Genomic DNA, 51,567 nt, shown 5'->3' on the forward strand with positions numbered 1-51,567 from the left:
AAAGCGCTTGGAAACGGTGTCGATGACGACGATGTTCTCCGGCGCTTCCTCGGCAAAGGAGCCGAAGGACTGCAGCGGCTCGCCGCCGTAGACGAACTCGCGGTACGCCTCATCGCCGACGAGGAACAGATCGTGCTTCTTGGCGAGGTCAACGAGCATCTTCATCTCGTCGTCCGTCAGCACCACGCCGGTGGGATTGCCGGGGTTCGTGACCATGATGGCGCGGGTGTGGGCATTGATGAGCGGCTCGATCTTCGCGCGCTCGGCGTAGTGATAGCCCTCCTCGGGGCAGGTCGGGATGGGGGTGATGGACGCGCCGCAGGTGCGCACCATCGTGTTATAGTTGGGGTAGAACGGCTCGGGGATGAGGATCTCGTCGCCGTCGTCGAGGATGCACTGGAGTGTGATGGCAAGCGCCTCACTGCCGCCGGTGGTGATGTAGATCTCGCTCTTATCGAAGTGCATATCGAGCTTATCGTAGTAGCCCTTGATGGCGTCGATCAGCTCGGGGATACCGGGGGAGGGAGCGTACTCGAGCACGGGCTGCTCAAACTTGCGGATGGCTTCAAAAAAGGCGGGAGGGGTCTGCACGTCGGGCTGGCCGATGTTCAGGTGATAGACCTTGATGCCGCGCGCCTTGGCCGCCACCGCATAGGGGTGGAACTTACGCATCGGGGACTGGCCGCATTTTTCGACCTTGCTGGAAAACTTCATTGTCTTATGATCCTTTCTTTATTTTAATCTTGTGTTCCTATGCCCTCTTAGCCCATCGGAAGTGCAAGGCTTTGGAGCCTTGGGGAACACAAAACGAATGCTGCCTTTTTTATCTGTTTTTACCTATTACTACTCATTGTTCTCCTCCGGCAGCAAGAGGTTGCGCTCCACATAGTTATCACTAAGGCAATATCGGTGCGGGATGTGACTGTTTGCGGTACAAAGCATCTCATACAAGATGGTGCTGCACCGCTTCGCGCCCACCCAACCGCTCGTCGCCATAAAGCAGAGCAGTTTAATGACAAGTTTGCAAGATTGTGGAACAGCCCTGCACACATTGTGCAGGGCTGCTTCACAGAAGGAAGCTATAAAAGACTACGATATGCTATGTAATTATGTGTTGCTTTCATCGGTCAGAGGATATGTGCGCTTACTGGGGATCTGACCGGTCTTCCAAACGAACTTGCCAGTAAAGCCATAGATAATCGCAATAATGGGGCACAGCCAGCAGAAGAAAGCATACGGCAGATACTCCAGTGTGCTCGTGCCAAGCGTACCAGCCATATAGGCGCCGCAAAGGCTCCACGGAATGAGGGGAGAGATGATCGTGCCGCTATCCTCCAACGTTCTGGAAAGCACCTGCGGAAGGAGGTTCTTCTTCTTGAACTCGGTGATGTACATACGTCCGCCAACCACGATGGCGAGCGTTTGACTGGCCGTAGCAGCCAGCAGGATCGTGCAGGTAACGATAGTGGTCGCAATGAGTCCGCCCGTAGTCTTTACCAAGGGATTCATCTTTTCAAGGAACGACGCGAGCAGACCGGTGCGCTCCATAATCGCGCCGTAGAGCATTCCGAGAATGCCGAGGGCTGCCGTCCAAAGCATGCTCTGCAGTCCGCCGCGGTTCATCAGCTTGTCGAACTCAGGAAGGCCGGAGTCGATGTAAACGCCGCTGTCCAGAATACCGAGGATGGAGCTCAGTGATTCGCCTTGGAAAACGATGGCAAGAATGATCGCAGTAAGCGCAGACACCAGCAGAGTCGGAATAGAAGGCGCCTTTTTGATTGCCATAACGATGACGACGGCCGCGGGAAGCAGCAGGAGGACGTTCATGCGATAGGTCTGCTCGATCGCTTGCAGCGTAGAGGTGACCAGCTCAGAGTTGACGCTGTCAGCAGAGTAGCGCAGTCCGAGGATCGCGTAAATGACAAGGCTGATCACAAAGGCAGGACCAGTCGTGTACATCATGGATCGAATGTGGTCGAAAAGGTCTCCTTCGGCAACCGCCGGAGCAAGGTTGGTCGTGTCAGACATGGGCGACATTTTGTCACCAAGATATGCGCCGGAAACGATCGCGCCAGCCGTCATCGCAGGATTCACGCCGAGACCCGCGCCAATACCGACAAGAGCGATACCAACGGTTCCAGCGACAGACCACGAGCTGCCGATTGCAACACAGACGATGGCACAAATCAAGCAGGCAGTGACCAAGAAGAACTTCGGATTGATAATGGTCAATCCCCAGTGAATGATCATCGGAACCGTGCCACACGCAATCCATGCAGCGATCATCACGCCGACGAGCATCATGATAATGGTCGGCTGAATTTCCGACTCATGCGCCTTCGCAAATTCGGGGCTGACCGTCACCAGCGTGTCCACAAATTTTACACTGTCTTTTCGCACACGGCACCCCGCCATTTGGAGGCGGTGCCAGATCTCCTGCTCATAGCTCCAGTGCGGTGTAACTAAGTGGTAGTTCTGCACGGTGAGGCTTTTGTCAATGTCCGGATTGCTGGCGTAAATCTCTTTTGTCCTCTCGTGGTGGGCGCTCAGCGCCTTGGACGCGCCTCCCTTGTGCTTGGCAAATCGTAAAATGGCATACGCCATTGCTATACCTCCTTTGTCGTATTTTGGAGACGAGGGAGCGGAGAATACCCACCACGACTTTCTGAAAAAGTGCGCCCGTGAGGTGTCGATACCGACACCTCACGTTCTTCTTTTTCGGTCCGGTCAAAATCACGGACTGGCTGCGGCCAGTCCGTGATTTCTCCCGTCCCCCGTCGTGATGGGTATAACACACTAGACTTTGTTCCAAAGTCCGTGTGCCAGCCGTTCCCTCTGGACTCCCTCAAGCGGTCATTTCCCGCTGCCTCACGGCACGGAAAATGGCCTTATCCGTGTACGGTATGTCCGATAATGTACGGTATTTTGAGGGGATACCCCCACTCCCATTTTTACCGTACATACCGTACATTACCGTACACCGTCCCACCGCAGCGAAAGGCTCTTGCCCTCTCTCGTGCGGTGGGCAACATAGCGAATGTCGTATTTCCGCAGCAGTGTATCCTGCTGCGCGTTCAGCGTCCGCACGATCCAGTTGGGCGTGAAGCTCCGGCTGCTGTCCATCTCAAAGAGACATTGCGCAAGCTCCGTCGCCGTGCCGTTCCACGACGGGTTTCCTTCGTTTACCAGCCGGGAAAGAAATTCGAGCAGCGGGCATGGAGGCTCTCTGTAAGGTTCTGTTTCCGCCTCAAGCAGTTCCCAGCACAGATGCGCAGCAGCAAACCGGAGATGCAGTCGGAGCTGTGGCTGGTCACGCCCGACCGCCTCCAAAACAGCGTCCGAGGCTGTGCGCTTATCTTTATGTAGGAGCAGCGTGCCGTCTGCCGCGCCCATCAAGCCATTGGTGCCGGAGATGGTGTTGAACACATCTTCCGCGCCCTCCTTGCGCGTGTGATGAACGACCAGCACGGTGACGCCATAGGTGTCGGAGAACTCCTTCAGCCTTGCCAGCGTGTCATAATCGGCGGCATAGCTGCCGTTGTCCGGTGTCCGGCCTCGCACCCGCTGCAGGGTGTCGATGATAACAAGCACCGTGTCCGCGTGCTCTCCCCAAAAGTCGGTTAGGTGCTCAAGCAATCCTTCGTCCAGCGTTTCAGAGAAAACGGAGAGGATCAGGTGCTCGCTGTCCTGCTCCGTCATCTGCGCTAGACGCTTCTGCAATCGCTCGTAGGTATCTTCTAAGGCAAGATACAAAACCGTACCTTGCCGGGAAGAAAAGCCGAGGAAGGGCGCTCCCATGCTCACCTGATAGGCCATCTGCAAGACGAGAAAGGACTTGCCGATCTTCGGTGCGCCGGCGAGAAGGTAAGTCCCCGCCGGCAACAGTCCGTCGATGACCGCCGGACGGACACGAAAGCGTGTCTCCATCAGCTCCGGCATGGTCATGGCCTGAATTTTCCCAAACCGCTTGTGTGGTTCTTTAAAAGCTGTTATACTGTCCGTGCGTGCAAGCGCGGACGGCTGCTCCCCATCTGGTGCAACAGATGGAATCGGGGCAGTCGTTTCTTTTTCAGTTGCCATTCCCACCTCCCGTGTTCTGCTCGATCCAGTCGATGAGCTTGTCTTTTGGCACAAGCAGCCGCTTACCGATGCGCAGCGTGGGAAAAGTCCCTGTGTTGAGGAGCTGATACGCTCCTGCACGGGAAATCCCCAACGCTGCTGCGAGCTGATTGGCGTTCAGCACTGCGGGCAGATTTTCGTAGTTGTTGTTCATGTAAGACCTCCTTCAAAAATTGTTCTTGACATAATGGACTTTTTGATATATATTAGTTTCGCTAAGTCGCCCGTTGACTGAAGTATATCCATTGATATGCTGTTTGTCAATAGAATTTTTATAAAATCATTTCATCAGTCTATTAGGAGGCTCGCCATGCTGTCAGGGAAAAGCTATCCGCATCCCCGTCAAGAAATATGGGTAGGTGCGTACACAGATAAGAAATCAGAATATTTCGAGCTGCGTACCGTAAACGAGACAAGCAATGATTCCTATTCTCCGCTCTGGCACAAATACGCGCCGCTTGGCTCCGCAATCGCTGACTTCCTCTATGATGATTTGAAGCACTTTGAGAGCGATCTAAACGCGGTAAAGATACGCGTGGACGCAATCAATGCAGGGCAGGAGCGCGAGCAGTCCTTGCGAGGGCTATTTGACCTTGCCAAGCTCTGGCTCAGCGATAACCCGCTCTATGCGCCTATGGCCGCAGCCGTGGAACGGCTGGAAGTAGAAGCTGAGAAGGGCAATACTCTGAACACGGACGAGATTGAGCGCATGATGAAGGAATACCGCGCATGGCAGCCCAAGCTGAAGGCCATTGCCCATTGTGTGCTGGAAACAGAGGACAATGGGGATAGGGATATGCGGGAAAAGTATCTGGCAGAACGCGCCAAGGATAAAGCTCGCTTTCCTATTCTCTCGTATGGCCAGCTGCATTTGGAGGCCGTCTATTCCGGCGGCAATGTACCGTATCCCTACGATGATCTCTTAAACTTCGGACAATTCTCCGAGCCGACAGCAATTACAGCGGAAGTGTTGAACACAGAGGGCGTGAGCGACCTGATCTGTTTCCTGCTCTGTCGCTATCTGGAGGCAAATCTTCGCTTCCACGCCTGCAAATTCTGCGGCAAGCTGTTCGGCGTCGTGGGAAATTACAAACAGGAATACTGCTCCCGCGTGATCCCCGGCTCGGAGAAGACTTGCAAGGAGATGGGCTCCGTCCGCCTGTATGAGAAAAAGATCTTCAGCGAGCCTGCCATCAAGGAGTATAAGCGCTCCTACAAGGCGCACAACGCCCGTATCCGCTACGGTCTGATGACACGCGAGGAATTTGACAAATGGGCGGCAGAGGCGCGGGAAAAGCGCGACACCTGCGTGGCAGGAAAGCTGTCCCTTGAGGACTTTGTGGCGTGGCTCGACAGAGACAAGCAGCGATAAAACAACGGACTGACTGGCCGTTTTATGATTTCAGAAGAAAAGGAGGAAACATTGGCAACACGAAAGGCAAAAGGAGCCAAGGGCGGCGGCACGATCCGTCAGCGTCCTGATGGACTTTGGGAAGCTCGCTATACCCTCGGTATCAACCCCGGAACGGGAAAGCAAATTCAAAAATCGGTCTACGGCAAGACGCAGAAGGAGGTCAGGCAAAAGCTCACCGCGATCACAGCAGAGATCGACAACGGATCCTATCAGGAGCCATGCAAAATGACTGTGAATGAATGGCTCGATATATGGTTGGCAGATTATCAAATTGGTGTCAAGGATTCTACGGCGTACCTCTACGAGCGACAGGCCAAGCTGTATCTGCGGCCTGCGCTCGGCAATATCCCGCTTGAAAGTCTGAAGGCGCACACAATCCAGCACCTTTATAACTCTCTTTCGCAGGAGCATGACGGGCAGCCTGCGCTAAACGCCAAAACCATCAAGAACATTCATGGCGTACTGCATAAGGCGCTCCAACAGGCGGTCCTTCTGAACTACATCCGCTATAATCCCACGACCGCGTGTGTTCTGCCCAAAATTATCAAAAAGGAGATCCATCCGCTGACCGATCAACAGGCCGCTCAGCTTTTGAATCTCCTAAAAGGCAGCAGATATGAAATTCCCCTCACCGTTGACCTCTTCACCGGCTTGCGCGAAGGCGAGCTGCTCGGATTGATGTGGGATTGCGTGGATTTTGAAAAGGGTACGCTTCTCATTAACAAACAACTCCGCAGAAGCCAGCGGAAGGGCGGAACATATTATTTCTCCCCGCCAAAAAACAACAAGAGCCGTACCATCACGCCCGCACCGTATGTGATGAAGCTACTGCAAACTCAGAAAGTGCAGCAAGCCACACAGAGATTGCTGGCAGGCCCAGCATGGGAGGACAGCGGCTTGGTGTTCACCAATGAGTTTGGACGCTATGTTTCCTACCGTGCAATCTTCGACAGCTTCAAGCGTATCGTGAAACGCATCGGCCTTCCCGACGCAAGGATACACGATCTTCGTCATACCTACGCCGTGAACTGCATCCGTGCCGGTGACGATATCAAAACTGTGCAAAGCAATCTCGGTCACGCGACCGCCGCTTTCACCCTTGATGTCTACGGTCATTTTACAGACGATATGCGCTCGGTCAGCGCACAGCGTATGGAAGGCTTCATTACAAATGTTCTCAATTTATAAAGGGTACGATAAAGGGTAAAAGGCGTTTCAGGGCAGCAAAAAAGCCTTGAAACTACTGAGTTTCAAGGCTTTTTATCTGGTGCGCGGTACAGGACTCGAACCTGTGACCCCATGCACGTCAAGCATGTGCTCTACCAGCTGAGCTAACCGCGCGAACCGAACGTGACTATATTACCGCACTGCTGTTCATTTGTCAACACTTTTTTCGCGGAGCAGACAATTTTTTATCTCCGGCGCTGTTCCTTCCTCCGCAGGGGAGACTATTCATAGCATACGACGGCAAAAACAAATTGTAAAGATGGGAAAATAGCAGAAATTTGCGCCGCATTTTCTGCTATTTTTCTTTTTGCGCTTTCCTTGTCAAGCCGTGCGGGCTCGGGTATAATAAGTTGAATTTTGTGTAAAGAGGTATACTTTCGATGGGGAAGCTCGGTTTTGACAACGACAAATATCTATCCATGCAGTCCGAACACATCCGCGAGCGCATCTCGCTGTTCGGCGGCAAGCTGTATCTGGAGTTCGGCGGCAAGCTCTTCGACGACTACCACGCCTCGCGCGTGCTGCCCGGCTTTCAGCCCGACAGCAAGATCCGTATGCTCCAGCAGCTACGCGACGATGTGGAGATCGTGATCGCGGTCTGCGCGAACGACATTGAAAAGAACAAGCTGCGCGGCGACCTCGGCATCAGCTACGACGACGACTGCCTGCGCCTGGTGGACGCCTTCCGCGCGCTTGGGCTGTACGTCGGCAGCATCGTGGTGACGCAATATGCCGGTCAAAGCTCCGCGGACACCTTTTTGAGGCGGCTCGACACGCTGGGCGTGAAGCACTACTGCCACTATCCCATCGCCGGCTATCCCTCCGATGTGGCGCATATCGTCAGCGACGAGGGCTTCGGCAAAAACGACTACATCGAGACCACCCATTCCCTTGTCGTCGTGACCGCGCCCGGCCCGGGCAGCGGCAAAATGGCGACCTGTCTGAGCCAGCTCTATCACGAGCACAAGCACGGCGTCGCCGCGGGCTACGCCAAGTTTGAGACCTTCCCCATCTGGAACCTGCCGCTCAAGCACCCCGTCAACCTCGCCTACGAGGCGGCGACCGCCGACCTCAACGATGTGAACATGATCGACCCGTTCCACCTCGAGGCCTACGGCAAAACGACCGTCAACTACAACCGCGACGTGGAGATCTTCCCCGTGCTGCGCGCGATGTTTGAGAAGATTCAGGGCAAGTGCCCCTATCAGTCCCCCACCGACATGGGCGTGAACATGGCGGGCAACTGCATCATCGACGACGAGGTCTGCCGCGAGGCGTCCCGTCTGGAGATCCTGCGCCGCTACTACACCGCGCAGGTCTCCTTCGTGCGCGGCGAGGCCGACGAATGTCAGCTGCGCAAGCTGGAGCTTGTGATGCAGCAGGCCGGCGTCACGCCGGATATCTGCCCCGCCGTCGCCGCCTCGCTGCAAAAGGCCGAGGAGACCGGCAAGCCCGCCGGCGCGATGGTCCTGCCCGACGGCCGAGTGGTCACCGGCAAGACGAGCTCGCTGCTGGGAGCCTCCGCCTCCCTGCTGCTCAACGCGCTCAAGGCGCAGGGAGGTGTGAGCGACAAGCTCGACCTTATTTCCGCGCAGGTCATTGAGCCGATCTCAAAGCTCAAGATCGAAAGCCTCGGGCACCACAACCCGCGCCTGCACTCGGACGAGGTGCTTATCGCGCTGTGCATCTCGGCGCTGACGAATCCCATCGCCCAGCTCGCGCAGGAGCAGCTTGGCAGTCTGCGCGGCTGCGACGCGCACTTCTCCGTCATCATCTCGGAGGAGGACATCAAGCTTTACAAGCGGCTCGGCATCCATGTGACCTGCGAGCCGAGGTACGAGGTCAAAAAGCTGTACCATAAGTAACGCTGCGAAAAGGGGGAGCATATCCCTCTTTTCGTCACCCCAAAACCGAATCGACAAGGAGCCAATATCCATGACCATCATCGAACAGCTCGCACGCGAGCTGAACCGTCCCGCCGAGCACATTGAAAATGTCGTCAGACTGCTCGACGAGGGCAACACCATCCCGTTCATCGCCCGCTACCGCAAGGAGCTGCACGGTTCGATGGACGACACCGCCCTGCGCACGCTCGAGGAGCGTCTTGCCTATCTGCGTAATCTCACCGAACGCAAGGAGAGCGTTAAGGCGAGCATCGCCGAGCAGGAGAAGCTGACCGACGAGCTTGCCGCCGCCATCGACGCGGCGCAGACGCTCGCTGAGGTCGAGGACCTTTACCGTCCCTACAAGCCCAAGCGCCGTACGCGCGCGACCGTCGCCAAGGAAAAGGGGCTTGAGCCGCTCGCGGCGCTGCTCTTCGCGCAGGAGCGCGACTGCCCCCGACCGGAGGAAGCCGCCGCGGACTATCTCAGCGCGGAAAAGAGCGTGGAGACCGTTGCAGATGCCCTACAGGGCGCAAACGACATTGTGGCCGAGTGGATCAGCGACGACGCCGCCATCCGCCGGTCGCTGCGCGAGCTGCTGGAAAAGCGCGGCACGCTCCGCTCTCTCGCCGCGACGGAGGAGGACAGCGTCTACCGCCTGTACTACGATTTTGAGCAGCCGCTCAGCCGTCTCCAGGGGCACCAGATCCTCGCCATCAACCGCGGCGAGAAGGAGAAACTGCTCAGCGCGACCGTCCTGCTTGACCGCGAGCTGGCGCTGCCGCTGCTGCGCCGCGCGGTCGTGAAGCCGGGCTCCGCCGCGATGGAGTTCGTTAAGGCCGCCGCCGAGGACGCTTACGACCGCCTGATCTACCCCTCGCTTGAGCGCGAGATGCGCACGGCGCTGACGGACAAGGCCAGTGAGGGCGCGATCAAAATGTTCGCTCTCAACCTCAAGCCGCTTTTGATGCAGCCGCCGGTCAAGGGCCATGTGACGATGGGCCTCGACCCCGGCTATGCCCACGGCTGCAAGGTCGCGGTCATTGACGCGACCGGCAAGGTGCTCGACACCACGGTGGTCTACCCCACCTACGGCGAACGGCAGAAGAACGAAGCCATCACGAAGCTCGCGCAGCTCGTCAAAAAGCACGGCGTGGAGCACATCGCCATCGGCAACGGCACGGCGAGCCGCGAGACCGAGCAGATGACCGTCGAGCTCATTCACAAGGTCGGCGGAGGCCTCAGCTACATGATCGTGAGCGAGGCAGGTGCATCGGTCTACTCCGCAAGCAAGCTCGCCGCGGAGGAATTTCCGCAGTTCGACGTCAACCTCCGCTCCGCCGTGTCCATCGCCAGAAGATTGCAGGACCCGCTGGCGGAGCTGGTGAAGATCGACCCCAAGGCCATCGGCGTGGGGCAGTATCAGCACGATATGCCGCAAAAGGAGCTGGATGCGAGCCTGAACGCCGTGGTCGAGGACTGCGTCAATGCCGTCGGCGTGGACCTCAACACCGCCTCCCCCTCGCTGCTCACGCGCGTGGCGGGGCTCAACGGGACCATCGCCAAGAACATCGTCGCCTTCCGCGAGGAGAACGGCGTGTTCACCACGCGCCGTCAGCTTCTGAAGGTCGCCAAGCTCGGCCCCAAGGCCTTCGAGCAATGCGCAGGCTTCCTGCGCGTGCCGGAGAGCAAAAACGTGCTCGACAACACCGGAGTCCACCCCGAAAGCTACAATGCCGCCAAGGGACTGCTCGAGCTGCTGGGCGCGACGCCGAAGGACGCGCGCGACCTGCCCGCAAGGCTCAATGCCTACGGCGCGGAAAAGGCCGCCGTGGCGCTCGGCGTCGGCGTGCCGACGCTGCGCGATATTGCAAAAGAGCTTTCAAAGCCCGGGCGCGACCCGCGCGACGAGCTGCCCGCGCCCATCCTGCGCACGGATGTGCTGGACATCAAGGACTTAAAGCCCGGCATGGTGCTCACCGGCACGGTGCGCAACGTCATCGACTTCGGCGTGTTCGTGGATATCGGCGTGCATCAGGACGGTCTGGTCCACATTTCGCAGGTGTGCAATAAGTTCATCAAGCACCCGAGCGAGGCCGTCGCCGTCGGCGACGTGGTGAAGGTCGTGGTGCTCGACGTGGACGAAAAGAAGCACCGTATTTCTCTCTCCATGAAGCAGGTCCCTAAGGAATAAGGAAAGCGCGCGGCACGGCCGCGCGCTTCTTTTATTCCTGCTCCGACTCGTCCTTTCCGATCGCCATGTCCTTCCACTGCTCGGGCAGGGCGTGGGAGATGAGCGGAAAGACATTCTCCGTGTCCGCCGTCGGCTGAATGTTGTAGGTGCCGTACTTGTTCACCAGGTCGGCACAGCTCTCCGGCTGACCGAACACCGGGTCGGCAAACGGCGCGTCGGGAAAAGGATCGTGCCTGCGCTCCTTCTTTTCCTTGCTCATAAAAAAGATCACCTCCGGACTATCTTGCCCGCAGGTGATCCCTTTTATGCTTTATCCGTGCAGCGTCGGCGGGTACACGCCCGCGTCATGCAGCGCCTTGAGCGCCGCGGCGACCGCGTCCTTATCCTCGTGATAGGTCATGCCGAACCATTTCGCGTCGGAGTGCAGCACGCTGACGCGCAGCTCGCCCTTTTCGATCAGCTCGCCGACCATGCTCGGCAGCAGGCATTCCTTCTTGAGCTCGCCCGCCGGGAGCGCGTGGAGAAAGGCGTTGAAATACTCCTCCAGCTTCGTGAAGATCCACGGCGTGAAGCCCCAGAAATTCATGGACACCGGCGTATCGGGCGCGTAGACGTCGCCCTCCGGATTTTTGTCCACGTCGCGGATGGTACCGTCGGGAAATACTGTGAGCTTGAAGGTCTCCACAACGCGGTCGAGCTTCCCGTCCGTCACATGGCACACGCCGCGCGTCACGCTGCCGTGCTCGCTGACAGTCTTATCCAGGCGGTAGCCGACCATGGTCGCCTCGCCCTCGGCCTTGAGCCTCCCAAGCTCCTCGTAGATCACGCGGAAGGCGTCCACACCGTAGTAATCGTCGGCGTTGATGACGATAAACGGCTCGCTGACGCAGCTCCGCGCACAGAGCACGGCGTGCCCCGTGCCGAAGGGCTTGGTGCGCTCCGCCGGAATGGAATAGAACGCCGGCACGCTGGAAAAGTCCTGATAGGCATAGCAGACCTCGACCGGAGAGCCGTCCGCCGCCGTCATGCCGGCGACACGCCTGCCGCAGAGCGTCTCCACCAGCTCACGCATTTCGGGCTTGATGATGAACACCACCTTGGTAAAGCCCGCGCGGATCGCGTCGTAGATGGAGTATTCCATCAAAATTTCACCGTCGGGACCGATGCCGTCCACCTGCTTGCTGCCGCCGTAGCGCGAGCCCATGCCCGCCGCCATAATGACCAGTGCCGCCTTCATCGCCGTTCCTCCTCGTGCGCTGTAATTTTCTTTATCATAACCCATTTGCCCTCGGTTTTCAACTTCTTTTCCGTCGAAGCCTTGTTTTTTGGCGGCGAACTGCTATACTGTCTGCGTAAATAAAATTTTTTGAGGTACATATCTATGGAAACCTTTCTTCACGCCGTTGCATCCGTCACCATTATCCTGCTGCTGACGGCGACCGGCTACTTCTGCGCGGTCAAGGGCTGGATGACCGCGGAGGTCAAGACCTTTATCAGCCGCTATCTGATGACGGTCGGCATCCCGTTCATGCTGGTTTACGGGATGCAGAAGAATCTCACGCGCGCGGACGTGCTCGCCGCGCCGCGTCTGCTGCTCGTTCCGCTGCTCATCATTCCGCTCTGCGTCGTGCTGAGCTTTTTTGTCGGGCGCATGATGAGGCTGCCGCATCGCCAGCTCGGCGTTTTTGTGATGATGGCAGCCATGGGCAACACCATCTTCATCGGCCTTGCCATGTGTGTTGAGCTGTTCGGCGATGTGGCAACGCCCTACATCATGCTCTACTATTTGGTCAGCAGCTGCTTTACGCAGCTCGTCGGCATCCCGTTGGTGCGCTGGTCGGGCGAGGCGGGCGGCTTTTCCATGCAAATGGTGTGGAAATTCCTGCGCGCGCCGACGGTCATTTCCGTCTTTCTCAGTCTCCTGCTGGTCGGACTGGACATTCATCTCCCGAGCCTTGTGATGAGCTACGCGAAATACATCAACAATACCGTCACGCCTCTGGCATTGCTGCTGACGGGCTGCATCATCCACGAGATCGGGCTGCGCAGCCTGCGCCTGACACCCACGCTCGGCGTGATGATGGTCTTCCGCTTTGTCATCTCTCCGGCGCTGGGCGCAGCCCTCTGCGCGCTGCTCGGCATCGGCGGGCTGGTGCGCAGCGTATACGTCGTGGAGTTGGCCATGCCGGTCGTGACGCAGACGGTCGTCGCCGCGGCGGAATACGGCGCGGACGAGCAGCTGGCCGCGCAGGGCGCGGCGATCTCCACCCTTGCCTGCTTCGTGGTGACGCCGGTGCTGATGCTGCTGCTGTAAGGGCGGAGAGAAAAAGGGTGCCGAAAACCGGAAGCTTCCGGTTTTCGGCACCCTTGCGTTTTGCTTTACCGCGTGAGCAGGAATACGCCGAGGCAGACCGCCGCGACGCCGAGGAGCTTTTGTGCCGTGACGCGCTCGTGCAACAGCGCGGCGGAGAGGGCGAGCGACCACACATAGGTCAGCGAGGTGAGCGGATAGACCACGGAGTAATCGTGGCCGCGCAGAAGCAGGATATTCAGCGCCGCGCCGGCGAGGTAGCAGCATCCGCCCAGCCAGAGCCGCGGCGAGGTAAGGAGCGAGCGCAGACCGCTCACATTCGCCGCGCCGCGCTTGAAAAAGAGCGCGCCGAGCGAGCCGCAGAGCGTCATGAGCGCAACGGAGAGCACAAGGTTCATCGTCCGCCCTCCCCGCTGCGCGCGAGCAGCACCAGTCCCGCGACGATGACGGCCACACCGATGAGCTTTGTCGACGAGAGCGGCTCATTCAGAAGTACGCTTCCGAGCAGCAACGAGAGCACATAGCCCGCGCCGAGCATCGGGTGGAGCACGGAAAGCTCTCCGCAGCGCAGGGCGAAGATCATGGTCAGCGCGCCCGCGCCGTAGAGCGCAAAGCCGCCGAGCAGGAGCGGCAGCGAGCCGTCCGCCGAGAGCTTCCACAAAAGCTGGCCTACGCAGGTCATCAGCGACGAGGTCAGCATCAGCGCGACGCCGCGCGCGAGATTTTTTTCTCCCGCCATCGCGCTATACCCCATAGAGCAGCGCCGTCGTCACGGCGGCAAAAAGCGCGATCAGCACGAGCAGGACCTTGTCGCCGTAGATGACCTCGACGGGATCGCCGTCCGAGTTGCCCTCGACCGTGAGAGAGTATTTCAGGCACAGGCAGAGAACGAGCGGCACTGTCCAGACAAGGTGAGTGCCGGCGTTGGCTTCGTCCACGCTCCAAAGCGAGTAGAACACGACCGCGAGCGTCAGACAGCTGCTCATGTTGCGGCTGAGAAAGGCATCGTTATAATAGCGCAGCACGAGCCGCGCGGTGTCGCTCTGCCGGCGCAGCTCGCCGCGACGCTTGCCGAGCGCGAGGTAGAAGGAAATGGACACGACGGTGAGGTAGAGCCAGTTGGAGATCGTGATGCCTGTGACCGACGCGCCGAAGAGAACGCGCAGCAAAAAGCCGGAGACCAGCAGCGCCACATCGAGGATGGGGAGATTTTTCAACCCAAAGCTGTAACCGAGGTTGACGAGCAGATACACGCCCATGCAAAGCCAACTGCCTGCCGGAAAGCGCGCGAGGATACCGAGGAGCAGCACTGCCGCGCCGAGCGCGGCGGCAAGCGCGAGGGCCGAGGGAACGCCCACCGCGCCGCTGGCGATGGGACGGCGGCACTTGGTCGGGTGCAGGCGGTCGGCGGGCGCGTCGCGCAGGTCATTGACGATGTAGACGAGCGAGGAGAGCAGGCAGAACGCCGCAAAGCCGAGCAGCCCCACGCATAGCGGCATGCGCTCAAAAAACCGTCCGCTGAAAAAAAGCGGCAGCAGCACGAGAACATTTTTCACATAGTGCTTGGGGCGCAGCAGGCGAAGGTAGTTTTTCATGCGCTCACCTCGTTTCAAATTCGATGCTCAGGTCGCCGGGCGTGATGTAGAAATAGGCATACTCCATCTTCGGTGTGTTCGGCTCCCACAAAAGGCCGGCGGTATCGCCGCAGGCGGGGACGCGGACCGTGCGCTCGCCGCGCAGCATCGCCTCGCGCAGCAGCGTTTCCTGCGCCGCGACCGCGCGGCGCAGCGGGAGGTAGGAGAGGGTGTAAAAGACGAGCACCGCCGCGCAAAGTCCCGCGCAGAGCGGGAGGGCAAAGTCCGGCTTGAGGCCGCTTTCGGCGAGCAGGCTGAAGGCCGCGGCAAGCGTGAGCAGATAGCTCGCGTACAGGCAGCGCGGCCCGACGGGAGACACGAACAGCAGCGGCAGCGCCGCGCTGAGCGACAAAAGCAGGAAAAAGCACCCCCGCGCGCGGAGCGCTCCCGCCGTCCAGCACAGCGTGCCGAGGATCGCGAGCAGGAACCACGCGAGGCAGAGCGCCGCGAGCGCGCCGTCCGAAAGACGGAGCAGCGTGTGCAGCGGCAAAGCCGCCGTGCAGGACAGCAGCGCCGCGAGCAGCGAGATGTCCGCTGCCCGCCTGCGTCCGCGCGCGAAAAAGAGCGTCAGCAGCGCCGCCACGGAGACATAGAGCACCGGGCAGTCCGCGAGCAGGAAACGGAACACCGTCGCGCTGTTTTTTTGCGCGGAGGCGAGCAGACCGGCAAGCCCGCCGGAAACGCCCGCGTGATACATACCGCCCCCGTGCAGGATGACCGCGTAGGACGGCGAGGCGAACAGCAGCGCCGCGCCGCTGAGCGCGCCGAGCAGCCAGCACAAAAGCGAAGGTGAGAGCCTTCTCTCGCGGAGCAGATACCAAAGCGTCATCAGTCCCGCCGCGCAGAGCGTGCAGAGGGTAACATTCTCGACAAAAAGCTGCGAGGCGAAGCCGAGCGCGAAGAGCGCGAGGCAGCGCGGTGCGCTCTCGCGCAGCGCCTTGCCCGCAAAGACCGCGTCGGTCAGCGCGAGGGCCGCGAGCAGACAGGCCACCGGCGGAACATAGTTGAAGTAGCCCGCCGCCCAGGGGTACGCCTCGCGGAAGAGCTCGCGCGGCAGCGTGAACACCGCCGCGGCGCACAGCAGCAGTCCTGCTGTGGAAGTCAGCTTGGAAACGCGCGCGAGCAGCGCGATGAGCACAAGCGTGATGAGCGCGCGCAGAAGGTCGCGCAGGATCGGGCGGCTGCCCGCGCTGTAAGCGAGGATGTTGCCGAGGATGCGGCCGTTCGTCGTGCGCCACTTTTCCGCGACAACGCACGCAAGGTCGCCGATGCTGTGCAGCGACGCGCCCAGCCCCTCGCGGAACCAGTCGTCCCCGCTGAGCGGGAAGGTGCGAAAGAGCGTAAAAAGCGCCGCGGCGAGCGCGAGCATGGTGAAAACGCGGAGCCGATCGGTCTCTCTTTTCATTTCTCCGCCTCCTGATCGAAAGGTTTGTGTATCAGATGTTTTTTTGTTCCGCTCGCGGCGTGCGCTCGGGCAGCGCGATGAGCACCGCCATCACCAGAATGGCAGCAAAGCCGAGAAGATCCTGCCACGCGAAGCTCGTGTGCAGCCAGAGCGCCGCGCACAGCGCCGCGCTGACCGGCTCGGTGCAGGCGAGCAGGCTTGCGCGCACGCCGCCGACGTCGCTCACGCCCTGCAGATAAAGCGTGAACGCCAGCGCCGTGCCGACAACGGAGATCTCCAGCGTGCCGAGCGCCACCGCGGCGTTGAGCGCGACCGGGATCCGCCACGCCTGCGTGAGCACGAGCAGCACCACGCCGCCGATGAACATCCCGCAGCCCGTGCAGACGCTCACGGGATAGCGCCGAAGCAGATCGCCCGGCAGGAGCGTATAGAGCATCAGCGACACCGCCGCGCACAGGCCCCAGAAGAGCGCCTGCGGCGAGAGCGCGAGCGCGGTCAGGCTGCCGTGGGTCGCAAGCAAAAAAGCGCCGAGGAGCGCGAGCACGAGCGCAGCGCCCTCGCGCCGCGTCGGCAGGCGGCGCGCACGCAGGCACACCCAAAGTAAAATGAGCGCCTGTCCCATATACTGCAGCACTGTGGCGGTCGCGCTGTTGGAGTAGCGGATGGCGGCGAGGTAGGTATATTGGCAGGTCATCAGTCCGCCGACGGAGAAGAGCACGAGCCGCAGCGCGTCGCGCCGGTCCGACCAAATGGTCCGAAGCTGCAGGCGGTGCCTTACGAGCGCGCCGCCGAGCAGCACCGCGCCGGCCAGAAACATCCGCACCACGGTCAGCCATCCGCTGTCCACGCCCTGACAGGTGAAGAGATACTGTCCCACCGTGCCGGACGCGCCCCAGCACACGCCGCCGAGCGCCGCGCACAAAAAGCCGCGCAGCGTCCTCTTTTTTTCGTCCATACACGCCCTCCCGCGATTATCTTTGCCCATTGTAGCAGACCGTGCGCCGCTTTTCAAGCGCCGTGCGCGTCTTTGCACATATTCGCTCCCCGCGTTGCATAGATTGAAGCAACTCGAATAGGGAGTGTTTCATTCATGAAGGGTAATATTGAAGAGCGGGCCTGCGATCTGGCAGTTTACATCATAGAAAACCGCACCACGGTGCGCGCCGCAGCCAAGAAGTTCGGTGTCAGTAAATCGACCGTCCACAAGGACATTCAGGACCGGCTTCCGCAGATCAACCACAGCCTCTACCTTCAGGTCAAGGAGATCCTTGAGATCAACAAAGCCCAGCGGCACATCCGCGGCGGCATCGCCACGAGAAAAAAATATAAGGGAGCTTGAAACTTTTTCCTCTGAATTTCGTCAAATAAAAGCAGAAACCGATCAAACACCGCACGGCCGGCCTGCCTTTTTCCTCCGCCGGCCGCGCAAGCTCTTTTTCCCTCTTGTAGTTTGTTGACATAATGAGTATAATGGCAGTATTCCCCTGTTTTCGACAATAACGGAAAGGACCGTATCCCGCCATGCAGAAAAAAAATCCCGCGAAGCGCCGCCCCGAGCGCCTTGTGGTCACACTGTTATCCCTGCTCTTTTTATCGACCGCTGTGTTTGCGACGGTCAAATATGTCTTTCGCGCGCCCGAGCTTGACACGGACAAGCCCGTTGTAACGCCGGACGGCACGGCAAGCGCGGACGTCGACCGGACCGACACGGACGAGCCCGACGCTCCGGGCCGCACACGCCGCGAATACTGCTACAACATTCTCGTCTCCGGGCTTGACGACGACAACGGCGGCAGCGACACGAACATCCTCGTCCGCTTCGACGTGCCGAACAAGCGCATCGACCTTGTGAGTCTCCCGCGCGATACGCTGCTGCACAATGAATACCGCAACAACAAGCTCAACTTCGCCTACGCCAAGGGCGGCACGGAGCTGCTGATGAGTCAGATCGAAAATCTGCTCGGCGTGCCGGTGGATTTTTATGTCACAGTCAATCTCAAGGGCTTCATCGCGCTGGTCGATCAGATCGACGGCGTGGATTTTGACATTCCCATCAACATGGATTACGACGACCCCTATCAGGACCTGCACATTCACTTCACCAAAGGCCCGCGCCATCTCAACGGGCAAGAGGCGATGGAGGTCGTCCGCTTCCGCCACAACAACGACGGCACCGGCTACGGCACGGAGGACATCGGCCGCATCGGCACCCAGCAGGCCTTCCTCAAGGCGGTCGCCAAGCAGCTGCTGCAGATCGGCAACGTCAAGAACATCCCCGCGCTGGTGGATATTTTCTACACCTACGTCAAGACCGACCTCACGACCGGCAACCTCGTCTGGCTCGGCAACGAGGCGCTGAACATCGGCACCGAAAACATCCACTTTGCCACCCTCCCCGGCGACGGCTCCGGCTATTACAACAAGCAGTCGGTCTATGTGCTCGACGCGCAGGCGACCTGCGACCTGGTCAACGAGGCCCTCAATCCCTACAATGAGGCGCTCACGCTGGAGGATATGGATATCCTCGTCCCCTGACGAGATAAGGAGTAAGCACCATGAAAAAACGGCTTTTGCTTTTCCTCTGCATCTTTACCCTGCTACTCTCCACCGCCGCGCAGGCGGAGGACGTGACAGCGGACGTCCCCGCGCCCGCTCCTTCGGCGGAGAAGGCGGACACGCTCTCCCCCTTTGCGCGCACGCGAAGCTACGACGGGCGCTTCGCGGATGTGGACGCCTCGGCGTGGTATCACGACGCCGTCGCTGCGCTGTACGAATACGGTCTGACCGAGGGCGTGAGCAGCAGCGCTTACGCGCCGGAGGGGAGCGTCACCATTGCCGAGCTGGTGACCTTTGCCGCGCGTCTGCACGCGCTTGAGCGCGGTGCGGCGATCCCCGCGGCGGCAGCCGGCGAGGCTTGGTACCGGCCCTATGTGCTCTATCTCAAGGCTGAGAAATGCCTCGGCGACGAGCTTGACGGCCACTATCCGGAGGCCGCGACACGCGCGCAGATGGCAGGTGTGCTGGCCCCCGCGCTCAGCGCGGAGTGCTACGACGAGCGCAACGCCGAGGCCGTGACCGTCGGCTATGCCTCGCACCGCCGCATCACCGATGTGGACGATTACACGCCCTATCAGGGCGATATTCTCCGGCTCTACAAATGGGGCATCGTGGGCGGCGTGGACGAGGACGGCTCCTTCCATCCGAATGATACGCTCAAGCGCAGCGAGCTCGCGGCACTGGTCGTGCGCATGGTCGAGCCGTCCGCGCGCCTGACGCTCTCGTGGCAAAATCTTTCCTATCGCTCCGCCGCGGGCACAGCCTGGGGCGACCTGATCGCGGCGCCCGCCGAGGTCACCGCCGCGCCGACAGCCGACGACGCCAACGCCATCGACGCGCTGATCCGAAAGATGCTCCACGACGGCGCCGACAGCATCACTCTGCAATACAACCGTACGCTGACCAACGAGGAGGTCGCAAAGCTCACCCGCGCTTTTACAGTCGGCGTCAAGCGCCATTGCGAGCAGATGTACAACTCCACCTCCTGCCGCAGCTATTCCTCCGGCAAGGTGCTGCTGACCTTCTCCTCCACAGCCTGCGACGGCGCGCAGCTCAAAAAATACCGTGAGGAGACACTCGCCCGCGCGATCCTCGTCCACGACGCGCTGTGGGAGAGCGGCTATCTGACGGGCGACATGACGCAGTATGAGCTGGCGCGGGCCTACTACGTCTGGCTTTGCAACAACTGCGTCTACGACGAGGGGACCGTCTCCAGCAGCTCCCTGAGTCATCTGGCGTACAGCGCACTGGTGGACGGCGTAGCCGTCTGCGACGGCTACACGGGAGCATACGACCTTCTGCTGCGGCTCGAGGGCATCGAGTGCACCGCGCTTATGAACGCCGACCACATCTGGACCGTCGCGGAGCTTGACGGCAAGACCTATCACATCGACACGACCTGGGGCGATCAGGGCACGCGCGTGGACATGAGCTTCTTCGGCATGACCGAGACGCAGTCCCGTGCCAAGCACGCATGGTAAAAGTCGACCGATAAAAAAGCAGCGGCTGCATCGCAGCCGCTGCTTTTTGCCGTGTTGATATGTTTTCAGCGCTGGCCCTTGTCGTAGGGGATGCCCTCCGCCTTGGGAGCGCGGGAGCGCTTGGAGGTGAACGCCAGCACGATGAGGGAGATGATGTAGGGCATCATGTTGTACACCGGACTGGGGATGTTCATCGCCGCGAGGAAGCCGAAGCCCATGTAGACATTCGAGAGCGCGCGGAACAGACCGAAGAGGAGCGCTGCGAGCGCGATGCGCTGGGGCTTCCACTGTCCGAAGATCATGACCGCGAGGGACAGGAAGCCGAAGCCTGCCACGCCGTACTCAAAGCGCCATTCGGAAACGCCGGCGGTGATGAACACGATGCCGCCGATGCCGCCGAGGAAGCCGGAGATCAGCACGCCCGCCCAGCGCATCTTGTAGACGTTGATGCCCACGCTGTCCGCCGCTTGCGGATGCTCGCCGCACGCCATCAGGCGCAGGCCGAAGCGGGTCTTATAGAGCAGGACGTAGGACGCGGCGAGCAGCAGCGCGGTCACGAGCATGAACCAGCTGAACTCGAACGAGCCGAGATTGACGGTGAACGCCTTCTTCGCACCGGCATACTGCACGATGGAGGAAACGTCATCGGGATTCGCAGCGGTGTTGATGGCCTTGACAATGACCGTCGCGCCCGCGGTGCCGAGCAGATTCAGCGCGGTGCCGACAAGCGTCTGGTCCGCCTTGAAGTTGATGCAGGCTACGGCCAGCAGGCAGGAATAGATCATGCCGACCAACGCCGAAATAGCCAGAACGCCGAGGATCATCACGATGGCGGGCACATTGGGCGAAATGTAGCGCATTGCCAGCGCGCCGCCGAGGGCGCCCATGATCATAATACCCTCAAGGCCGAGGTTGATGACGCCGGAGTGCTCCGCGAAGCAGCCGCCGAGGGCGACCAGGATCAGCACGGAAGCAAAGATCAGGGTGTATTGCAGCAGCAGTACCATTACTGATCGCCTCCTTTCCCGGCCTCAGCCCGGGCCTGCGCTTCGGCTGCCCTGGCCTTCAATGCCGCCTTCTCCTCACGCTTGGCCGCGTAGGAATTCATCGCGTGCTTCATGAACAGCACGAAGCCGCAGAGATAGATGATGAGCGCCGAGATCAGATCGGAGATCTGCGCGCAGTACATGGACTTATCCACATACGCGCCGCCCGCCGTGATGTGCTGGATAAAGAACGAGGCGAGCACGGTGCCGATGGGGTTCAATCCGCCGAGGAAGGCCGCGGCGATGCCGTTGAAGCCCATCGCGGGGACGGAGGAGGTGGAGCACTGCCACTGCTCATATCCGGTGAGGTAGAGCATCGCCGCGCCCATGCCGGCGAGCGCGCCGGAGATCATAAGACTGAGAATGACGTTGCGCTTTTCCGCCATGCCGCAGTATTTGGCGGCATTCTTGTTGTAGCCGGTGGCCTTGAGCTCATAGCCGAACTTCGTCTTTTCCAGCACGACCCACACGAGGATCGCCATCAGCACGGACAGCGGGATCGCGAGACCGACGTACTGGTTGTTGTTGAACAGCGCGCCGAGCCCCAGCGAGGGCAGCACGGCGGATTCGTTGATGTGTGCGAGCACCTTGGTGTAGGGGCTGGCGTCCTCCTTCACCGTGGTGAGGAGCATATTGGTCAGATACAGCACGATCCAGTTGAGCATGATGCCGGAAATGACCTCGTTGACGTTGCAGTAGGACTTGAGCAGGCCGGAAATGCCGCCGAGGATCGCGCCGCCGCAAATGGCGAGCAGCATACACGGAAGCCAGCTCCAGCCGAGGCCGAGCGCCGCGTACAGGCTCAGCGCCACGCCGGCGCAGTACTGTCCGGCTGCACCGATGTTAAAGAGGCCCACCTTGTAGGCAAACAGGATCGCCAGCGCGCACATCAGCAGCGGCGCGGTCTTGACGAGCGTATTGCCGAAATATTTCAGCTGCGAGGCGGGGCGGTTGTAGGTCATAAAGTTCTTGATGACCGTAAGAATGGCCTCGCCCGCACCCGCGGGATTGATGAGCAGCAGCACAAGGTAGCCGAGGAACAGTCCCAGCACGATGCACAGGAGGGAGGCCAGCAGCGACTGGAAGCCGCCGCTTTTGAAAATATTCTTTTTCATGCCTTCACCTCATCTCTCTTCGCGCCTGCCATGTAGAGGCCCAGCTCCTCCTGCGTGGTCTTTTTCGGGTCGAGCTCGCCGACGATCTCGCCCTCGTACATCACGAGGATGCGGTCGGGCACGTCCATGACCTCGTCCAGCTCCAGACTCACGAGCAGGACCGCCTTGCCCTCGTCGCGCTGCGCGACGAGCTGGCGGTGGATGTATTCGATGGCGCCGACGTCCAGACCGCGGGTCGGCTGCACGGCGACGAGCAGCTCGGGATCCTTGTCGATCTCACGGGCGACGATGGCCTTCTGCTGGTTGCCGCCGGACATGCTGCGGGCAATGGTGATCGGGCCCTGACCGGAACGGACATCGTACTGGTCGATGAGCTTTTCGGCGTAGGTGCGGATGTTCCTGCGGCGCAGGAAGCCCGCCTTGTCGGTGAACTCCGGCTCAAAGTAGCGCTGGAGCACCATGTTGTCCTCGAGCGAATAGTCGAGCACAAGGCCGTGCTTGTGACGGTCCTCAGGGATGTGGCTCATGCCCATCACGCTGCGCTGGCGGATGGGCGCATGGGTGATGTCCTTATCGCAGAGCTTGACGGAGCCGGAAACGAGCGGCTCCAGGCCGGTCAGGCCGTAGACGAACTCCGTCTGGCCATTGCCGTCGATGCCGGCAAGGCAGACGATCTCGCCGCGGCGGACCTTGAGCGAAACGTTCTTGACGGCATTATTCTTGTGGAGCTTGGAGGCCATGGTCATGCCCTCCACCTCGAGCACGACCTCGCCGGGCTCGGCGGGCTTTTTGTCCACATGGAAGCTGACGCTGCGGCCGACCATCATCGCCGACAGCTCCTCCATCGTGGTGTTGGCCGTTTCGACCGTGCCGATGTACTTGCCCTTGCGCAGCACCGAGCAGCGGTCCGCGACCGCCATGATCTCAGCGAGCTTGTGGGAGATGAAGAGGATGCTCTTGCCCTCGGCGGCGAGGTTGCGCATGATCTGCATGAGCTCGTCGATCTCCTGCGGGGTGAGGACGGCGGTCGGCTCGTCGAAGATCAGGATCTCGTTTTCGCGGTAGAGCATCTTGAGGATCTCGGTGCGCTGCTGCATACCGACGGTGATATCCTCAATGAGCGCGTCGGGGTCGACGTGCAGGCCGTACTTCTCGCTCAGGGCAAGGACCTTTTCGCGGGCCTCGGCCTTTTGCAGAAAGCCGTGCTTCGTGGGCTCCACGCCCATGATGATGTTGTCGAGCACGGTGAAGCATTCCACCAGCTTGAAGTGCTGGTGGACCATGCCGATGCCGAGCGCGTTGGCATCGTTCGGGTCCTTGATGGACACGACCTCGCCGTCCTTCTTGATGGTGCCCTCCTCGGGCTGATAAAGGCCGAAGAGCACCGACATGAGCGTGGACTTGCCCGCGCCGTTTTCGCCCAACAGGGCGTGGATCTCGCCCTTCCTTAATTGCAGGGTGATGTTGTCGTTGGCGATAATACCGGGGAATCGTTTGGTGATGTTGAGCATCTCAATGGCATACGGTGATCCCAAGATGTTTCGCCCTCCTTCCGTTTTGATGGCCCGCCGCGTTGGGGATGTGCGGGGACGGAAACCATGAATATCTTACAGTATACTATACCCGCTTCCATAAAGCAAAGTCAATTTGGCAAAATCGTATGATTTTTTCGTTTTTCGGCAAAAAAAGAGAGACGGGCAGGTGCCCGTCTCTCCGTATGTACTTTGCGACAGATGCTTAGCCCTTGAGGTTGCCGAAGTCATTGACAGTGATGACAGTGGCAAAATCAGCGGCGCTGACGTCGTTGCCGGTGTTGTTGCTGACGGTGATCTTGCCGTCGAACATATCCTTCACCAGGGCCTTATAGTCGTCCTGCGTGAAGCTGTCGGACCACTGGGTGCCGTCGCCCATGGGGATCTGAACGTAGTTCGCCTCGGGATCGGTGCCGGAGACAAGGCCCAGCGTCTCGATCTTGCCGACGTACTTCTCCCAGTTGCCGTTGTTGATAACGTCATTCAGGGTATCGTAGGTGGCAGGATAGAGGCCCTTCATGGCGGAGGTGACGGTCATGCCGTCCACATCGGCATACTTGGCGATGATGCCCGCCTGGTCGACGTCGACGCCGATGACCTTGGCGTTGGCCTTCTTGGCCGCGTCGACCGCGGAGGTGTAGATGGCACCGCCGCAGGCGAAGACGACCTCGGTGCCGCCGGCATACCAGGTATCCATCGCGGCAGTGATATCGGCGTTACCGGAGAAAGCGCCGCCGTAGATATAGTTGAGCTTGACGTCGGTGAGGCCCAGATCAGCCGCAGCCGCGTCAACGCCCTGCACGAAGCCGTAGCCATAGCGGACGACCGCGGGAACAGCCATGCCGCCGAGGAAGCCGAGGCTCTTGTAGCCGAGCTTCACGGCAGCGTAGCCCGCCATGTAGCCGCAGAGCTCTTCCCGATAGACCGCGCAGTAGACATTGCTCATGTCAACATACTTGCTGAGGTCCCAGTTCTCGGGGGTGTAGTCGTAGGTCTCGCCGGCCTTGGCAACGCCCGCCTCGAGCAGGTCGCCGGCAGAGACGTCAAGCGCGATGAACTTCACGTCGGGGAACTCGGGAGCTGTCTCAACGATGGCGCCGCCGAAGGCGTAGCCGGGCATCACGACGACGTTGTAGCCCTCGTCAACAGCCTTCTCGATCATAGCCACACGGTCGGCGGTGTTATCGCCGGCGGGCTTGAAGTAGCTGAAGGGAACCTTGTTGTCCTCGCAGAACGCCTTGCAGGCCTCATAGGTGGTCTGGTTGAAGGACTGGTCGGTGATGTCGCCGTAGTCGGTGATCATGGCGACCTTGTACTCGACCTTAGTCTGGGGATCGTCGGGCGTATCGGGCGTGTCGGGGGTGGGGTCCTTCTGACCGCAGGCTACGAGCGCGAGGACCATAGCCAGGGAGAGAAGAAGAGCAAAGAACTTCTTCATAGTGCAAACCTTCCTTACAATTTTTTGAAATCATATCATGGACATGACATCGAGCGTATTATAGCAATAATTTTTCAAAAGGGCAAGTCATATTTGCTGAAAAGTGTGAATTTTTGGCAAAAGTTTCATGGTGAAAGCGCACAAAGAGAGACCGCAGACGCGGTCTCTCTTTGCTCAGTATTGGAAAATGCTGCCGCCGACGAACTCGCGCACGATGGAGTCGCGCGGGACGTAATCGGTTTTGAGCGGCGGGACGGAGTTGACGACCTCGAAGAGGTCAGTCAGCCCATGCTCGTCGATGAAGGCGTCGTCAAGCTGGGTGTAGAACTCGGGGATCTCCTTGAGATAGCGCGCGAGGATGCACGGCTCGTAGTCGTGGAAGGTGTCGATGTGGATGCCCGCGTTGGGCTTATTGGGCATGATATAGTTCCGCTCGCCGCGGTCCACGCTCTCGGCGCGCTCGACCGTCTGGCGCAGGGAGTGCCCGCGGCCCTGATAGTCGCGGATCATGCGGCGCGCCACGCGCAGCTGCTCGGGACGGACGATCTTGTCGTGCGCGGTGATGATGCGCGTGCGGGGCGCGACGTAAACGCCGGTCGCCATGTCGCGCACGCGGTCGAAGATCAGCGGGTTGAGCATGTGGATGCCCTCGGCGATGATAACGGCGTCGCGGTCGCCCTGCATCTTCACCCAGCTGCCGGTGGTGCCGCTCTTGAAATCATAGACAGGCAGCTCGACCTCCTCGCCGTCGGACAGGCGGTGGATGCAGTCGATGAGCAGGTCGCGGTTCACGCACAAGGGGGATTCCCAGTCCGACGCCTCCGGCGGGCGCTGGTCGAGCGGCAGGAAGAAATTATCCATGCTCAGCAGGCACACCTTTACGCCGAGGTTTTCCAGGTACGCCTTCAGGCGCATGGCGGTGGTGGTCTTGCCGCTGCCGCTCGGGCCGGTCAGGCAGACGAGCGGCTTTTGGCTCTTGTTCATCAGGATGCTCGCCGCGGCGGCGCTGATCTTGTCGTGAAAGACCTCCTCGCAGCGCAGGACAAAGCGCGTGTCGTCGCGCATGGCCTCGGTGATGTTTTCAATGTCGATGACTCGCATGGGGAAATCGCTCCTTATTCTTTGTTCTCCATCTTGACCGCGACCTCGAGCGCGATCTTCATCATGTTGGTGAAGGTGGTCTGACGGTCATCGGCGGAAAGCTCCTCGCCGGTGACGAGGTTATCGGAGATGGAGCAGATGGCAAGCGCGCGCTTGCCGGTATAGGCGGCGGTGCAGTAGAGGCCCGCCGCCTCCATCTCGACCGCCATCACGCCCATCTTGCCGAAACGGGCGTTGCGGCCCGCCGCGTCATAGAAGGTGTCGGAGGAATAGAGGTTGCCGACGGGCATCTTCACGCCCAGCTCCTTTGCGCTCTCCACCGCGGCGGAGAGCAGCTCGTAGTCGCAGATGGGGGCGAAGGTGCCGCCGAGCTCATACTGGCCGGCGAAGTCGGAATTGGTGCAGGCGCCCATGCCGGCGCACACGCTGCCAAGCTCCATATCCGCGCGCATCGCGCCCGCGGAGCCGACGCGGATGATGTTCTCCACGCCGTACTGCGTGTAGAGCTCGTTGGAGTAGATGGCGATGGACGGGATGCCCATGCCGCTCGCCATCACGCTCACGCGCACGCCCTTGTAGGTGCCGGTGTAGCCCTGCACGCCGCGGACATTGTTGACGAGCTGCGGGTTTTCCAAAAAGGTCTCCGCGATGAACTTCGCGCGGAGGGGGTCGCCGGGCATGAGGACGGTTTTGGCGAAATCGCCGGGCTTTGCGTTGTTGTGGGGTGTTGACATATTATTCTCCTTTCTCCATGGCCTTTGCGGCCTTAACGATGCGGGAGGTGCCGAGGCGGTCCGCGCCGAGCTTGAGGAAGTCCTCGGCGTCCTGCAGATTGGCGATGCCGCCGGCGGCCTTGATCTTCTTGCCGTTCGTCATGTGCGCCGCCATGAGCGCTACGTCCTCGCGCGTCGCGCCGCCCCCGCCGAAGCCGGTGGAGGTCTTGATATAGTCCGCCGCGGAGTTGGACACGACCTCGCAGAGCTTGATCTTCTCCTCGTCCGTGAGCATGCAGGTCTCGATGATGACCTTGAGGATGTTGCCGTGGCAGGAGATCTTCACGGAATTGATCTCCTGCAAAATTTTATCGTACTGGCCTTCCTTGACCCAGCCGAGGTTGATGACCATGTCGATCTCGGTCGCGCCGTCGGCAACGGCGGACTCGGCCTCCATGCACTTGATGCCGCTGGGAACGTAGCCGTTGGGGAAGCCGATGACCGTGCACACGGGCAGCTGACCGAAGCCGTAGTGCTGCTGCTCGGCGATGTAGTGCGCGGCATGGGCGACGTAGGTCTGCGGGATGCAGACGCTCGCGCAGCCGTACTTGATGCCGTCGTCGCAGATCTGGCGGATCTCCTCCCAGGTGGCGGTGGGGGCGAGCAGTGTATGGTCAACGTGACGGAGAATTTCTTTCACATCCATAGTATATGGTATCCTTTCCAAGAAAAATAGATTCCGCAAAGGGGAATGATTTTCTGTTTATCAGTGTAGCACAGCGACTGCAAAAAAGCAAGCGCGCCGCATTCGGTCACATGACCGCGTGTGTCGGGCCGCACGGTGCAGCGAGATGAGAAGGCGGCCCTTATGGGCGCAGAAGAAAAAGGAGACCTCAAAAGAGGTCCCCTTTTCATTTTCAGAAATCGGCAGACGCTTCTCAGCACTTCTCGAACACGGTGGCAACGCCCTGGCCGCCGCCGATGCAGAGGGTGGCAAGACCCTTCTTGGCCTCGGGGCGCTTGAGCATCTCGTGCAGGAGGGTGACGATGATGCGCGCGCCGGAGCAGCCGACGGGGTGGCCGATGGAGATGGCGCCGCCGTTGACGTTGACCTTGCTCATGTCGAAGTGCAGCTCACGCGCGACGGCGATGGACTGCGCGGCGAAGGCTTCGTTGGCCTCAACGAGGTCGATGTCGTCGATGGTCACGCCGGCCTTGGCCATGGCCTGACGGGAGGCGGGAACGGGACCGACGCCCATGATCTTGGGATCGACGCCGCCCTGGCCCCAGCCGATGAGCTTCGCCATGGGCTTGAGGTTATACTTCTTGACGGCCTCGCCGGAGGCGAGAACGATGGCGGCAGCGCCGTCGTTGATGCCGGAGGCGTTGCCGGCGGTCACGCGCTGAACGTGCTTGCGGGTATCCGCCTCATGGATCTCGGTGGGCTGGAAGGTGTGGACGACCTGGTCCTCAACGCCCTCGGGACCGACCGGGAACGCGCCCTTGAGCTTGGCAAGGCCCTCGGGCGTGGAGCCGGCGCGGGGGAACTCATCCTTCTTGAACTCGACGATCTCCTTCTTGACCTTGACGGGAACGGGAACGATCTCGGCATCAAAGCGGCCGGAAGCCTGCGCGGCCTCGGTCTTCTGCTGGGAGGCAGCGCCGAAGGCGTCAAGCTCCTCGCGGGTGATGCCCCAAACGTCGCAGATGTTCTCGGCGGTGGTGCCCATGTGGTAGTTGTTGAACGCATCCCACAGGCCGTCCTTGATCATGGTGTCGACGAGCTTCTTGTCGCCCATGCGGGCGCCCCAGCGGGCGTCGGTAGAGGCATAGGGAGCGGCGCTCATGTTCTCGGTGCCGCCGCAGACGATGATGTCGGCGTCGCCGGCGAGGATGGCGCGGCCGGCCTCGATGACGGACTTCATGCCGGAGCCGCAGACCATGCCGACGGTGTAGGCGGGAACGGAGTAGGGCAGGCCCGCGCCCACGCCGACCTGACGGGCGACGTTCTGACCGAGGCCGGAGGTCAGGATGCAGCCGAACATCAGCTCATCGACGTTCTCGGGAGCGACGTTAGCACGCTTGAGGGCTTCCTTGACAACGATGGCGCCCAGCTCGGCGGCGGGGGTATTCTTCAGGGAACCGCCAAAGGAGCCGACCGCGGTACGGCAGCAATTCACGACATAGAGTTCTTTCATGGGATATCTCCTTTTTCATAAAAATTTTGGTATTCCGCAGAGGGGATCATTTTCGTTTTGATTATACAACAGGCGCGCATGAAAAATCAACTGCAAAATTTCATTTTCCCGCGCAAAAATTGACGCCTTTCCTGCATTTTGTTAAATAATTAACAGTTTTGCAGCATTTCCTGCGTCTTTCTCAGCTTTCGGCTGCTTCCTGCCCGTTTTCCGTCGCGGTGTCGCCTGCCGTATCGCCGTCCGCGTCGGTGTCCATCAGCAGCGAAAAGGCATCATAAATATCGACGAGATCCAGCGCCTCGACCGCCGGGTTCATCTCCACCGCGGCGTCCTCGATGCGGCTTTCGAGCAGACCGCTGAAATAGGTCTCGCGCACCGCGTCCACAGCCTTCGCCTCATCGAGCGGCTTGCGGAGAATGATGTGGTAGCCGTAGTAGCTCTCCACGATCTCGCTGACCTCGCCCTCGCCGAGCGCGGCGGCGGCACTCTCAAACTCCTCGACCATCTGGCCGGAGCCGAAGGTATAGCCCTCAGGGTTGCCCGCGCGGCCGGAGTCCTCGCTGTACTCGTCGGCAAGCTCGGTGAAGTAGCCGATCAGATCGTCGCCCGTGTAAGCGTCCAGCTTGGCCTTGAGCTCCTCCGCCAGCGCCTTCTTCTCCACCTTGGTCTCGTCGTCCAGCTCCTGATAGGTGGACATATCGCGCGTGAGCAGCAGGATGTGGTCGGCGGTCATGTAGCCCTGCTCGGCGGCATAGGCGATCAGCTGCTCGTCGGTGGCGTAAAGGCTGCTGCCCTCGGTCGCCGCCAGCTCCTCGAGCGCACTGTAGAGGTAGTCCGAGCGGCACATCCGGTCATAGGTCTCCTCGCTCAGACCCAGCTTGGCGAGCTCGGCGCGGTAGCTCTCCTCGCCGCCGAGGCTCTCGACGGTCTCCGCACGTTCGGTCTCCAGCTCGCTGAGCGCAGCTTCGTCAAGGATAATGTTGTTCTCCTGCGCCAGCTTCTCGATGACGGCAAAGCTCTTCGTGTTCTCTAAAATGCTGTCCTTCGTCACGTCAAGCACCGTTTCGCCCTCCTGCAGCTCCATGCTCCAGTCAAGGTCCATGCCGTACGTATTCATGTAGCTTTCCATGTAGGAGGCGGCATAGCAGAGGTTATAGAAATACATATCCATCGGCACATCGATGCCGTCCACCCTCATTGCAACGGCGTCGGGAGCGATGCCGGTCAGCTGATAGCAGACGCCCTCCTCGACCTTGCCCGCGTCAAAGCGGTCCTTGCCGCCGCAGGCGGCCAGCGAGACAAGCAGCGCCAGCGAAAGCGCCGCAGCCAAAATACGTTTCATCTTTGTTTCCTCTTTCTTCTGAGTTTTGTGGTATCGCACCCCGCCGCAGGGCGTGGCGCTGCGGGTTCAGGCGCCCTCTGCGGGCGCGATGCTCTCGACCAGCTCGAGCGCTGCAGGAAGCGGCTTCTCGCCCCCCTCGAGCCGCAGCGCGAGCTTCGGCTCGATGCCGGCGGAGAGCGTCAGCCGGCGCTTGTTCTTCCCCATCGCGCAAACGCGCATCACCGCCTCGACCGGCATCTCGCCGCCGAAGGTAAAGGTGATCGTATCGCCGCGCTGGGAAATGTCGCGGATGCCCGCCGCGCACGCCTCACCGCGCAGCATGGCGACGTCGAGCAGAGCGAGCGTGCTCGCCGGCGGCTCGCCGTAGCGGTCAAGCAGCTCGTCGAGCAGGTCCTGCGATTCCTCGCGCGTGCGCACCGCCGCGATGCGGCGGTAAATATCCATGCGTTGCTCGGGAGAGGGAATGTAGCTCTCCGGCAGGTTGGCCGAAACGGTCAGGTCCGCCGAGCAGTCCGTGCGGCTCGCCTTCTTCTCGCCGCGCTCCTCGAGCACGGCCTCCTCCAAAAGCTGCAGGTACATATCGTAGCCCACGCTCATCATGTAGCCCGACTGCTCGGGGCCGAGCAGGTTGCCCGCGCCGCGGATCTCGAGGTCGCGCATCGCGATGCGGAAGCCCGAACCGAACTCCGCGTATTCGCGGATGGCGGTCAGGCGCTTGGCGGCGACCTCGGTGAGGATCTTGCCCGGGCGGTAGGTCATATAGGCGTAGGCGCGGCGCGCGCTGCGGCCGATGCGCCCGCGGATCTGGTGGAGCTGGGCGAGGCCCAGCCGGTCCGCGTCCTCAATGATGAGGGTGTTGACGTTCGGAATGTCGATGCCCGTCTCGATGATGGTCGTGCAGACGAGGATCTGCGCCTCACCGTCAGAGAACTGCTGCATCACATGACTCAGACCCTTTTCGTCCAGCTTGCCGTGTGCGACCGCAATGCTGACCTCCTCGCCGAGGAGCTTTTTGAGCTGCGCGGCGCAGCGGTCGATGGTCTCCACGCGGTTGTGCAGGTAGTAGACTTGCCCGCCGCGCGAAAGCTCGCGTCGGATGGCTTCGGCGATCACGCCCCAGTCATGCTCGAGCACATAGGTCTGCACCGGCTGGCGGTCCTGCGGCGGCATCTCGATGGTAGACATATCGCGGATGCCCGACAGCGCCATGTTCAGCGTGCGCGGAATGGGCGTGGCGGAGAGCGTGAGCGTATCCACCTGCTTGGACAGCTCCTTGAGCTTTTCCTTGTGCGTCACGCCGAAGCGCTGCTCCTCGTCGATGACGAGCAATCCGAGGTCCTTGAAGTGCAGTCCCTTTTGCAGCAGCGCGTGCGTGCCGATGAGCAGATCGATCTTCCCCTCCGCCGCGCTTTGCAAAATCTTTTTCTTCTGCGCCGGCGTCTTGAAGCGCGAGAGCACCTCGATCGTCACCGGAAAGCTGCGGAAGCGGTTGATGGCGGTGGCGTAATGCTGCTGCGCCAGCACGGTGGTCGGCACCAGGATCGCCGCCTGCTTGCCGTCGAGCACGCATTTCATCACCGCGCGCAGCGCGACCTCCGTTTTGCCGTAGCCCACATCGCCGCAGAGCAGGCGATCCATCGGGCGCGAGCGCTCCATGTCGCTCTTGATCTCCGCGATGGCGCGGAGCTGATCGTCCGTCTCCTCATAGTCGAAGGCGTCCTCAAACTCGCGCTGCCAGGTGGAGTCCGGTGAAAAGGCGAAGCCGGGGCGGCGCTGCCGCTCGGCGTAGAGCTTGATGAGCCCCTTGGCAAGATCCTTCGCCGCGGCCTTGGCGCGGGATTTGGCCTTCGTCCAGTCCGTGCCGCCGAGCTTGTTCAGCTTGACGTGCTCGCCCTCCTCCCCGCCGCCGTGGCTGCCGATGTACTTCGACACCATATCGAGCTGCGTCGCGGGAACGTACAGGCTGTCGCTGCCGGCGTAGGCGATCTTGATATAATCCTTGTCCGCGCCGTCCACGCGGATGCGCTCCATGCCGACAAAGCGGCCGATGCCGTGGCGCTGGTGAACGACGAGGTCGCCCGGCGTCAGGTCGGTGTAGGAGCGGAGCTTCTGACGGCTCGAATCCTTTTTCTGCCGCACCGCGCGCGGCGCTTTGCCGCTGACCGGCGCAAGAAGCTGCCCCTCGGTCAGAATGACAAGGCGGAGCTGCGGGTATTCGCAGCCCGCGCTCAGCGCGCCGAGGCCGATGACGGTCTCGCCCGCGGCGGGCAGCGTCTGATCGGAGAGATCGAGCCGTGCGCGCACGCCGCGCTCCTCCAGAAGGCGGTGAAAATTCCTCGCGCGCGTTTCGTTGCCGCAGAGCACCAGCACGCCGCTGCCCGCGGCAAGATAGTGCTCCATGTCCGCGGCGGCGGTCTCAAGGCTGCCGCCGTAGGACGGCAGCTGCCGCGCGTTGATGCTGAGCATCGCCCGCGGCGGGGCCAGATAGCGCGAGGTCGGCAGGCTGTCGCACAAAAGCAGCGAGAAGCTGCCCCGCAGCCGCCGCGCCAGGTCCTCAAGCTCGACCGTGAGCGAGGCGAACTGCCCCGCGAGCGCGCCCTCCTCCAGCAGGATCTTCAGGTCCTCGCCCCATTCAAAGGCGCAGCCCTTCGCGCGCTCCATGACGCGGCTGCCCTCGCAGACGAGCACGATGCTCCCCTCCGGCAGGTAGTCCGCCGCACAGACGGCGGTCGGGTAGGCGGCGGCAAGGTAGCGGTCCATGCCGCCGAGCGGCAGGCCCTCACGCAGGCGGTCCATATCCGCGCGGATTGCTGCGGCGGTCTTTTCCGTGGTCTCCTTTTTTGCCAGCTGCGCCGCGGCGTGCTCCATACGCGCGAGCATCGCGTCCCGTCCGCCCTCGGCGGCAAAGGGCAGCACCTCGGCGGCGGGCAGAACGGTCAGTTCCTCAAGGTTTTTCGTGCGGCGCTGCGTGGCGACGTCAAACTCGCCCATCGCGTCGATCTCGGTATCAAAAAATTCGACGCGCACCGGTGCGCTCATCGGGGAATAGACGTCTAAAATGCCGCCGCGCACGGCGAACTGTCCCGCGCCCTCGACCTGCTCGCAGCGGACATAGCCCGCGGCGGTCAGGCGCTCGGCGAGTGCGCGTAGGTCGTGCTCCTCCCCGAGCCGGAGCGTGAGCACCGCGTCGCGCAGCGCCGTCGGCGGCAGCGTGCGCTGCATCATGCCGTCCACCGTCGCCACGACGATGCCCGTCCTGCCGAACGCCATGCGGCACAGCGCGTCCAGCCGCTCCTGCTCAAAGCTGTGGGAGGCGGAAACGCGGTCGCGCAGCTGCCATTCGCGGGCAAAGAGCATCACGCACTCCTCCCCTGTCAGGGCGGCGAGATCCGCGGCCATGCGCCGCGCCTCCTGCTCGTCGGCGCAGAGGACGGCGAGGGGACGCTTGGTCTCCTGCCGCAGCGCCGCGCCGAGCATCGCGCGGTGTACGCCGCTCACGCCGCTGACCGCCGCCGGTCCCGTGCCGAAGCGGATGATCTCCTCCAGCTCCCGCAGCTCCGGCAGCGCCATCATTTGCCGGTTCAGCTCCTGCATGAATGTCCCCTCCTTTTTCGCCGCAACGCGCAAAAGGGCGCAGATCGTCCCCGGTCGGACGGTCTGTACCCACACACATCGTTTTCCATGTTCTCCTGAGATGTCCGAAAAGAACTTCTCCTCCGGCAGTATACTACGCCGGAGGAGAAAAGTAAATGAACGAATGATAAACTTTTCGCGCAGGCAGCGTTCTCTCAGTTGAAGCGGTTCTGCGCCTCGGTCACGCCGCGGGAGATGATGCACTCCGCCGCGTCGAGCGCGCGGTCGAGCGCCTCGTCCACGATCTTCTTCTCCTGCGCGGAGAAGCTGCCGATCACCCAGTCCACCATGTCATAGTCCGGATGGCTCGGCGCGCCGACGCCGACCTTCACGCGCGGGAACACATCGGTGCCGAGGTGGGCGATGATGTTCTTGATGCCGTTGTGTCCGCCGGCGGAGCCCTTGTCGCGGATGCGCAGCTTGCCGAGCGGCAGCGAAACGTCATCGTAGATAACGAGCACATGGTCGCTCGGGATCTTATAGAACCGCGCCGCCTCGCCCACCGCCTCGCCGGAGAGGTTCATATAGGTCTGCGGCATCATCAGCAGCACGCGCGCCCCGCCGAATTCGATCAGCTCCGTCAGCGCGCGGAAGCGCAGGCGGTTGCAGCGCAGGCCCTGCTTGTCAATGAGCCGCTCGGCGGCCATGAAGCCGATGTTGTGGCGCGTGTTCTCATACTGCTTGCCGTAGTTCCCCAGACAGACGAGCAGCCACTCCGCGGGACCGGTGACTTTCTTTCCAAAAAACATGACGATAACCCTCGTATAAAAAAGAGCGGCCTTCCGCCGCTCTTTTTGAAATGCCCTTAGTTGAACAGCTTTGCGATGGAGATCTCCTGATAGGTGCGCTCGATCGCCTCGGCGAACATGGGCGCGACGGTCAGGTACTTGATGCGGGCCTTGGCCAACTCCGCTTCGCCGACGGGAGCGGGAATGGTATCGAGCAGGGCCAGCTCCTCGATGCAGCTCGCCTCAAGGCGCTCAAGCGCGGGACCGGAGAGAACGCCGTGGCTCGCGCAGGCGTAGACCTTCTTCGCGCCGCCGACTTCAACGACCGCCTTGGCGGCGTTGCAGAGGGAGCCGGCGGTATCGACCATATCGTCGAAGAGGATGCACTCCTTGCCCTCGACATCGCCGATAACATTCATGACCTCGCACTGGTTGGCCTTCTGGCGGCGCTTATCGACGATGGCAAGGTTCATGTGCAGCTTCTGGGCAAAGGTGCGGGCGCGGGCAACGGAGCCGACGTCGGGGCTGACGACGACCATATCCTCGCAATGCGCGCCGAACTTCTTGGCGTAGTAATCAACGAAGATGGGGTTGCCGAACAGGTTATCCACCGGAATATCGAAGAAGCCCTGGATCTGGTTGGCGTGCAGGTCCATGGTCAGCACGCGGTCAACGCCCGCGGCGACGAGCATATTGGCAACGAGCTTGGCGGAGATGGGATCGCGGCTCTTGGCCTTGCGGTCCTGACGGGCATAGCCGAAGTAGGGCATGACCGCGGTGATGCGGCCCGCGCTGGCGCGGCGGCACGCGTCGACCATGATGAGCAGCTCCATGAGACTGTCGTTGACGGGCTTGCAGGTGGACTGGATGAGGAACACGTCGCTGCCGCGCACGGTCTCATACAGAGAGACGGAGGCCTCGCCGTCTGCGAAGCTCTTGACCTCGCTCTCGCCGAGCTTGGTGCCGATGATCTTGCAGATGTCCGCTGCGAGCTTGGGGTTGGCGTTGCCGGTGAAGATCTTGATGTCCTTGCCGTGAGAAATCATTGTTTCCACTCTCCCTTGGTAATTTTTTTATGTAAAAGTTTTTACTTTTCCTTCTTGCCGAGCAGGGCGCGGCGGCGGGCCGCCCACCCCTCCTTGACCGTCTGCTTCGTGCGGGCGAGCGCCAGCGCGTCGGCGGGCACATCGTCCGTGATGGTGGAGCCGGCGGCGATGTAGCTGCCCTCGCCCACCTTGACCGGCGCGACCAGATTGGTGTTGCAGCCGATGAAGCTGTCGTCCCCGATGGTGCAGCGGTATTTCCTGAAGCCGTCGTAATTCGTCGTGACCGTACCGCAGCCGAAATTCACGCGCTCGCCGCAGTCGCTGTCGCCGACGTAGGTGAGGTGCGAGATCTTCGTGCCGTTACCGATGACGGAGTTCTTGATCTCCACAAAGTCGCCGACCTTGACGTGGTCGCCGATGGTCGAATTGGGCCGCACATAGGCAAACGGTCCCACGGTCGTATGGCTGCCGATGGTGCTCTCGTTCGTCTGCGAGGCGTTGATCTCCGTAAAGTCGCCCACGGTGCAGTCGCGCACCATGGCGTTCGGGCCGATCGTGCAGTGCTCGCCGATGACCGTCTCGCCGCGCAGGATGGTCCCGGGCAGGAGCGTCGTTCCCGCACCGATCTTCACGCGCGGGTCGATGTAGACGCTGTTCGTGTCCATGACGATCACGCCGTTCGCCAGATGCTTTTCCATGATCTTCTGGCGGCACATCGGCTGCGCGGCGCGCAGCTCCTCGGTGTCGCCCACCGGCAGGAAGCCCTTGGAGATCTCACAGCCCTTGGGGAACGCGGCAAATGCGCCGTGCTCGCGCAGCACGTCGCAGCAGGCGTCCGCCGGAGCGGAATACACCGCGCCGCCGGAGAACACGCCCACCGGCAGCACCACGCCGTTGACGATCAGAATGCTGCCCGTTTCGCCCTCAAGAAGCTTCAAAAGCTCCTCCGCGTGCTTCGCGCCGTCAACAAAGGTGACGTCCGCGTCCTTGGGCAGATAAGGCTTCATCCGCTCCTGCGCGGAGACGTCGGAGACAATAAAAAGCCGCTCAATGCCGCGCCCGCACAGCTCCGCGCACATCCACGTCAGGACGGGGCAGAACAAAATGGGCTGCAGCATCAGCGGCGTCTTCTCTTCGGTACAGGCGATGTTGTCCGGCATGAAAAGCACGGCGATCTTCTGGTCCATCGGATAGTCTCCTCCTTTGCGTCCACTTCTATTTTTATCTGTATTATACCAAACCTTTTTGAAAAATCCACCTTTTCCTGCAATTTTCCCAAAAAGTTTTTCATGCTCTGCATGAATTCATGCAATGCGCAAAATAATGTTAAAGAAAGTGAGTTTTATGGTTGATTTCGTAAACTTTAAGAGGTATAATAAGCAGACTTTCGGAAAAGGTGGGATGCTCCATGCTCCATATCGTACTCGTTGAGCCGGAGATCCCGCAGAATTGCGGCAACATCGCGCGCACCTGCGCCGCAACCGGTTCGCGGCTGCACCTCGTCAAGCCGCTCGGCTTCGACATTTCCGACCGCGCCGTCAAGCGCGCGGGGCTGGACTACTGGCATCTGGTCGAGGTCAGCACCTACGAAAACCTCGCCAACCTCTTTGAACAGCACCCCGAGGCCGCCGCGGACTGCTGGCTCGCCACGACCAAGGCGCCGCAGGACTACTGCGAGGCGGAATTTCACGACGGCTGCTGGCTCTTCTTCGGCAAGGAGACCGCCGGCCTGCCCGAGGACTTCCGTCTGGCGCATTATGAACGCTGCATCCGCCTTCCCATGCGCGCCGAGGCGCGCAGCCTGAACCTGAGCAATTCCGTCGCCATTCTGACCTACGAGGCTCTCAAGCAGCTCGGCTTCCCCGGGCTCAAGGGCACCGGCGAGATGGCGGAGCAACCGGACTGATCCGTAAACATTCACATAGAAGGAGCGTCATCATGAACTACAACAAGAAAACTGTGTACGACATCGACGTGGCGGGCAAGAAGGTCCTGCTGCGCTGCGACTTCAACGTCCCCCAGGACAAGGCCACCGGCGCGATCACCTCGGATAAGCGCATCGTCGCCGCTCTGCCGACCATCCGCTACCTGCTCGGGCAGGGCGCGGCGGTCATCGCCTGCTCGCACCTCGGCAAGCCCGAGCCGAGCTTTGAAAAATGGGTGAAGAAGCAGGCGGAAAAGGGCAAGGACCCCGCCGAGCTGACGGAGGAGAAGTGGCAGAAGTCCTTAAAGAAGCTCACCCTTGCTCCTGTCGCCGAGCGTCTTTCCGAGCTTCTCGGCAAGCCGGTCATCTTCGCGCATGACGTCGTCGGTCCCGACGCCAAGGCCAAGGCCGCGGCGCTCCGCGGCGGCGAGATCATGCTGCTCGAGAACACCCGCTTTGAAAAGGGCGAAACCAAGAACGATTCGGCGCTTGCCAAGGAGCTTGCCTCCATGGCCGAGGTCTACGTTTCCGACGCCTTTGGCTCCGTCCACCGCGCGCACGCCTCCACCGCTGGCGTGGCGGCGTACCTGCCCGCCGTCTCCGGCCTGCTGGTCGCCAAGGAGCTGGAGGTCATGGGCAAGGCGCTCGACGATCCCACGCGCCCGTTCGTCGCGGTGCTCGGCGGCGCAAAGGTCAGCGATAAGATCGCCGTTATCAACAATCTGCTCGAAAAGGCCGACACCGTCATCATCGGCGGCGGCATGGCCTACACCTTCGCCAAGGCGCAGGGCGGCGAGATCGGCAAGTCTCTGCTCGAGGAGGACAAGTGCGCCTACGCGCTCGAGATGATCGAGAAGGCCAAGGCAAAGGGCGTCAAGCTCCTGCTGCCGGTGGATACCGTGGCGGCGAAGGAGTTCGCCGCCGACGCCGAGCCGGTCGTGGTGGACGCGATGCACATTCCCGCCGACATGATGGGCATGGACATCGGTCCCAAGACCATTGAGCTTTTCTGCGCGGCGACGCGCGGCGCGGGTACCATCGTCTGGAACGGCCCCATGGGCGTTTTCGAGTTCCCCGCCTTTGCCAACGGCACTAAGGCCATGGCCAAGGCGCTCGCCGAGAGCGGCGCCGTGACCATCATCGGCGGCGGCGACAGCGCGGCGGCCGCCGAGCAGCTCGGCTTCGCCGACAAGATCACGCACATCTCCACCGGCGGCGGCGCGTCGCTTGAGTTCCTGGAGGGCAAGGAGCTGCCGGGCGTCGCCTGCCTGCTGGATAAGTAATAACATCGTTCTGCCCGCGCAGCGACGCGACCGAGCGCCGGCGCAGGGAGCCGCGCGTCAGCGCGTGTTCCGATCAGGGGCATCCCCACGGGGGATGCTGCCGGGCGTCGCCTGCCTGCTGGATAAGTAAGGTTTTCAGAAAACATTTTATATATTTAGGAGAGCATTTACCATGAATCGCAGATATCGCAAAACCATCATTGCCGGAAACTGGAAAATGAACAAGACCGCCACCGAGGCCAAAAAGTTCGCGGACGATTTCAAGGCTCTGCTGCCCAAGACCAAGTGGTGCGACGTGGTCGTGTGCGTGCCGAGCGTGGATATTTCCGCCGCCGTGCGCGCCTTTAAGGACAGCCGCGTGGCCGTCGGCGCACAGAATCTTTTCTATGAGGATCACGGCGCTTACACCGGCGAGGTCAGCGCCGCCATGCTGTGCGACCTCGGTGTGAAGTACGTCATCGTCGGCCACAGCGAGCGCCGCGCCATGTTCGGCGAGACCGACGCCATCGTCAACAAGAAGGTCCACGCCGCGCTGAACGCCGGGCTCAACCCCATCATCTGCGTGGGCGAGAGCCTTGACCAGCGCGAGATGGGCGTGACGATGGAGCTTATCGCCCTGCAGGTCAAGTCCGCGCTCGCGGGCGTGGCCGCGGAGAATATCCGCCGCTGCGTCATCGCCTACGAGCCCATCTGGGCCATCGGCACCGGCAAGACCGCCACCGGCGAGCAGGCCGCCGAGGTCTGCGGCTTCATCCGCGCCACCATCCGCGCCATGTACGGCGCACGCATCGCCCGCTCCGTCACCATTCAGTACGGCGGCTCGATGAATCCCGCCAACGCTGCCGAGCTGCTCGGCCACGAGGACATTGACGGCGGTCTGATCGGCGGCGCGTCCCTCGACGCCGGCAAGTTCATGGACATCGTCAACGCAGCCAATCAGGGCTGAGCGAAAGGAGTCCTTGCGATGAATAAAACCCCCACCACCCTTATCATTATGGACGGCTTCGGTCTGAGCGATGAGGTCAAGGGCAACGCCGTGCGCGGTGCGAACACGCCTGTGCTTGACCGTCTGAACGGCGAGTACGCGCATACGCAGCTCTCCGCCTCCGGTTTAGACGTGGGCCTGCCCGCCGGTCAGATGGGCAACAGCGAGGTCGGCCACACCAACATCGGCGGCGGCCGCGTGGTCTTTCAGGACCTGCCGCGCATCTCCCGCGCCATTGAGGACGGCACCTTCTTTGAAAATCCCGCCTACAACGCCGCGATGGACGCCTGTCTGGAAAAGGGCACGGCGCTGCACCTCTACGGACTGCTCTCCAACGGCGGCGTACACTCCACCGTGGAGCACGTTTGGGCGCTTTTGAAGATGGCCGGCATCAAGGGCCTCAAGCGCGTGTACCTGCACTGCTTCCTCGACGGGCGCGACGTCTCCCCCACCTCCGGCGCGGACTTCGTCGCCGAGGCGCAGAAAAAGTGCGCCGAGCTCGGCGTCGGCAAGATCGCGACCGTCATGGGCCGCTACTACGCCATGGACCGCGACAAACGCTGGGACCGTCTTGAGCGCGCCTACGACGCGATGGTCTACGGCGAGGGCATCCAGAACCCGGATCCCGTCGCCGCCATCCGGGAATCCTATCAGAACGGCGTGACCGATGAATTTGTGGAGCCCGTCGTCTGCGACAAGGAGGGCACCATCTCCGACAACGACGCCATCATCTTCTTCAACTACCGCCCCGACCGCGCCCGCGAGATCACCCGTGCGTTCGTCGATCCCGCGTTCGACGGCTTCCAGCGCGAGTATTTCCCCGTCACCTACGTCTGCAACACCGAGTACGACGCCACGATGCCGAACGTGCTCGTCGCGTTCCCGCGCATCACGATCCATAACGGCCTCGGCGAATACCTCAGCAAGCTCGGCCTGACGCAGCTGCGCATCGCGGAGACCGAGAAGTACGCCCATGTCACGTTCTTCTTCAATGGCGGCGTTGAAGCGCCCTACCCCGGCGAGGACCGTGTGCTCGTCGCCTCTCCCAAGGTCGCGACCTACGACCTCCAGCCCGAGATGAGCGCCTACGAGGTCACGGAAAAGTGCGTCGAGCGCATCGAGTCCGGCGCGTATGACGTCATCATCCTCAACTTCGCCAACTGCGACATGGTCGGTCACACCGGCAACTACGACGCCGCCGTCAAGGCCGTCGAGACCGTGGACGAGTGCGTCGGCAGGGTCGTGGACGCGACGCTCAAGATGGGCGGCATCGCCATGATCACCGCCGACCACGGCAACGCCGAGCAGATGCTGCAAAGCGACGGCGTGAGTCCCATGACCGCGCACACCACGAATCCCGTGCCCTTTATCCTCTGCGGCGCGGGCAACGAGCTGCGCGAGGGCCGCCTTGCCGACATCGCCCCCACCATTCTCGACGTGATGGGGCTCGAAAAGCCCGAGGAGATGGACGGTCAGAGCCTTATCCTCCGCTGAGCGCATAAGTCTTCTCAAAATCAGCCATACTTCGGTATGGCTGATTTTTTATTTTTCAGGAGGTCATGCGATGAACCGCTCCATCGTACACATTCACGCTCGCGAGATCCTGGATTCCCGCGGCAACCCCACGCTGGAAACGCAGGTAAGGCTGGAGGACGGCTCGCTCGGCGTCGCCGCCGTGCCGTCCGGCGCCTCGACCGGCGCGCACGAGGCCGTCGAGCTGCGCGACGGCGACCGTGCGCGCTACGGCGGCAAGGGCGTCCTGCACGCGCAGGCGCATGTCAACAACGAGATATTCGAGCTGCTGCGGGGCTTCGACGCGCGGCAACAGGGCCCGCTCGACCAGGCCATGCGCGAGCTGGACGGCACGGAAAACAAATCGAGGCTCGGCGCAAACGCCATCCTCTCCGTCTCGCTCGCGGCGGCCCGCGCCGCGGCGGCGAGCGAGGGACAGCCTCTCTGGCGGTATCTCGGCGGTCAGAACGCCTGCACGCTCCCTGTTCCGCTGATGAACGTGCTCAACGGCGGCGCACACGCGGGCAACTCGCTCGACATTCAGGAGTTCATGCTCGTCCCCGTCGGCGCGGACACCTTCCGCGACGCGCTGCGCATGGGCGCGGAAATTTACCACGCGCTCGGCTCGCTTGTCGGTCATTGCGGTGTGGGCGACGAGGGCGGCTACGCCCCCTCGCTTGCAAGCCACGAGGAGGCGCTCGACCTGCTCTGCCGCGCCATTGAGGCGGCGGGCTATCGCCCCGGCGCGGACGTGTACCTCGCGCTCGACGCCGCCGTTTCCGCGTGGTACGACGCAGGCTCCGACCGCTACCGGCTGCCGAAAAGCGGCAAAATCCTCACACGCGAGGAGCTACCGGCCTATTGGCAGGAGCTTGCGCGGCGCTATCCGCTCCTCTCGCTCGAGGACGGCATGGGCGAGGACGACGAAGCGGGCTGGCAGGCGCTGAGCGGTTCCCTTGGTGAAAGGGTGCAGCTCGTCGGCGACGACCTCTTTGTCACGAACCCCGCGCGCATCGCCCGCGGGGTGGAGCAGAGGCTTGCCAACACCGTGCTCATCAAGCCGAATCAGATCGGCACGCTCACGGAGACCGTCGAGGCCGTCCGCGCGGCGCAGGCCGCGGGCTGGGCGGCGGTCCTATCCCACCGCTCCGGCGAAACGGAGGACAGCACCATCGCCGACCTCGCGGTCGCGCTCGGCTGCACGCAGATCAAGGCCGGTGCTCCCTGCCGCGGCGAGCGCACGGCAAAGTACAACCGTCTGCTCGCCATTGAACAGGCGCTCGGCGGGAACGCCCGCTATGCGGGCCGCGCGGCCTTTACGGTATTGCCTTAAGGCAACCCAGCACAATGAAAGCGTTATTGCCTTAAAATTTCCCGAGAAATATGGTTTAGAAAAGGCTCCGACGGCGCACAATACCGTCAGAGCCTCTTCTATTTCGCAGCGCCCGCCACGCGGGCAGAAAGGACACGCTTATGAATGAACCGAAACGCCGCGCCGCGCGGCATTCCCTGACCGGGACGGGCTTATACATAGCCCTGTTCCTCGGATTGACGGCACTCGCCGTCGCGGGCTATTGGATGCTGCTTCCCTCTTCCGCTGACAAAACACCGACCAATGTGACCAAGCCGCCGGTCACGACTCCCATCACCGCGGAGCCGGTCACCCCGGACGTTCCCGAGGTCAAGCCGGAGGAGCCGGCCGAGCCGGTGCAGTCCGTTGTGGAGGTCACGGTCCCGGAAAAGGAGCCGGAGGTCACCGAGCCGGTCACGCCCGTCGCGCCGCGGCTCATTGTCTCTCCCTTGAGCGGCGAGACCGTCGCCGCCTTCAGCATGGACGAGCTCGCTTACAGCGAAACGCTCGCCGACTGGCGCACACACGACGGCATCGACATCAAGGCGGACGCCGGCACGCAGGTGCTCGCCGCCAGCTCCGGCACGGTGCTCTCCGTCGCGGACGACGACCTGATGGGCACCACCGTCGTCATCGCGCACGACGGCGGCTACGAGACCACCTACTCCAACCTTCAGAGCGTCCCGACCGTCGCGCCGGAGCAGTACGTCTCCGCCGGGCAGGTCATCGGCGCGGTCGGCGTGACCTCGCTCGCCGAGGCTTCCATGTCGCCGCACCTGCACTTCTCCGTCACAAAGGACGGCGAGATCATCGACCCGCAGGAATTTCTCAAGTCCTGACAAAAGAGCCGATCCAACGGATCGGCTCTTTTCTTATATTCGCTTATCGGTACGCCGTCAGCTGATTGCTTCACTCAGTCCGCGTCGGGCTTCGTAGCCTCCTCAAAGATCGCAACAGCCTCCGCGTTCGGGGCCTCGGTGAATCTCGCCACGAGATAGGCCGCGAGGAAGCTGACGATAAAGCCGGGAACGATCTCATACACACCCGTCGAGGCGGTGAGACCGCTCAGCAGCCAGCCGAGATCCACCACGAAGCCGGACACCACGCCCGCGACCGCGCCCTTGTAGTTGAAGCGCTTCCAGAAGAGGGAGAGCAGGATGGTGGGGCCGAAGGACGCGCCGAAGGCGCCCCAGGCGTTCTCCACCATGTCCATGATGGCCTGCGCGCCGCTGCCCTTGGAGTTGGCGATGGCAAAGGCGATCAGGGAGAGGACAAGCACCAGCACGCGGCCGACGAGCAGCGTTTCCTTCTCGCTCGCGCCCTTGCGGAAGAAGGGCTTATAGAGGTCCGCCGTGAAGGAGCTGGAGGCGACGAGCAGCTGAGAATCCGCCGTGGAGATGGACGCGGCGATGATGGCTGCGAGCAGCAGACCGCAGATGCCCGCCGGGAAGAACTTGCGGGACATGGCGATGAAAACGAGCTTCTGGTTGCCGTGGGTGAGCAGCTCCTCGCCCATGATCATGCGCCCGAAATAGGCGATCATAACGGCGGAGAAGAGGGAAATGACGACCCAGATGATGGCCACGATAGAGGACTTCTTGATCATCGAGGGCTTCTCGATGGACATGAAGCGCACAAGGATATGCGGCATACCGAAGTAACCGAGACCCCAGCCGAGGCCGCTGACAATGTCCTGCCAGCTCGCGTTGAAGATGCCGCCGCCGAAGGCGCACTGCGTCACCGCGCCGGTCGCAGCGTCGGTATACTCATAGACTGTCTCCAGTGCCGTGGGATCAAGCAGCTCGCTGTGGCCGAAATAGACGACGATAGGCACCAGCATCAGCGCCGCCATCATCAGAAGGCCCTGGAAGAAATCCGTCCAGCACACAGCGGCGAAGCCGCCGAAGAAGGTGTAGGCCACAATGATGAGCAGGAAGGCGAACATGGCGATCTTCGGGGAAATATCCGGGAAGAGCGTGGTAAACACGGAGGTGCCCGCCACCAGCGCGGAGGCCACATAGATCGTGTAGGCAAAGAGGAAGATGAGCGCGCACACGAGCTGCAGCGCGCGGGAATCGACCGCGAAGCGGTTCGTCAGGTACTGCGGGAGCGTGATGGAATCGTTCGCCGCCTTGGAGAAGGTGCGAAGGCGCTTGGCGCACAGGATCCAGTTGGCCGCCGTACCGATGGCAAGGCCGATGCCGATCCACATCTGGCCAAAGCCGAAGGCGAGGATCGAGCCGGGCAGGCCCATCAGCAGCCACGCGGACATATCGGACGCCTGCGCGGACAAGGCGGTAACCCAAGGGCCCATGGAGCGTCCGCCGAGGAAGAAGTCCTCCGAATTTTTGTTCGTGCCGTTGAAGTAGAACACCAGCGCCACGCCGAGCAGGATAACAAAGTACGCGATAAATGTTGTGATCTCCCAGTTCATAAGCTTTTGTCCTTCCGTCTTTCTGTTTGAGGCAGATACCTTATGGAAAAGCCGCACGAGGCAAAATAAAGCAAGAGGGGCACAACGAATGTCGTGCCCTTCTTGTGCTCCCGGTCGGTCCATGATCCGTCCGCCGGCAGCCGCCGGCAGATAAACATACAGCTTTTCACGACAATATCAATTTAATATTAAATGCCAAATGATGAGATTTGTCAAGGGATGTTCCGGAAAATTGTTGCGTTTCTGCACGCCAGGGCTAAAGCTGCACTCATCCAGCCGCAGTCCGAGCGTGAAGCGGTCCTGACAGGCCGTGAACCGCCGCAGGGCAATGGGGACGATCTGCGAGAGCCGCAGGGGTGTGAGGCTCCCGTGCAGACGGTACCGGCCATCGTCCGTTTTGTCCCTGAAACCACATCCGTATTTAGCGTTGGACAAAGCGGATGGCATAGCTACCCTCACGCTTGGAACGGTCGAACCACCGCCCTGGGCACGCAGCAGAGATACCAGGTCGGTATTCTGCGCCCGCGCCTTTTCCTCCGGCGTGAAATAGATAAATTTAGCCATTCTTTTTTCTCCGTATGGATCGATGTGGTCCCTCTTGCCGCCCGAGGGACGCTGTGGTACAATTTCTCTCCGTGATATTCTGTGAGAGAAGGAAGAAGCAAATGAACCAGAAAGAACTCAACGAAATACGCCGGCGCTTCCGGCTCGATAAAAATAACTTCAGCCGCATCTTCGGCTGCTACGTTAACTCCAACCGCGAGGTCATCTCGTGGATCGATGCTTCCCTCGGCCTCATGCGGCAGGAGGAGCAGGAGATGTATCTGGGGCTGCTCAAAAAGACGCTCTCCGGCACGCTGGGGCGCAACCTCATCGACATCGAATTCTCCACCACGCAGGTCGCGGACAGCGACGAGCACCGTCTGCTCCAAACCCTGCGCCAGACGGAGTGCAAGGATGCGAACGCCCGCGAAACGCTCTGCCGCAAAATTATTGAATCTCTCAATATGGGCGAGACGAACTGCCTCATTCTCCTCGCCGCCGACGCCTATGATGTTCCTTACCGCGGCAAGGACGACGAGCTGCAGGCGGACGCCTCCGGCGACGTCTACAAGTATTTTATCTGCGCCATTTGTCCTGTGAAGGCACCGACGCTCGAGCTGCGCTACGATACCGACGAGAATTTCTTCCACCCAAGCTCCACCGGACATATTGCCCTTGCGCCCGAGCTGGGCTTCCTCTTCCCCGCCTTCGACGACCGCGCGGCGAACATCTACAACGCGCTTTTCTACAGCAAGAACGTCGAGCTCATCCACGAGGAGGTCATTGACGCGGTGTTCCGCGTCGAGCCGCCGATGTCCGCCGTTGAGCAGAAAAATGTGTTTGATACCGCGCTCGCTGATACGCTTGAAAAGGATTGCAGCTACGATGTGGTGCAGTCCGTCCACGAGCAGCTGCGCGGCCGCATTCAGGAGCATAAGGAGAGCCGCGACCCCGCGCCGCTGGAGCTGACGGTCGGCGACGTCGGCGGCATCCTGTCCGAGAGCGGCGTGAGCGAGGAGAAGGTCGAGAGCTTCCGCCGCGAGTGCGAGAAGCAGTACGGTGAGAATGCCGCGCTGAACCCGAAGAACATTCTCGGCACGGGCAAGTTCGAGATCACCACGCCGGAGGTGAAGATCACCGTCGCGCCGGAGAACAGCTATCTCATCGAGGCCCGCATGATCGGCGGGCGCAGGTACCTGCTCATTCCCGCCGACGATGGTGTGGAGGTCAACGGCGTGAGCGTGAGCATTCCGAACGAGGAGCATAGCTGATCACAGAGCCGCAGCACCGGTCATCACCGATGCCGCGGCTCTGCACTATGTATGCGATATCTCTTCATGATCGTCGGGCTTGTGTCCCATGGCAAGGCGTTTGCGCTGGAGCTCACGGTGGCGCTTGCGGTCGATCCGCAGGCCATAGAGCGTACCGTCAGCCTTGCTGTTATCCTCGAAGATCCTGCCCATGTGGTGCAGCATCTGCATGACCGAATCGCCAAGAGTAGGTGAGCGATACACCGCATCTCTTTTTGGCACCCTGCTGTCGGGCGGCACATCGGCATTCTGTTCCGGCGTGTTGTTGGTCGGTTCGCCGGTATTCTCTTCCGCACCATCTGCTGCACTCGCCCTTTGCACAGGTTCGTGGTACACCAGCACGTCATTCCTTGGACGCGGGTCAGGATCAATCGGTGCCGGGGTCTCCTGCACGGGCTGTTCTTTCGCTTGCCTATGGGACATTGGACACGCGCCAACGCGGAGACTTGCTTACTTGCTGTTAGGGGCCATCCGAAGCGACAAGCGAAGGACGTCCATCAGGTCATTATTTCTCATGCGGAAGAACGCAGTAAAAAGCCAGATGAGGTAAGGGAACGAATCGAGAGACTTATGGGGGATGTGCCGCGCATTGAGTTATTTGCCCGTCAGAAAGCTGATGGCTGGGACGTTTGGGGTAATGAGGTCATCAATGATGTGGAACTGATAACGTAACACATCTCACCATAGCAAGCATGAAGGAAGCATCAGAACATGGATGTAAGCGAGACGTTCTAAAGTCCGCTTACTGAATTTATATGACGTGGCGCGGCAATGTAGGTGTGTGAGATGGGAGATGGAAGCGGTTTCAGACTGTAGAAGAATAGAATCCAGTCTATACCCATCATAAGATACCGATCAAGGCGTAGACGACGGATGCTGCGATCCATGCGACACAGCACTGCATCAGCACGACGCCTATTGTTTTCAGCGTTGAGCCGAATTCCCGCCGGATCGTGGCTACCGCCGCGATGCAGGGAGTATACAGCAGCGTAAAGACCAGGAAGCTCGCGGCGGAGCGGTTGGTGAACATTGTAGAAAGCGGGGCCCCGCCCAGCAAGACCTCCAGCGTGCTGACGACGGATTCCTTTGCGATGAAGCCGGAAATCAGGGAGGTCGCGCAGTGCCAATCCGCAAAGCCCAGCGGCGCGAACACCGGCGCGATCCATCGGCCGATGAGGGCCAAAAGACTGTCGGCGCTGTCGGCCACCACGTTCAGCCTGATATCAAAGCTTTGCAGGAACCAGATGATGATCGTAGCCAGAAAAATCACCGTAAAGGCCCTCTGCAAAAAATCCTTGGCCTTTTCCCACAGCAGAAGCGCAACGCTCTTGAGGCTCGGCAAGCGGTAATTGGGAAGCTCCATGACAAACGGTACCGGCTTCCCGCGGAATGTGCTCCAGTTCATGATAAGCGCGGCAACGATCCCAATCAGAATGCCCAGCAGATACAGAGAGATCATCACGAGCGCACGGTGCGTCGGGAAGAACGCCGCGGTAAAAAACGCGTAGATGGAGATCTTTGCCGAGCAGCTCATATAAGGCGTGAGCAGGATGGTCATCTTGCGGTCGCGGTCGCTCGATACCGTGCGCGTCGCCATGATGGCCGGCACGGAGCAGCCGAAGCCGATGAGCATGGGAACGATGCTGCGGCCGGACAGGCCGATCTTACGCAGGGGCTTGTCCATCACAAATGCGACGCGCGCCATGTAGCCGGTATCCTCCAGAATGGAGAGGAAGAAAAAGAGCGTCACGATGATGGGCAGGAACACCAGCACGCTGCCTACGCCCGTAAAAATGCCGTCGATGATGAGGCTATGTACCACAGGGTTAATGCCGTATGCGGTCAGGGCATGGTCCACCGCGGCGGTAAGGGCGCCAATGCCGACCGCAAGCCAGTCGGACAGCCGCTGCCCGATCACATGAAAGGTGAGGTAGAATATCAGCAGCATAACGGCAAGAAAGGCAGGGAGCGCCGTATACCGGCCGGTAAGAAACCGGTCGATCTTCATCGAGCGGGCGTGCTCCCGGCTCTCGTGGCACTTTACCACCGACGATGCCACAACGCTTTCAATGAAGGTGTAGCGCATATCGGCAAGCGCTGCGTTGCGGTCAAGTCCCGCTTCGCTCTCCATCTGCACGATGCAATGCTCAAGCAGCTCGCGCTCGTTCCGATCGAGCGCCAGACGGTCGGCGAGGTCATCGCCGCCTTCGATCAGCTTTGTTGCACAGAAGCGTGCCGGCACACCGATGCGGTCGGCGTGGTCGGCGATCAGGTGCGTGACGGCGTGGATGCAGCGGTGGACGGCGGAATCATCCGCGCAGAAGTCCGTCACCTTGGGCAGAGTTTTGCTCCGAGCCACGGCGATCGCCTGATCCACCAGCTCGCTCACGCCCTCGCCCTTTGCGGCTGCGATCGGTATGACAGGGATGCCGAGCGCAGCGCTCATCTTCTGCACGTCGATAGAGCCGCCGTTGGAACGGACCTCATCCATCATGTTCAGCGCCAGCACCATCGGTATCCGCAGCTCGAGCAGCTGAAGCGTCAGGTACAAATTGCGCTCAATGTTGGTGGCGTCCACAATGTTGATCATGCCGTCCGGCTTCTGATTGAGGATAAAATCGCGGGAGACGATCTCCTCCTGCGTATAGGGCCGCAGGGAGTAAATGCCGGGCAGATCCACCACGGCGCAGCCTTTTTCATCTGTGATCTCGCCCATCTTCTGATCTACCGTGACACCGGGAAAGTTGCCGACGTGCTGGTTGGAGCCGGTGAGGGCGTTGAAGAGAGTCGTTTTGCCGCAGTTCTGGTTTCCGACGAGTGCAAAGATCATTTCAGCTCGCCCTCCACTTCGATCTTTTGTGCCTCCTCTACGCGCAGCGTCAGCTCGTAGCCGCGCACGCGGATCTCGATGGGATCGCCCATCGGCGCGACCTTCTGTAACGTCACGCGGGTGTGCGGGATCAGCCCCATATCCAACAGACGGCAGCGCAAGGCTCCGTCTCCGCCCACGGCGGTAATGACGGCGGACGTACCGACCTTCAATTGATCAAGTGTCATCTATTTTTCTCTCCCAATGATTTTGATGTGCTTATGGTAACATTCCCGCCGCGGCCTGTCAATACAGCTGCGGAGGAGATGCCTTTCGTTATATGAGGTGATTTATATAACGGCATCAACTGGACGCTGATTGTGGATGTAAACTTCGATGACGATGCATTGAATGGTGGTCTCAAGCTCTTCGGTGAAGTTGTCGGGATAGGTCACGAGGGTGACGTTATCTTTGCCGTAGAGCTCCTAGAACGCTTCCGCGCCGCGGCGGTCGTCCTCAGACTGAGAAACGGAACCGGTCACGATACCGATGTGAATCGCCTCCTCCTGATCGTCAGGAGTATCAGGGGTGTCGGGTGTGTCGGGGGTAGTCTTGTTGCCGCAGGCCACGAGCGAAAGCTCCATGACCAGAGCGAGCAGGATACTCAGGAATCTTTTCATACGAAACCTCCAATTTCATTTTTCGCTCGACGGAAGTGTTCGTCAGGCTCTGGAGTGTGTGGCAGGGAAGAAGCATTTGGAAGCATGAAGAAGGTTCACCATGACCTGAATTAGGTCGTGGTGAACCTTCTATTCTGGACTAAAAACAGTGGGATTTGAGCTGCATTGAAATGATGGGCAAGCCGCCGCCCGTTCCGAGCGACAGCCTGCCTTTTGTCAGATCATGTTGAGGTGCTATCGTACAATTATCTTTCTAAGTCTCTCTAAATCATTCCCATCCGGATGGGAGAGCGCTCGGTCAAAGTTCTCAATCAGCGCATCGATATTTTCCGGATGCTCCGGCTGTACCTTCATTTTCATGTAGCGTTCCCGTACAGACGGCGGCATTTTGCCCTGACACATATATTCTCCGACCACGGAATTGCTTGTATCGATAGACTGCTTGACATGATTGAGAATCTTCTGGAAATATGCCTCGCTGCCGCCAAAGCCCGCCGTTCCAAACCTGCTAAAAAGTCAAGTCCTAATTCAAAGAAAAGTTATCGGCAGAAAAAGAGCATAGCAAAACAGAGGCGGCAAAGTGGATCGCCTGGCCGCCTCAAATAAAGTATTGGAGATCT

At 60.9% G+C, this 51,567-nt stretch carries 45 protein-coding genes, 1 tRNA gene and 2 pseudogenes; 16 read left to right on the forward strand and 32 right to left on the reverse strand.

Features of this window, described 5'->3' with window-relative positions; all coding sequences use genetic code 11:
• The 4 genes from KQI17_RS10300 to KQI17_RS10315 all read right to left on the reverse strand — a co-directional run.
• A partial coding sequence (locus KQI17_RS10300) for an aminotransferase class I/II-fold pyridoxal phosphate-dependent enzyme (RefSeq protein ID WP_216496122.1) occupies positions 1-714 on the reverse strand: 714 nt, incomplete at its 3' end.
• 393 nt (positions 715-1,107) lie between these two features.
• Positions 1,108-2,604 (reverse strand): Na+/H+ antiporter NhaC, encoded by a 1,497-nt coding sequence (gene nhaC, locus KQI17_RS10305; protein ID WP_216496124.1) that lies wholly within the window; start codon positions 2,602-2,604, stop codon positions 1,108-1,110.
• 366 nt (positions 2,605-2,970) lie between these two features.
• On the reverse strand, positions 2,971-4,080 hold the full coding sequence (locus KQI17_RS10310; RefSeq protein WP_216496126.1) for an AAA family ATPase: 1,110 nt from the start codon (positions 4,078-4,080) through the stop codon (positions 2,971-2,973).
• On the reverse strand, positions 4,070-4,273 hold the full coding sequence (locus KQI17_RS10315; RefSeq protein ID WP_216494525.1) for a helix-turn-helix domain-containing protein: 204 nt from the start codon (positions 4,271-4,273) through the stop codon (positions 4,070-4,072). Before KQI17_RS10315 ends, KQI17_RS10310 begins: the two co-directional genes overlap by 11 nt.
• Positions 4,274-4,654: 381 nt before the next feature.
• Between KQI17_RS10315 and KQI17_RS10320 the strand changes: the two genes are divergently transcribed.
• Complete coding sequence (locus KQI17_RS10320) at positions 4,655-5,491, forward strand: DUF6076 domain-containing protein (RefSeq protein ID WP_216496128.1); 837 nt, start codon at positions 4,655-4,657, stop codon at positions 5,489-5,491.
• 51 nt (positions 5,492-5,542) lie between these two features.
• The gene (locus KQI17_RS10325) at positions 5,543-6,721 is read left to right on the forward strand and encodes a tyrosine-type recombinase/integrase (protein ID WP_253285782.1); all 1,179 of its coding nucleotides are present in this window, start codon (positions 5,543-5,545) and stop codon (positions 6,719-6,721) included.
• A gap of 77 nt (positions 6,722-6,798) precedes the next feature.
• Here the strand turns inward: KQI17_RS10325 and KQI17_RS10330 are convergent.
• Positions 6,799-6,874 (reverse strand) — tRNA-Val (locus KQI17_RS10330).
• Between the two features lie 266 nt (positions 6,875-7,140).
• On the opposite strand from KQI17_RS10330, the gene KQI17_RS10335 reads away from it, so the two are divergent.
• Together KQI17_RS10335 and KQI17_RS10340 are read left to right on the forward strand one after the other, a co-directional pair.
• Entirely contained in the window at positions 7,141-8,625 is a 1,485-nt protein-coding gene (locus tag KQI17_RS10335; RefSeq protein ID WP_216496131.1) for a DUF1846 domain-containing protein, read from the forward strand.
• Between the two features lie 70 nt (positions 8,626-8,695).
• Positions 8,696-10,837 carry a Tex family protein gene (locus KQI17_RS10340; protein ID WP_216496132.1) on the forward strand — a complete coding sequence of 714 codons (2,142 nt, stop codon included), beginning with the start codon at positions 8,696-8,698 and terminating at the stop codon, positions 10,835-10,837.
• A 31-nt stretch (positions 10,838-10,868) separates the two neighbouring features.
• Here KQI17_RS10340 and KQI17_RS10345 read toward each other — a convergent pair whose 3' ends face one another.
• Positions 10,869-11,096 (reverse strand): hypothetical protein, encoded by a 228-nt coding sequence (locus KQI17_RS10345; protein WP_216496134.1) that lies wholly within the window; start codon positions 11,094-11,096, stop codon positions 10,869-10,871.
• A 51-nt stretch (positions 11,097-11,147) separates the two neighbouring features.
• The gene (locus tag KQI17_RS10350; RefSeq protein WP_216496136.1) at positions 11,148-12,074 is read right to left on the reverse strand and encodes a sugar phosphate nucleotidyltransferase; all 927 of its coding nucleotides are present in this window, start codon (positions 12,072-12,074) and stop codon (positions 11,148-11,150) included.
• A 144-nt stretch (positions 12,075-12,218) separates the two neighbouring features.
• Between KQI17_RS10350 and KQI17_RS10355 the strand changes: the two genes are divergently transcribed.
• The gene (locus KQI17_RS10355) at positions 12,219-13,151 is read left to right on the forward strand and encodes an AEC family transporter (RefSeq protein WP_216496137.1); all 933 of its coding nucleotides are present in this window, start codon (positions 12,219-12,221) and stop codon (positions 13,149-13,151) included.
• Between the two features lie 65 nt (positions 13,152-13,216).
• Here the strand turns inward: KQI17_RS10355 and KQI17_RS10360 are convergent, their stop codons facing one another.
• Genes KQI17_RS10360 through KQI17_RS10380 form a run of 5 tightly spaced genes read right to left on the reverse strand, consistent with a single transcriptional unit; the run spans position 13,217 to position 17,142 of the window.
• On the reverse strand, positions 13,217-13,546 hold the full coding sequence (locus KQI17_RS10360) for an EamA family transporter (protein WP_216496139.1): 330 nt from the start codon (positions 13,544-13,546) through the stop codon (positions 13,217-13,219).
• A complete protein-coding gene (locus tag KQI17_RS10365) occupies positions 13,543-13,887 on the reverse strand; it encodes an EamA/RhaT family transporter (RefSeq protein WP_253285783.1) in 345 nt (114 codons plus the stop codon). Before KQI17_RS10365 ends, KQI17_RS10360 begins: the two co-directional genes overlap by 4 nt.
• A gap of 4 nt (positions 13,888-13,891) precedes the next feature.
• Positions 13,892-14,743, reverse strand: a complete 852-nt coding sequence (locus tag KQI17_RS10370) for a decaprenyl-phosphate phosphoribosyltransferase (protein WP_216496141.1) — start codon at positions 14,741-14,743, stop codon at positions 13,892-13,894.
• A gap of 4 nt (positions 14,744-14,747) precedes the next feature.
• The gene (locus tag KQI17_RS10375; RefSeq protein ID WP_216496143.1) at positions 14,748-16,187 is read right to left on the reverse strand and encodes a DUF6056 family protein; all 1,440 of its coding nucleotides are present in this window, start codon (positions 16,185-16,187) and stop codon (positions 14,748-14,750) included.
• 31 nt (positions 16,188-16,218) lie between these two features.
• Positions 16,219-17,142 (reverse strand): DMT family transporter, encoded by a 924-nt coding sequence (locus KQI17_RS10380; protein WP_253285784.1) that lies wholly within the window; start codon positions 17,140-17,142, stop codon positions 16,219-16,221.
• A 135-nt stretch (positions 17,143-17,277) separates the two neighbouring features.
• Here KQI17_RS10380 and spoIIID point away from each other — a divergent pair, with 135 nt between their 5' ends.
• The 3 genes from spoIIID to KQI17_RS10395 all read left to right on the forward strand — a co-directional run bounded on the left by spoIIID (position 17,278) and on the right by KQI17_RS10395 (position 20,224).
• Entirely contained in the window at positions 17,278-17,526 is a 249-nt protein-coding gene (gene spoIIID / locus KQI17_RS10385; protein WP_022018936.1) for a sporulation transcriptional regulator SpoIIID, read from the forward strand.
• Positions 17,527-17,708: 182 nt separating this feature from the next.
• The gene (locus KQI17_RS10390; protein WP_216496146.1) at positions 17,709-18,722 is read left to right on the forward strand and encodes an LCP family protein; all 1,014 of its coding nucleotides are present in this window, start codon (positions 17,709-17,711) and stop codon (positions 18,720-18,722) included.
• A gap of 20 nt (positions 18,723-18,742) precedes the next feature.
• On the forward strand, positions 18,743-20,224 hold the full coding sequence (locus tag KQI17_RS10395) for an S-layer homology domain-containing protein (protein WP_216496148.1): 1,482 nt from the start codon (positions 18,743-18,745) through the stop codon (positions 20,222-20,224).
• A 65-nt stretch (positions 20,225-20,289) separates the two neighbouring features.
• Here the strand turns inward: KQI17_RS10395 and KQI17_RS10400 are convergent, their stop codons facing one another.
• The 13 genes from KQI17_RS10400 to KQI17_RS10460 form a co-directional block, all read right to left on the reverse strand.
• Positions 20,290-21,231, reverse strand: a complete 942-nt coding sequence (locus KQI17_RS10400; RefSeq protein ID WP_216496150.1) for an ABC transporter permease — start codon at positions 21,229-21,231, stop codon at positions 20,290-20,292.
• Positions 21,231-22,385, reverse strand: a complete 1,155-nt coding sequence (locus KQI17_RS10405) for an ABC transporter permease (protein WP_216496152.1) — start codon at positions 22,383-22,385, stop codon at positions 21,231-21,233. The genes KQI17_RS10400 and KQI17_RS10405 overlap by 1 nt, the downstream gene beginning before the upstream one ends.
• Complete coding sequence (locus tag KQI17_RS10410) at positions 22,382-23,896, reverse strand: ABC transporter ATP-binding protein (protein WP_216496188.1); 1,515 nt, start codon at positions 23,894-23,896, stop codon at positions 22,382-22,384. Before KQI17_RS10410 ends, KQI17_RS10405 begins: the two co-directional genes overlap by 4 nt.
• Before the next feature lie 226 nt (positions 23,897-24,122).
• Positions 24,123-25,355 (reverse strand): BMP family ABC transporter substrate-binding protein, encoded by a 1,233-nt coding sequence (locus KQI17_RS10415; protein ID WP_216496154.1) that lies wholly within the window; start codon positions 25,353-25,355, stop codon positions 24,123-24,125.
• Between the two features lie 174 nt (positions 25,356-25,529).
• Positions 25,530-26,456, reverse strand: a complete 927-nt coding sequence (locus KQI17_RS10420) for a uridine kinase (protein WP_216496156.1) — start codon at positions 26,454-26,456, stop codon at positions 25,530-25,532.
• A gap of 14 nt (positions 26,457-26,470) precedes the next feature.
• Positions 26,471-27,190, reverse strand: coding sequence for a purine-nucleoside phosphorylase (gene deoD, locus KQI17_RS10425; RefSeq protein WP_216496158.1), 720 nt, complete (start codon positions 27,188-27,190; stop codon positions 26,471-26,473).
• A 1-nt stretch (position 27,191) separates the two neighbouring features.
• Entirely contained in the window at positions 27,192-27,875 is a 684-nt protein-coding gene (deoC, locus tag KQI17_RS10430) for a deoxyribose-phosphate aldolase (RefSeq protein ID WP_216496160.1), read from the reverse strand.
• Positions 27,876-28,107: 232 nt separating this feature from the next.
• The gene (locus tag KQI17_RS10435; RefSeq protein ID WP_216496162.1) at positions 28,108-29,367 is read right to left on the reverse strand and encodes an acetyl-CoA C-acetyltransferase; all 1,260 of its coding nucleotides are present in this window, start codon (positions 29,365-29,367) and stop codon (positions 28,108-28,110) included.
• A 181-nt stretch (positions 29,368-29,548) separates the two neighbouring features.
• A complete protein-coding gene (locus KQI17_RS10440) occupies positions 29,549-30,709 on the reverse strand; it encodes a peptidylprolyl isomerase (RefSeq protein ID WP_216496163.1) in 1,161 nt (386 codons plus the stop codon).
• Between the two features lie 66 nt (positions 30,710-30,775).
• Complete coding sequence (gene mfd / locus KQI17_RS10445; protein WP_216496164.1) at positions 30,776-34,303, reverse strand: transcription-repair coupling factor; 3,528 nt, start codon at positions 34,301-34,303, stop codon at positions 30,776-30,778.
• Positions 34,304-34,497: 194 nt separating this feature from the next.
• Entirely contained in the window at positions 34,498-35,091 is a 594-nt protein-coding gene (gene pth, locus KQI17_RS10450) for an aminoacyl-tRNA hydrolase (RefSeq protein ID WP_216496166.1), read from the reverse strand.
• 56 nt (positions 35,092-35,147) lie between these two features.
• Positions 35,148-36,116, reverse strand: a complete 969-nt coding sequence (locus KQI17_RS10455; RefSeq protein ID WP_022018921.1) for a ribose-phosphate pyrophosphokinase — start codon at positions 36,114-36,116, stop codon at positions 35,148-35,150.
• 41 nt (positions 36,117-36,157) lie between these two features.
• Entirely contained in the window at positions 36,158-37,303 is a 1,146-nt protein-coding gene (locus KQI17_RS10460; protein WP_216496168.1) for a DapH/DapD/GlmU-related protein, read from the reverse strand.
• 221 nt (positions 37,304-37,524) lie between these two features.
• Here KQI17_RS10460 and KQI17_RS10465 point away from each other — a divergent pair, with 221 nt between their 5' ends.
• The 6 genes from KQI17_RS10465 to KQI17_RS10490 all read left to right on the forward strand — a co-directional run bounded on the left by KQI17_RS10465 (position 37,525) and on the right by KQI17_RS10490 (position 44,010).
• Positions 37,525-38,022, forward strand: coding sequence for a tRNA (cytidine(34)-2'-O)-methyltransferase (locus tag KQI17_RS10465; RefSeq protein ID WP_216496170.1), 498 nt, complete (start codon positions 37,525-37,527; stop codon positions 38,020-38,022).
• Between the two features lie 32 nt (positions 38,023-38,054).
• On the forward strand, positions 38,055-39,323 hold the full coding sequence (gene pgk, locus KQI17_RS10470) for a phosphoglycerate kinase (protein ID WP_216496172.1): 1,269 nt from the start codon (positions 38,055-38,057) through the stop codon (positions 39,321-39,323).
• A 172-nt stretch (positions 39,324-39,495) separates the two neighbouring features.
• Complete coding sequence (tpiA, locus tag KQI17_RS10475) at positions 39,496-40,269, forward strand: triose-phosphate isomerase (protein WP_022018917.1); 774 nt, start codon at positions 39,496-39,498, stop codon at positions 40,267-40,269.
• Between the two features lie 18 nt (positions 40,270-40,287).
• A complete protein-coding gene (gene gpmI / locus KQI17_RS10480) occupies positions 40,288-41,802 on the forward strand; it encodes a 2,3-bisphosphoglycerate-independent phosphoglycerate mutase (RefSeq protein ID WP_216496174.1) in 1,515 nt (504 codons plus the stop codon).
• 70 nt (positions 41,803-41,872) lie between these two features.
• Positions 41,873-43,153 carry a phosphopyruvate hydratase gene (gene eno, locus KQI17_RS10485; RefSeq protein ID WP_216496175.1) on the forward strand — a complete coding sequence of 427 codons (1,281 nt, stop codon included), beginning with the start codon at positions 41,873-41,875 and terminating at the stop codon, positions 43,151-43,153.
• A 140-nt stretch (positions 43,154-43,293) separates the two neighbouring features.
• The gene (locus tag KQI17_RS10490) at positions 43,294-44,010 is read left to right on the forward strand and encodes a M23 family metallopeptidase (RefSeq protein WP_216496177.1); all 717 of its coding nucleotides are present in this window, start codon (positions 43,294-43,296) and stop codon (positions 44,008-44,010) included.
• Positions 44,011-44,084: 74 nt separating this feature from the next.
• Here the strand turns inward: KQI17_RS10490 and KQI17_RS10495 are convergent, their stop codons facing one another.
• Entirely contained in the window at positions 44,085-45,605 is a 1,521-nt protein-coding gene (locus KQI17_RS10495) for a sodium/proline symporter (protein WP_216496178.1), read from the reverse strand.
• Between the two features lie 177 nt (positions 45,606-45,782).
• Complete coding sequence (locus KQI17_RS10500) at positions 45,783-46,169, reverse strand: hypothetical protein (RefSeq protein ID WP_216496180.1); 387 nt, start codon at positions 46,167-46,169, stop codon at positions 45,783-45,785.
• Between the two features lie 101 nt (positions 46,170-46,270).
• Between KQI17_RS10500 and KQI17_RS10505 the strand changes: the two genes are divergently transcribed.
• Complete coding sequence (locus tag KQI17_RS10505) at positions 46,271-47,419, forward strand: DUF4317 domain-containing protein (RefSeq protein ID WP_216496182.1); 1,149 nt, start codon at positions 46,271-46,273, stop codon at positions 47,417-47,419.
• 45 nt (positions 47,420-47,464) lie between these two features.
• Here the strand turns inward: KQI17_RS10505 and KQI17_RS13675 are convergent, their stop codons facing one another.
• Complete coding sequence (locus KQI17_RS13675; RefSeq protein ID WP_253285786.1) at positions 47,465-47,851, reverse strand: hypothetical protein; 387 nt, start codon at positions 47,849-47,851, stop codon at positions 47,465-47,467.
• On the opposite strand from KQI17_RS13675, the pseudogene KQI17_RS13680 reads away from it, so the two are divergent.
• Positions 47,852-48,130, forward strand: a pseudogene (locus KQI17_RS13680) (MT-A70 family methyltransferase); the annotation flags it as partial.
• A gap of 169 nt (positions 48,131-48,299) precedes the next feature.
• Here the strand turns inward: KQI17_RS13680 and feoB are convergent.
• From feoB to KQI17_RS10530, 4 genes and pseudogenes are all read right to left on the reverse strand, one after another.
• Entirely contained in the window at positions 48,300-50,288 is a 1,989-nt protein-coding gene (feoB, locus tag KQI17_RS10515) for a ferrous iron transport protein B (protein WP_216496183.1), read from the reverse strand.
• On the reverse strand, positions 50,285-50,515 hold the full coding sequence (locus KQI17_RS10520; protein WP_216496185.1) for a FeoA family protein: 231 nt from the start codon (positions 50,513-50,515) through the stop codon (positions 50,285-50,287). Before KQI17_RS10520 ends, feoB begins: the two co-directional genes overlap by 4 nt.
• 237 nt (positions 50,516-50,752) lie before the next feature.
• On the reverse strand, positions 50,753-50,947 hold the full coding sequence (locus tag KQI17_RS13685; RefSeq protein ID WP_371821988.1) for a hypothetical protein: 195 nt from the start codon (positions 50,945-50,947) through the stop codon (positions 50,753-50,755).
• Between the two features lie 234 nt (positions 50,948-51,181).
• A pseudogene (locus tag KQI17_RS10530) lies at positions 51,182-51,439 on the reverse strand (flavodoxin family protein); the annotation flags it as partial.
• Positions 51,440-51,567: the final 128 nt, after the last annotated feature.

Origin of the sequence: Oscillibacter sp. MSJ-31 (genome assembly GCF_018918025.1) — a bacterium.
GTDB lineage: Bacteria > Bacillota > Clostridia > Oscillospirales > Oscillospiraceae > Hominicoprocola.

What these genes read in the sequence shown, in the direction of transcription:
- nhaC (WP_216496124.1), bottom strand. Translation starts at nt 2,604, where the DNA reads ATGGCGTATGCCATTTTACGATTTGCCAAGCACAAGGGAGGCGCGTCC.
- KQI17_RS10310 (WP_216496126.1), bottom strand. Translation starts at nt 4,080, where the DNA reads ATGGCAACTGAAAAAGAAACGACTGCCCCGATTCCATCTGTTGCACCA.
- KQI17_RS10315 (WP_216494525.1), bottom strand. Translation starts at nt 4,273, where the DNA reads ATGAACAACAACTACGAAAATCTGCCCGCAGTGCTGAACGCCAATCAG.
- KQI17_RS10335 (WP_216496131.1), top strand. Translation starts at nt 7,141, where the DNA reads ATGGGGAAGCTCGGTTTTGACAACGACAAATATCTATCCATGCAGTCC.
- KQI17_RS10340 (WP_216496132.1), top strand. Translation starts at nt 8,696, where the DNA reads ATGACCATCATCGAACAGCTCGCACGCGAGCTGAACCGTCCCGCCGAG.
- KQI17_RS10345 (WP_216496134.1), bottom strand. Translation starts at nt 11,096, where the DNA reads ATGAGCAAGGAAAAGAAGGAGCGCAGGCACGATCCTTTTCCCGACGCG.
- KQI17_RS10350 (WP_216496136.1), bottom strand. Translation starts at nt 12,074, where the DNA reads ATGAAGGCGGCACTGGTCATTATGGCGGCGGGCATGGGCTCGCGCTAC.
- KQI17_RS10355 (WP_216496137.1), top strand. Translation starts at nt 12,219, where the DNA reads ATGGAAACCTTTCTTCACGCCGTTGCATCCGTCACCATTATCCTGCTG.
- KQI17_RS10360 (WP_216496139.1), bottom strand. Translation starts at nt 13,546, where the DNA reads ATGAACCTTGTGCTCTCCGTTGCGCTCATGACGCTCTGCGGCTCGCTC.
- KQI17_RS10365 (WP_253285783.1), bottom strand. Translation starts at nt 13,887, where the DNA reads ATGGCGGGAGAAAAAAATCTCGCGCGCGGCGTCGCGCTGATGCTGACC.
- KQI17_RS10370 (WP_216496141.1), bottom strand. Translation starts at nt 14,743, where the DNA reads ATGAAAAACTACCTTCGCCTGCTGCGCCCCAAGCACTATGTGAAAAAT.
- KQI17_RS10375 (WP_216496143.1), bottom strand. Translation starts at nt 16,187, where the DNA reads ATGAAAAGAGAGACCGATCGGCTCCGCGTTTTCACCATGCTCGCGCTC.
- KQI17_RS10380 (WP_253285784.1), bottom strand. Translation starts at nt 17,142, where the DNA reads ATGGACGAAAAAAAGAGGACGCTGCGCGGCTTTTTGTGCGCGGCGCTC.
- spoIIID (WP_022018936.1), top strand. Translation starts at nt 17,278, where the DNA reads ATGAAGGGTAATATTGAAGAGCGGGCCTGCGATCTGGCAGTTTACATC.
- KQI17_RS10390 (WP_216496146.1), top strand. Translation starts at nt 17,709, where the DNA reads ATGCAGAAAAAAAATCCCGCGAAGCGCCGCCCCGAGCGCCTTGTGGTC.
- KQI17_RS10395 (WP_216496148.1), top strand. Translation starts at nt 18,743, where the DNA reads ATGAAAAAACGGCTTTTGCTTTTCCTCTGCATCTTTACCCTGCTACTC.
- KQI17_RS10400 (WP_216496150.1), bottom strand. Translation starts at nt 21,231, where the DNA reads ATGGTACTGCTGCTGCAATACACCCTGATCTTTGCTTCCGTGCTGATC.
- KQI17_RS10405 (WP_216496152.1), bottom strand. Translation starts at nt 22,385, where the DNA reads ATGAAAAAGAATATTTTCAAAAGCGGCGGCTTCCAGTCGCTGCTGGCC.
- KQI17_RS10410 (WP_216496188.1), bottom strand. Translation starts at nt 23,896, where the DNA reads ATGCTCAACATCACCAAACGATTCCCCGGTATTATCGCCAACGACAAC.
- KQI17_RS10415 (WP_216496154.1), bottom strand. Translation starts at nt 25,355, where the DNA reads ATGAAGAAGTTCTTTGCTCTTCTTCTCTCCCTGGCTATGGTCCTCGCG.
- KQI17_RS10420 (WP_216496156.1), bottom strand. Translation starts at nt 26,456, where the DNA reads ATGCGAGTCATCGACATTGAAAACATCACCGAGGCCATGCGCGACGAC.
- deoD (WP_216496158.1), bottom strand. Translation starts at nt 27,190, where the DNA reads ATGTCAACACCCCACAACAACGCAAAGCCCGGCGATTTCGCCAAAACC.
- deoC (WP_216496160.1), bottom strand. Translation starts at nt 27,875, where the DNA reads ATGGATGTGAAAGAAATTCTCCGTCACGTTGACCATACACTGCTCGCC.
- KQI17_RS10435 (WP_216496162.1), bottom strand. Translation starts at nt 29,367, where the DNA reads ATGAAAGAACTCTATGTCGTGAATTGCTGCCGTACCGCGGTCGGCTCC.
- KQI17_RS10440 (WP_216496163.1), bottom strand. Translation starts at nt 30,709, where the DNA reads ATGAAACGTATTTTGGCTGCGGCGCTTTCGCTGGCGCTGCTTGTCTCG.
- mfd (WP_216496164.1), bottom strand. Translation starts at nt 34,303, where the DNA reads ATGCAGGAGCTGAACCGGCAAATGATGGCGCTGCCGGAGCTGCGGGAG.
- pth (WP_216496166.1), bottom strand. Translation starts at nt 35,091, where the DNA reads ATGTTTTTTGGAAAGAAAGTCACCGGTCCCGCGGAGTGGCTGCTCGTC.
- KQI17_RS10455 (WP_022018921.1), bottom strand. Translation starts at nt 36,116, where the DNA reads ATGATTTCTCACGGCAAGGACATCAAGATCTTCACCGGCAACGCCAAC.
- KQI17_RS10460 (WP_216496168.1), bottom strand. Translation starts at nt 37,303, where the DNA reads ATGGACCAGAAGATCGCCGTGCTTTTCATGCCGGACAACATCGCCTGT.
- KQI17_RS10465 (WP_216496170.1), top strand. Translation starts at nt 37,525, where the DNA reads ATGCTCCATATCGTACTCGTTGAGCCGGAGATCCCGCAGAATTGCGGC.
- pgk (WP_216496172.1), top strand. Translation starts at nt 38,055, where the DNA reads ATGAACTACAACAAGAAAACTGTGTACGACATCGACGTGGCGGGCAAG.
- tpiA (WP_022018917.1), top strand. Translation starts at nt 39,496, where the DNA reads ATGAATCGCAGATATCGCAAAACCATCATTGCCGGAAACTGGAAAATG.
- gpmI (WP_216496174.1), top strand. Translation starts at nt 40,288, where the DNA reads ATGAATAAAACCCCCACCACCCTTATCATTATGGACGGCTTCGGTCTG.
- eno (WP_216496175.1), top strand. Translation starts at nt 41,873, where the DNA reads ATGAACCGCTCCATCGTACACATTCACGCTCGCGAGATCCTGGATTCC.
- KQI17_RS10490 (WP_216496177.1), top strand. Translation starts at nt 43,294, where the DNA reads ATGAATGAACCGAAACGCCGCGCCGCGCGGCATTCCCTGACCGGGACG.
- KQI17_RS10495 (WP_216496178.1), bottom strand. Translation starts at nt 45,605, where the DNA reads ATGAACTGGGAGATCACAACATTTATCGCGTACTTTGTTATCCTGCTC.
- KQI17_RS10500 (WP_216496180.1), bottom strand. Translation starts at nt 46,169, where the DNA reads ATGGCTAAATTTATCTATTTCACGCCGGAGGAAAAGGCGCGGGCGCAG.
- KQI17_RS10505 (WP_216496182.1), top strand. Translation starts at nt 46,271, where the DNA reads ATGAACCAGAAAGAACTCAACGAAATACGCCGGCGCTTCCGGCTCGAT.
- feoB (WP_216496183.1), bottom strand. Translation starts at nt 50,288, where the DNA reads ATGATCTTTGCACTCGTCGGAAACCAGAACTGCGGCAAAACGACTCTC.
- KQI17_RS10520 (WP_216496185.1), bottom strand. Translation starts at nt 50,515, where the DNA reads ATGACACTTGATCAATTGAAGGTCGGTACGTCCGCCGTCATTACCGCC.
- KQI17_RS13685 (WP_371821988.1), bottom strand. Translation starts at nt 50,947, where the DNA reads ATGAAAAGATTCCTGAGTATCCTGCTCGCTCTGGTCATGGAGCTTTCG.